At 54.6% G+C, this 56191-nt stretch carries 57 protein-coding genes, 2 tRNA genes and 1 pseudogene (2 of these 60 running past the window's edge); 27 read left to right on the plus strand and 33 right to left on the minus strand.

Translation table 11 applies throughout. The features are described from left to right. On the plus strand, window positions 1-683 hold the 3' portion of the coding sequence (locus ACTNB1_RS01690) for a LysR family transcriptional regulator (RefSeq protein ID WP_441167544.1). It extends 196 nt beyond the left edge of the window; the window shows 683 of its 879 coding nt (coding positions 197-879); its start codon lies off the left edge, out of view; the stop codon is at window positions 681-683. Window positions 684-774: 91 nt separating this feature from the next. Then, a complete protein-coding gene (locus ACTNB1_RS01695; protein WP_441167545.1) occupies window positions 775-1413 on the plus strand; it encodes a hypothetical protein in 639 nt (212 codons plus the stop codon). 358 nt (window positions 1414-1771) lie between these two features. Here the strand turns inward: ACTNB1_RS01695 and ACTNB1_RS01700 are convergent, their stop codons facing one another. Beyond that, on the minus strand, window positions 1772-2110 hold the full coding sequence (locus ACTNB1_RS01700; protein WP_441167546.1) for a helix-turn-helix domain-containing protein: 339 nt from the start codon (window positions 2108-2110) through the stop codon (window positions 1772-1774). A gap of 146 nt (window positions 2111-2256) precedes the next feature. Here ACTNB1_RS01700 and ACTNB1_RS01705 point away from each other — a divergent pair, with 146 nt between their 5' ends. After that, window positions 2257-2445, plus strand: coding sequence for a hypothetical protein (locus ACTNB1_RS01705; RefSeq protein WP_441167547.1), 189 nt, complete (start codon window positions 2257-2259; stop codon window positions 2443-2445). Window positions 2446-2498: 53 nt separating this feature from the next. Here ACTNB1_RS01705 and amrS read toward each other — a convergent pair whose 3' ends face one another. The 5 genes from amrS to ACTNB1_RS01730 all read right to left on the minus strand — a co-directional run bounded on the left by amrS (window position 2499) and on the right by ACTNB1_RS01730 (window position 6580). After that, the gene (gene amrS, locus ACTNB1_RS01710) at window positions 2499-3323 is read right to left on the minus strand and encodes an AmmeMemoRadiSam system radical SAM enzyme (protein WP_441167548.1); all 825 of its coding nucleotides are present in this window, start codon (window positions 3321-3323) and stop codon (window positions 2499-2501) included. Then, window positions 3320-4708 (minus strand): AmmeMemoRadiSam system protein A, encoded by a 1389-nt coding sequence (gene amrA / locus ACTNB1_RS01715; protein WP_441167549.1) that lies wholly within the window; start codon window positions 4706-4708, stop codon window positions 3320-3322. The genes amrS and amrA overlap by 4 nt, the downstream gene beginning before the upstream one ends. 123 nt (window positions 4709-4831) lie before the next feature. Further along, entirely contained in the window at window positions 4832-5497 is a 666-nt protein-coding gene (locus ACTNB1_RS01720; RefSeq protein WP_441167550.1) for a hypothetical protein, read from the minus strand. 3 nt (window positions 5498-5500) lie between these two features. Then, window positions 5501-5953 (minus strand): hypothetical protein, encoded by a 453-nt coding sequence (locus ACTNB1_RS01725; protein WP_441167551.1) that lies wholly within the window; start codon window positions 5951-5953, stop codon window positions 5501-5503. A 69-nt stretch (window positions 5954-6022) separates the two neighbouring features. Further along, window positions 6023-6580: a TetR/AcrR family transcriptional regulator gene (locus ACTNB1_RS01730; protein ID WP_441167552.1), complete on the minus strand. Its 558-nt coding sequence runs from the start codon at window positions 6578-6580 to the stop codon at window positions 6023-6025. 153 nt (window positions 6581-6733) lie between these two features. On the opposite strand from ACTNB1_RS01730, the gene ACTNB1_RS01735 reads away from it, so the two are divergent. Together ACTNB1_RS01735 and ACTNB1_RS01740 are read left to right on the plus strand one after the other, a co-directional pair. Further along, window positions 6734-7651 carry an O-acetyl-ADP-ribose deacetylase gene (locus ACTNB1_RS01735; RefSeq protein ID WP_441167553.1) on the plus strand — a complete coding sequence of 306 codons (918 nt, stop codon included), beginning with the start codon at window positions 6734-6736 and terminating at the stop codon, window positions 7649-7651. 4 nt (window positions 7652-7655) lie between these two features. Next, window positions 7656-8006 carry a DUF2200 domain-containing protein gene (locus tag ACTNB1_RS01740; protein ID WP_441167554.1) on the plus strand — a complete coding sequence of 117 codons (351 nt, stop codon included), beginning with the start codon at window positions 7656-7658 and terminating at the stop codon, window positions 8004-8006. 135 nt (window positions 8007-8141) lie between these two features. On the opposite strand, the gene ACTNB1_RS01745 is transcribed toward ACTNB1_RS01740, so the two are convergent. The 15 genes from ACTNB1_RS01745 to ACTNB1_RS01815 form a co-directional block, all read right to left on the minus strand. Beyond that, window positions 8142-8591 carry a helix-turn-helix transcriptional regulator gene (locus ACTNB1_RS01745; RefSeq protein ID WP_441167555.1) on the minus strand — a complete coding sequence of 150 codons (450 nt, stop codon included), beginning with the start codon at window positions 8589-8591 and terminating at the stop codon, window positions 8142-8144. A 129-nt stretch (window positions 8592-8720) separates the two neighbouring features. Next, window positions 8721-9413: a DUF5714 domain-containing protein gene (locus tag ACTNB1_RS01750; protein ID WP_441167556.1), complete on the minus strand. Its 693-nt coding sequence runs from the start codon at window positions 9411-9413 to the stop codon at window positions 8721-8723. A gap of 103 nt (window positions 9414-9516) precedes the next feature. Further along, a complete protein-coding gene (locus ACTNB1_RS01755; RefSeq protein WP_441167557.1) occupies window positions 9517-10851 on the minus strand; it encodes an MATE family Na+-driven efflux transporter in 1335 nt (444 codons plus the stop codon). 19 nt (window positions 10852-10870) lie between these two features. Next, on the minus strand, window positions 10871-11377 hold the full coding sequence (locus ACTNB1_RS01760; RefSeq protein WP_441167558.1) for a DUF6933 domain-containing protein: 507 nt from the start codon (window positions 11375-11377) through the stop codon (window positions 10871-10873). Further along, window positions 11377-11835, minus strand: coding sequence for a metallophosphoesterase family protein (locus ACTNB1_RS01765; protein ID WP_441167559.1), 459 nt, complete (start codon window positions 11833-11835; stop codon window positions 11377-11379). Before ACTNB1_RS01765 ends, ACTNB1_RS01760 begins: the two co-directional genes overlap by 1 nt. Before the next feature lie 22 nt (window positions 11836-11857). After that, a complete protein-coding gene (locus tag ACTNB1_RS01770) occupies window positions 11858-12310 on the minus strand; it encodes a flavodoxin domain-containing protein (protein ID WP_441167560.1) in 453 nt (150 codons plus the stop codon). Next, on the minus strand, window positions 12307-13023 hold the full coding sequence (locus tag ACTNB1_RS01775) for an SDR family oxidoreductase (protein ID WP_441167561.1): 717 nt from the start codon (window positions 13021-13023) through the stop codon (window positions 12307-12309). Before ACTNB1_RS01775 ends, ACTNB1_RS01770 begins: the two co-directional genes overlap by 4 nt. 12 nt (window positions 13024-13035) lie before the next feature. After that, window positions 13036-13350: a TIGR04076 family protein gene (locus ACTNB1_RS01780; protein ID WP_441167562.1), complete on the minus strand. Its 315-nt coding sequence runs from the start codon at window positions 13348-13350 to the stop codon at window positions 13036-13038. Continuing rightward, window positions 13347-13757 carry a peptide deformylase gene (locus ACTNB1_RS01785; protein WP_441167563.1) on the minus strand — a complete coding sequence of 137 codons (411 nt, stop codon included), beginning with the start codon at window positions 13755-13757 and terminating at the stop codon, window positions 13347-13349. Before ACTNB1_RS01785 ends, ACTNB1_RS01780 begins: the two co-directional genes overlap by 4 nt. Then, window positions 13754-14326: an SGNH/GDSL hydrolase family protein gene (locus ACTNB1_RS01790; RefSeq protein ID WP_441167564.1), complete on the minus strand. Its 573-nt coding sequence runs from the start codon at window positions 14324-14326 to the stop codon at window positions 13754-13756. The genes ACTNB1_RS01785 and ACTNB1_RS01790 overlap by 4 nt, the downstream gene beginning before the upstream one ends. A gap of 1 nt (window position 14327) precedes the next feature. Further along, the gene (gene catA / locus ACTNB1_RS01795; protein ID WP_441167565.1) at window positions 14328-14972 is read right to left on the minus strand and encodes a type A chloramphenicol O-acetyltransferase; all 645 of its coding nucleotides are present in this window, start codon (window positions 14970-14972) and stop codon (window positions 14328-14330) included. Continuing rightward, entirely contained in the window at window positions 14969-16327 is a 1359-nt protein-coding gene (locus tag ACTNB1_RS01800) for an NAD(P)H-dependent oxidoreductase (RefSeq protein ID WP_441167566.1), read from the minus strand. Before ACTNB1_RS01800 ends, catA begins: the two co-directional genes overlap by 4 nt. A gap of 50 nt (window positions 16328-16377) precedes the next feature. Further along, a complete protein-coding gene (locus tag ACTNB1_RS01805; protein WP_441167567.1) occupies window positions 16378-17949 on the minus strand; it encodes a hypothetical protein in 1572 nt (523 codons plus the stop codon). Further along, the gene (locus ACTNB1_RS01810; protein ID WP_441167568.1) at window positions 17942-18649 is read right to left on the minus strand and encodes an ABC transporter ATP-binding protein; all 708 of its coding nucleotides are present in this window, start codon (window positions 18647-18649) and stop codon (window positions 17942-17944) included. The genes ACTNB1_RS01805 and ACTNB1_RS01810 overlap by 8 nt, the downstream gene beginning before the upstream one ends. A 191-nt stretch (window positions 18650-18840) precedes the next feature. Next, a complete protein-coding gene (locus tag ACTNB1_RS01815; protein WP_441167569.1) occupies window positions 18841-24261 on the minus strand; it encodes a leucine-rich repeat protein in 5421 nt (1806 codons plus the stop codon). Between the two features lie 126 nt (window positions 24262-24387). On the opposite strand from ACTNB1_RS01815, the gene mobL reads away from it, so the two are divergent. The 3 genes from mobL (at window position 24388) to ACTNB1_RS01830 (ending at window position 27473) form a co-directional block, all read left to right on the plus strand. Next, window positions 24388-25899, plus strand: coding sequence for a relaxase MobL (gene mobL / locus ACTNB1_RS01820; RefSeq protein ID WP_441167570.1), 1512 nt, complete (start codon window positions 24388-24390; stop codon window positions 25897-25899). A gap of 69 nt (window positions 25900-25968) precedes the next feature. Next, complete coding sequence (locus ACTNB1_RS01825) at window positions 25969-26187, plus strand: helix-turn-helix domain-containing protein (RefSeq protein WP_021747520.1); 219 nt, start codon at window positions 25969-25971, stop codon at window positions 26185-26187. A 56-nt stretch (window positions 26188-26243) separates the two neighbouring features. Next, window positions 26244-27473, plus strand: a complete 1230-nt coding sequence (locus ACTNB1_RS01830; protein WP_441167571.1) for a tyrosine-type recombinase/integrase — start codon at window positions 26244-26246, stop codon at window positions 27471-27473. Window positions 27474-27529: 56 nt separating this feature from the next. Here the strand turns inward: ACTNB1_RS01830 and ACTNB1_RS01835 are convergent, their stop codons facing one another. After that, window positions 27530-27835, minus strand: a complete 306-nt coding sequence (locus tag ACTNB1_RS01835; RefSeq protein ID WP_441167572.1) for a hypothetical protein — start codon at window positions 27833-27835, stop codon at window positions 27530-27532. A gap of 1027 nt (window positions 27836-28862) precedes the next feature. Between ACTNB1_RS01835 and ACTNB1_RS01840 the strand changes: the two genes are divergently transcribed. The 4 genes and pseudogenes from ACTNB1_RS01840 (at window position 28863) to tnpA (ending at window position 31775) form a co-directional block, all read left to right on the plus strand. Beyond that, window positions 28863-29597: a GntR family transcriptional regulator gene (locus ACTNB1_RS01840; protein WP_441167573.1), complete on the plus strand. Its 735-nt coding sequence runs from the start codon at window positions 28863-28865 to the stop codon at window positions 29595-29597. Window positions 29598-29623: 26 nt separating this feature from the next. After that, entirely contained in the window at window positions 29624-30376 is a 753-nt protein-coding gene (frlD, locus tag ACTNB1_RS01845; protein ID WP_441167574.1) for a fructoselysine 6-kinase, read from the plus strand. Window positions 30377-30405: 29 nt separating this feature from the next. Continuing rightward, the gene (locus ACTNB1_RS01850; RefSeq protein ID WP_441167575.1) at window positions 30406-31137 is read left to right on the plus strand and encodes a GntR family transcriptional regulator; all 732 of its coding nucleotides are present in this window, start codon (window positions 30406-30408) and stop codon (window positions 31135-31137) included. Window positions 31138-31314: 177 nt separating this feature from the next. Continuing rightward, window positions 31315-31775: pseudogene (tnpA, locus tag ACTNB1_RS01855) on the plus strand (IS200/IS605 family transposase). 373 nt (window positions 31776-32148) lie between these two features. On the opposite strand, the gene ACTNB1_RS01860 reads toward tnpA, so the two are convergent. From ACTNB1_RS01860 to ACTNB1_RS01885, 6 genes are read right to left on the minus strand one after another with little or no spacing between them, the layout of a single operon-like run. Further along, window positions 32149-33504 (minus strand): MATE family efflux transporter, encoded by a 1356-nt coding sequence (locus ACTNB1_RS01860; RefSeq protein ID WP_441167576.1) that lies wholly within the window; start codon window positions 33502-33504, stop codon window positions 32149-32151. Window positions 33505-33540: 36 nt separating this feature from the next. Beyond that, entirely contained in the window at window positions 33541-33969 is a 429-nt protein-coding gene (locus ACTNB1_RS01865; protein ID WP_441167577.1) for a secondary thiamine-phosphate synthase enzyme YjbQ, read from the minus strand. Continuing rightward, window positions 33966-34829 carry an amidohydrolase family protein gene (locus ACTNB1_RS01870; protein WP_441167578.1) on the minus strand — a complete coding sequence of 288 codons (864 nt, stop codon included), beginning with the start codon at window positions 34827-34829 and terminating at the stop codon, window positions 33966-33968. The genes ACTNB1_RS01865 and ACTNB1_RS01870 overlap by 4 nt, the downstream gene beginning before the upstream one ends. A 1-nt stretch (window position 34830) precedes the next feature. Further along, window positions 34831-35655 (minus strand): fructoselysine 3-epimerase, encoded by an 825-nt coding sequence (gene frlC / locus ACTNB1_RS01875; protein WP_441167579.1) that lies wholly within the window; start codon window positions 35653-35655, stop codon window positions 34831-34833. After that, window positions 35652-36464, minus strand: a complete 813-nt coding sequence (gene frlD, locus ACTNB1_RS01880; protein ID WP_441167580.1) for a fructoselysine 6-kinase — start codon at window positions 36462-36464, stop codon at window positions 35652-35654. Before frlD (ACTNB1_RS01880) ends, frlC begins: the two co-directional genes overlap by 4 nt. Continuing rightward, window positions 36461-37321 carry a sugar phosphate isomerase/epimerase family protein gene (locus ACTNB1_RS01885; protein WP_441167581.1) on the minus strand — a complete coding sequence of 287 codons (861 nt, stop codon included), beginning with the start codon at window positions 37319-37321 and terminating at the stop codon, window positions 36461-36463. Before ACTNB1_RS01885 ends, frlD (ACTNB1_RS01880) begins: the two co-directional genes overlap by 4 nt. A gap of 363 nt (window positions 37322-37684) precedes the next feature. On the opposite strand from ACTNB1_RS01885, the gene ACTNB1_RS01890 reads away from it, so the two are divergent. The 6 genes from ACTNB1_RS01890 to ACTNB1_RS01915 all read left to right on the plus strand — a co-directional run bounded on the left by ACTNB1_RS01890 (window position 37685) and on the right by ACTNB1_RS01915 (window position 44510). Next, window positions 37685-39364, plus strand: a complete 1680-nt coding sequence (locus tag ACTNB1_RS01890; protein ID WP_441167582.1) for a peptide ABC transporter substrate-binding protein — start codon at window positions 37685-37687, stop codon at window positions 39362-39364. 108 nt (window positions 39365-39472) lie between these two features. Beyond that, window positions 39473-40408 carry an ABC transporter permease gene (locus tag ACTNB1_RS01895; RefSeq protein WP_441167583.1) on the plus strand — a complete coding sequence of 312 codons (936 nt, stop codon included), beginning with the start codon at window positions 39473-39475 and terminating at the stop codon, window positions 40406-40408. Between the two features lie 2 nt (window positions 40409-40410). Beyond that, window positions 40411-41454: an oligopeptide ABC transporter permease gene (opp3C, locus tag ACTNB1_RS01900; RefSeq protein WP_441167584.1), complete on the plus strand. Its 1044-nt coding sequence runs from the start codon at window positions 40411-40413 to the stop codon at window positions 41452-41454. Window positions 41455-41457: 3 nt separating this feature from the next. Continuing rightward, window positions 41458-42537: an ABC transporter ATP-binding protein gene (locus ACTNB1_RS01905; RefSeq protein WP_441167585.1), complete on the plus strand. Its 1080-nt coding sequence runs from the start codon at window positions 41458-41460 to the stop codon at window positions 42535-42537. Continuing rightward, the gene (locus tag ACTNB1_RS01910) at window positions 42530-43465 is read left to right on the plus strand and encodes an ABC transporter ATP-binding protein (RefSeq protein WP_441167586.1); all 936 of its coding nucleotides are present in this window, start codon (window positions 42530-42532) and stop codon (window positions 43463-43465) included. The genes ACTNB1_RS01905 and ACTNB1_RS01910 overlap by 8 nt, the downstream gene beginning before the upstream one ends. Window positions 43466-43514: 49 nt before the next feature. Then, window positions 43515-44510: an SIS domain-containing protein gene (locus ACTNB1_RS01915; protein ID WP_441167587.1), complete on the plus strand. Its 996-nt coding sequence runs from the start codon at window positions 43515-43517 to the stop codon at window positions 44508-44510. 861 nt (window positions 44511-45371) lie between these two features. Here ACTNB1_RS01915 and ACTNB1_RS01920 read toward each other — a convergent pair. Continuing rightward, window positions 45372-45447, minus strand: a tRNA-Pro gene (locus tag ACTNB1_RS01920). A 388-nt stretch (window positions 45448-45835) separates the two neighbouring features. Between ACTNB1_RS01920 and trmB the strand changes: the two genes are divergently transcribed. Continuing rightward, on the plus strand, window positions 45836-46513 hold the full coding sequence (gene trmB / locus ACTNB1_RS01925; RefSeq protein ID WP_441167588.1) for a tRNA (guanosine(46)-N7)-methyltransferase TrmB: 678 nt from the start codon (window positions 45836-45838) through the stop codon (window positions 46511-46513). 39 nt (window positions 46514-46552) lie between these two features. On the opposite strand, the gene trhA is transcribed toward trmB, so the two are convergent. Both trhA and ACTNB1_RS01935 read right to left on the minus strand, forming a co-directional pair. Beyond that, a complete protein-coding gene (gene trhA / locus ACTNB1_RS01930; protein ID WP_441167589.1) occupies window positions 46553-47308 on the minus strand; it encodes a PAQR family membrane homeostasis protein TrhA in 756 nt (251 codons plus the stop codon). 195 nt (window positions 47309-47503) lie between these two features. Next, complete coding sequence (locus ACTNB1_RS01935; RefSeq protein WP_441167590.1) at window positions 47504-49444, minus strand: bifunctional metallophosphatase/5'-nucleotidase; 1941 nt, start codon at window positions 49442-49444, stop codon at window positions 47504-47506. Window positions 49445-49681: 237 nt separating this feature from the next. Here ACTNB1_RS01935 and infC point away from each other — a divergent pair, with 237 nt between their 5' ends. From infC to rplT, 3 genes are read left to right on the plus strand one after another with little or no spacing between them, the layout of a single operon-like run. Continuing rightward, window positions 49682-50254: a translation initiation factor IF-3 gene (gene infC / locus ACTNB1_RS01940; protein ID WP_441167591.1), complete on the plus strand. Its 573-nt coding sequence runs from the start codon at window positions 49682-49684 to the stop codon at window positions 50252-50254. A gap of 44 nt (window positions 50255-50298) precedes the next feature. Continuing rightward, window positions 50299-50502, plus strand: coding sequence for a 50S ribosomal protein L35 (gene rpmI / locus ACTNB1_RS01945; protein WP_087341538.1), 204 nt, complete (start codon window positions 50299-50301; stop codon window positions 50500-50502). 40 nt (window positions 50503-50542) lie between these two features. Next, the gene (rplT, locus tag ACTNB1_RS01950; protein ID WP_130868416.1) at window positions 50543-50899 is read left to right on the plus strand and encodes a 50S ribosomal protein L20; all 357 of its coding nucleotides are present in this window, start codon (window positions 50543-50545) and stop codon (window positions 50897-50899) included. A 104-nt stretch (window positions 50900-51003) separates the two neighbouring features. Here the strand turns inward: rplT and nrdR are convergent, their stop codons facing one another. Next, complete coding sequence (gene nrdR, locus ACTNB1_RS01955; RefSeq protein ID WP_441167592.1) at window positions 51004-51459, minus strand: transcriptional regulator NrdR; 456 nt, start codon at window positions 51457-51459, stop codon at window positions 51004-51006. Between the two features lie 140 nt (window positions 51460-51599). Here nrdR and ACTNB1_RS01960 point away from each other — a divergent pair, with 140 nt between their 5' ends. From ACTNB1_RS01960 to ACTNB1_RS01980, 5 genes are all read left to right on the plus strand, one after another. Continuing rightward, entirely contained in the window at window positions 51600-51731 is a 132-nt protein-coding gene (locus tag ACTNB1_RS01960) for a hypothetical protein (RefSeq protein WP_441167593.1), read from the plus strand. Between the two features lie 123 nt (window positions 51732-51854). After that, window positions 51855-51929, plus strand: a tRNA-Thr gene (locus tag ACTNB1_RS01965). A 55-nt stretch (window positions 51930-51984) separates the two neighbouring features. Beyond that, window positions 51985-53346, plus strand: coding sequence for an MATE family efflux transporter (locus tag ACTNB1_RS01970; protein ID WP_441167594.1), 1362 nt, complete (start codon window positions 51985-51987; stop codon window positions 53344-53346). Between the two features lie 113 nt (window positions 53347-53459). Further along, a complete protein-coding gene (locus ACTNB1_RS01975) occupies window positions 53460-53825 on the plus strand; it encodes a BlaI/MecI/CopY family transcriptional regulator (RefSeq protein WP_441167595.1) in 366 nt (121 codons plus the stop codon). Window positions 53826-53857: 32 nt separating this feature from the next. Next, window positions 53858-55507 (plus strand): M56 family metallopeptidase, encoded by a 1650-nt coding sequence (locus ACTNB1_RS01980; RefSeq protein WP_441167736.1) that lies wholly within the window; start codon window positions 53858-53860, stop codon window positions 55505-55507. Between the two features lie 20 nt (window positions 55508-55527). On the opposite strand, the gene ACTNB1_RS01985 is transcribed toward ACTNB1_RS01980, so the two are convergent. Further along, window positions 55528-56191: the 3' portion of an ABC transporter permease gene (locus ACTNB1_RS01985; protein WP_441167596.1), read on the minus strand. It continues 674 nt past the right edge of the window; the window shows 664 of its 1338 coding nt (coding positions 675-1338); its start codon lies off the right edge, out of view — the gene reads right to left on this strand; its stop codon occupies window positions 55528-55530.

The raw sequence follows: 56191 nt of genomic DNA on the forward strand, positions 1-56191 counted from the left end.
AACGAGCGGAGGAGATCCTGGAACTGGTTGGCCGGACGGAGAAAGAGATCATGCAGTCAGACGAGACGGTCAGCGGGGATATCTATATCGGTACTGGCGAGACCGACGGCGTGCGGCAGATCGCTCAGGTTGCCAACCGGCTCCAGATGAGCTGCCCAGGCATCCGTTTCCATATCGTCAGCGGCGACGCTGTGGATGTGTGCGAACGTCTGGACAAGGGACTTCTGGACTTCGGTATTCTCCTGGGCGATATGGATAAGACGAAATATCATTATATGGAGCTGCCCATGAAGGACACCTGGGGTGTTCTGATGCGGCGGGACAGCCCTTTGGCCCAGCAGGAGGCTATTTCACCCCAGGACCTGTGGGACAAGCCGCTGATCCTCTCCCGGCAGGTGGATAACAAGAGCGGTCTGTATCGCTGGCTTCGGAAGGAACCCGCGGAGCTCCATACCGTGGCTACCTACAATTTGATCTATAACGCCTCGTTGATGGTAGACGAGGGGATGGGCTATGCCTTTACCCTGAATAAACTGGTGAATACCACCGGCAGCAATCTCTGCTTCCGGCCTCTGCAGCCGGGGCTGGAGCTGGGGATGTATCTGGTATGGAAAAAGTCTCAGATATTTTCCAAGGCGGCGGAGCTCTTTTTGGAGCAGCTGCGGGAGCACCTTGCCCTTTGATGGTACCTTGCTCATTAAACCAGCAGTTCAATGACAGACGTGATGTTTTGGACTATGATGAGTGCAGAAAGAGTCAAGGGAGGTAAGCTGCATGAATCTGAAAGATGCGTTTCGTGTCCAGAACAAGCTCCAGTCCGTTATGTTGCAGGCGATAGACATTCTGGAGGATCAACGAAATGTCCTCAAGGTCAAAACGACGCACCTGCGCAGCAAGGTGATGAGTGACGCGCAGGATGTTGTTGTGGAGGAGAGCGCCCCCAGTGAATATGCCGGACATGCCAATGAGATCGCGAACTTCCTCATGGCCATGCTGGAGGAGCGGGAGAAGCTCAGCATGGCAATCCGTGACGCCAAGGGAAAGCTGACCTTTGATATGGACAGTGAAGTGGGTCTGAACCGCCAACGGCAGGCTCTGGCAAGGGTTTTTCGCAGTATGACCGCCCTGCGCAACAGTGAGAAAACCATTCCGGGCGGCGGCTCCGGTTATCGGTTCAACGGGGAGGGAAACCAGGTTACTTACCGCTGTGATGCCAAGCAGGTCATTACCATTGACTTTGACCGGAACAAAATCCGTGCGTTGGCGGCCTCTCTGGGCAAAAAATCCGATGCCTGCTCTATGGATATGGACAAATGCCTGGTCAATACAGAGGTGGACTATGTGACTCCCTTTGACCCCAATGACAGCTTTGATACGATCCTGACCGACTTTATTGATAAGCTTGGGGCGTAATCAGCCTGCTATGCTTTCGGGCATAGCGGGTATGGCAAAATGGAAGCACTGTGACGGCCGGTTCAGACGCAGATGAATTATGATGCTGCGTATTTTACAGAGAAGTCAAATGCTTTATGAGGAGACAGCCGCTGAATGCTCAGCGTGCTTGCTAGTTTCGCCATCTGCCTTGTGCTGTGCTCGCTGCCATTCCGTGATTTCTTTTTTCGCAAACTTGATCCTGCACGACCCCGAACATACGTCTCCATTTTTCCAGGTTCGCCTGATGATATGTTTTAGAATGAAGTCGTCCGGGGAGCCGTGTGGCCGACCTGCTGCCTGACAGAGGGCGACCATCGAAATCCCGGCGGATAAGGGTCTAAGCGGTGATAAAGTTTTGCCATACCCCCTGTACCTGAAAGAAAAGGGCCAGAATATGCTTTGAGCAGCAGGCCGAAGCCTGCTGCTCAAAACGAGTATTGATATGGGCGGAGACCAAGATCTCGTTCATGGAGACCTGAAACAGAGCGCTGAGTGCGTAAAGGTTGTCGATGTTCGGCAGGCTCTGTCCTCGCTGCCATTTATAAATTGCCTGCGGCTCCTCAAAGCCAAAGAATTGCTGAAGGTCCCGGACGGTAAAACCGCGCTCCCTGCGCAGCCGGGTTATATTTGCCCCGGTGGCAACAGGATCGATGACCGGAAACCGGATGACCGGCATAAAGACCGCCTCCATTCTTGCCGTTCAGATTGGTGGGGTGGGACCATAACTATAGCCCATTTATTGCCGGAGCGCAAGGCTTGTGAGGAAACTGTAACGCAGTTGTTATACTTTTGCCGGGACAGGGAAAGGAGGAAATCGTACATATGATGCGGATGGTTCCATTGAAGAAGCAGAGCAAGAAAAAACAGCGCGAATATCACGCTAAGCAGCGCGGCTCCTGGTATGGTCTTAACCCGGTTACCCGCACTGTGCCAAGCAGAAAAGCGTATGACAGAAATCGGATGAAGCGGGCAGACAGGGAAATGTCTGCCCGCTATCTTTTATTTGCTTGATTATTTGAACTGGCTGCCGTATTGCCTGCAAGTTCACCCATTTGCATTGGTTTTCAGCAATTTCCCGTATATACAAAGTGCAGGTTTTTCCGCGCCGTTTCGGCCAGTCGGTAGATGGTTTCCACCGGTGTGGGTGGTTGGCCGGTCATTTGATGGCGAGGGAAAAAGCGGGAGACGTGCAGGGGAATGTCCGGACTGATGGATGCGAGCCAGCTGGACAAGGCGCGCATCTCGTCTGCGTTGTCGTTCTTACCTGGCACGATCAAAGTGGTGACTTCTACATGGCAGCGGCCGGCTGCCATAGCGATGGAGCGCTTGACTGTCTCCAAATCTCCGCCCAGTGTACGGTACCATTCCTCGCGGAATCCCTTTAGGTCGATGTTTATCGCATCAAGGAAAGGCAGCAGAGCCAACCATGGCTCCTCTTCAATGGTGCCGTTGGTCACCAGGATATTGAGCATTCCGGCGTCATGAACCAGTGCGGCACAGTCTCGCACGTACTCATAGCCCACCAGGGGTTCGTTATAAGTGTAAGCTACGCCGATATTACCCTGACTGCGCAGTTGGACAGCCTCTCGCGCCAGCTCTTCCGGCGAAACATCCTGTGTGGGGTTCTCCGGCCCGGCCGCCGCGATCTCCCAATTTTGGCAGAAGGGACAGTCCAGATTGCAGCCGAAGCTGCCTACGGACAGAACCATACTGCCGGGGTGGAACCGACGCAGGGGCTTTTTCTCAACCGGATCCAGAGCCAGCGCGGTCAGCTTGCCGTAGTTCAGTGGAACGATCTGGCCGTTTTGGTTGGCCCGCGCCCGACACAGGCCGATCTGTCCTTCGTCCAGCCTGCAGTGATGGAAGCAGAGCCTGCATGGAATACTCATAAGTGCCGCACCACCCTAAAACGCTGGATTTGATAGGGGTCCTTAGCGCGAATACCGCCCTTCTGTCGTGCGATTTCCAGCTGCTGCTCCACTGTGTCTACGCCGTCCAAGTCTGGCAGCAGCAGCCCGCGTCGGTGACCATAGCTGACAATGACGCCATACTGCCTGGGATCCAACTGAGCTGGAGAGTCTACCGGTTCAGGTGGGCTCAATACATCCACACTGTATTCCAGTTTATCCAGTTCGCTGATTCGTACAGGTGAAAACCGTGGGTCCCGGGAGCAGGCGGACACAGCATTCTGAATGATCTCCCGGGCTACATTGGGCTGAGTGGGGGTGAAGGTGCCGATGCAGCCTCTCAGGTTTCCATTCATGTGCAGGGAGACAAACGTGCCTGCGGTCTGGCTGGTCAGCTCCTGGGGTAAGTCAGCGGGCAGCCGATCCAGCCGGTGGCCGGTACGCACATAGGTTTCCAGCGACAGGCGGGCCAGTTGTACCCAGGGGTCTTCCTTGGAAAGGCGCTCCTCCAGCCTGGTCCGCTGAGCGGCCTCACAGCCATTGAAGTAACATCTGCTCGCATCCTTGCCCGTCACCGGGAAGAGAGCCACTGCATAACCTACGCCAAAGGTGCCCTCATAGCTCAGCAGCTGGGGATTTACCGCCAGACTATCCAAAGCCCCCGCCATCATCTGGAAGGAACGTAAACCGCATTCGGCGGCGCGCTGGCAGAGAGATGGATCCATGGTGAGAAACTGCATAAAATCCCCGGATGACATGGCCTGAGTGACAGCCTTGTCAAATGTCGGCCCTTCCGGCGCAAAGCCGTAGGGACCGTCTGCTTTCAGCTTGTGGGAGAGATCACCGCTGGCAACAAATACAGCCCGGCGCCCCAGTCTTTCGACGGCTTTTGCCACACACTGTCCCAGCCGGTAGTGGTCCTGAGGCGAAAAGCCGGACAGCCCCATCCGGACGATAGGACAAGTGATCCCCGCTTTACGCAGAAAGTAGAGGGGGATCAAAATACCGTGGTCCAGAGCCGGGTCACGCTGCCCCAGAGTGCCGGCTTCCAGATCTGCGGCTTGGGCCAGACGTATGATTTCTTCCCGCAGCGGAGCGTCATATTCTGCTTCCAGGCGGACCTGGGGTGCTCCAAAAGCAGACATATCGCCCGTCGCACCGCTGCCAGGGGCAATATGGAAATAGTCTCCATACAAAATGGTGTGGGGTGAAGCTACAACAAGTACATCTGGCTTCCATTTGGCCACCTGCTCGGCTGCGGTGCACATGGCCTGACCTATGACCCGGATTTCCTGCTCCCGGCCTCTGCCCACTTCAGGCAGCAGTACGGGCGGGTGAGGGGTTATGACAGCACCTAGTATCGGCATACAGATCACTCCTTGCTATCAGTATAGCATAAGAGAGACAGCTTTCCAAAGGGCTTTAACTAGGAGAGGGTGGATTGGCTGGCAAAGCCATGCCCATGGGCAATCGCTAAAGTTATTTGTTCCTTATTTGCATTCCTGCTTCATGGCAAAATACCCAATGAGTATGGTCCAGACATAGGCGCAGGTCTTAGGAATCATGAGCATTCCGATCATGGGAATGGTGTCTGCCCACAGCACAACCGGGATATAAAATCCAAAGCTCAGCACAATGGTCAGCCACATCCAGCGAAACGCCTGATCTCCGTGTTTTTTAGCACTCCGATAGAACAGTACGATCACAAGCAGGCCCAGCAGGGCAAAGGGGATGTTGCGCCAGATGCCCCAGGAGAGGGGCGCGTCGGCACTGAGCCACTGATTCTGGGGCATCATGCACAGCAGGATGCGCAGACCGGCCAACACATACACCGCTGCAGTCAGGCCAACTTGGCCCTTGATGCGGTACCGCTGCCGCCATACATAGTAGAGCAGCACATAGAAAATCGTCATGGTGACAGAGGTGATCCACTTTCCCAGCCCCAGAGGGACGGTGTAGTTTTCAAGGCCTGTGGTACACAGGGCGACCGCCCGGGGAACTAAGTGGAATGCGTCACCTGCGCCCAGAACTACCCCCATAATACCGAACAACCGTAACTGACGATCTCCCTTGCAGCCCCGGATCATCAGAATGCCGATCGTAATGACTGAGGTCAGATAGACGGCGTCAAACAGAGTTTCCATGATTGCCTGCATTGTTTACGCTCCTTTTTGTGTAATGTCTTTTTGAGAGGTGGCTGCGGCAAGGAATGCCTTGGTATAGTTGCGCCCAAACAGCAGACCGGCCAGCAAAAGGGCTGCGCCCAAGCCGGTATAGAAAACGGCGATGAACCGTTCCGGTGCAAGGCCGCTTACCCGCAGTCCAATTCCACCTGTCATCATCACTGCCATGATAGCGAAAGCTTTTCCGTCAAAGAACTTCAAAAAGAAGTGCCGTTCCTCCAGATAGGCAGTAATTCTGGTGGTGTGCTTTTTTACCAGCTTGCCAAAGATAAAACGCTGAAATACGGCAAAAACCAGCAGAGACAGCAGGCAATTCAGTACTGAGAGATAGGCCGGATAGGCCATTAAGCCGATGCGAAGGATGTTGAAGCCTGCCGCGCTCCACACCAGGCAGGCCAGGAGCAACAGGGTGTTCCGCTTTACTTTCATCATATGTCTCCTTTAAGTGAACGATGTTCAGTTTCCGGGGTATAAAATTCCCACAGTTCTGTGGGAATTTTAATAGAGGGTCCTGCGGACGATCTCCAGTACTGCGGTAGGGTCAAAATCCTGCCGCAGCAGTGCGGACAGCATCAGGGAGAACAGAAGGTCCGCAAATTTTTCCGCCGTAAATTGTTCAGTGAAGGCATTCGGCCGGATTTTGGTATCCCGCTGTAAAACGGAATGCAGTCCATTTAACATGTGCTTCCAGGTCTGCTGCATCCGCCGTTTCCCATCCGATTTATCCTCTCCCATGAAGCCCAGGGAATGGAGGGTAAAAAATCCGGGATACTGCTTACAACCATATTCCATCCGTTGGTACAGCCAGGTAATACAAGATTGGGTGTCCTGGAACACAGTGTCATCCTCCGGCTGATGGAAGATCTCACGCCAGACGCTTTCCACTGCGGCACCAATCAGATCGGCCTTGGAATCAAAATAGTTGTAGATGGAACCTACCGACACACCACAGGCTGCCGCCACTGAGCGGATATTGATTGCAGATCCGCCTTTTTGGCGAATCAGTTCTCGGCTGGTCTTCAGGATATCTTCTTTTGATGTGACAATGGTATTCATTCGATCACCTCAATATGAACATTGTTCATTATAGAGCTGTGCGCTTATTTGTCAAGTACTTCTTGCTTCCGCACACTCTTTGCTGGGAGGGGCCTTCCTTGCAAGAAGGGGATATTCATGGTATGATGAGGCAACAAGTGAGGAGGTGCCGCTATGTCCCTGTATATTGTGCAAAATGATATTACTACGATGAAAATGGACGCCATTGTCAACGCCGCCAATGAGAGTTTATTGGGCGGCGGGGGCGTGGACGGCGCTATCCATCAGGCTGCCGGGCCGGACCTGCTGAAGGAGTGCCGCACGCTGGGCGGCTGTAAAACAGGACAGGCCAAGATCACCAAAGGTTATCGACTGCCCGCTAAGTTCGTGATTCATACCGTAGGTCCTATCTGGCGGGGCGGGGCCAACGGCGAGCGGGAACTGCTGGTCTCCGCCTACCGCTCCTCACTGGAGCTGGCTCTGGCTAATCAGTGTGCGACAGTGGCGTTCCCGCTTATTTCTGCTGGAGTGTATGGCTACCCCAAGGACCGGGCGATCAAGGTGGCAGTGGACACGATTGCAGATTTTCTGCTTTCCCATGATACGGATATGAATGTCTATCTGGTCATCTTTGATCGAAAAACATACACCATTGGCGGAACGCTGTTTGATGATATCGCCGCCTTCATTGATGAACGTTATGGATCGGAGCATCCCCACAGCGGGGAGGAGCAGCAGGCTTTGAGTCAGCTGGACGAGACCTTTTCCCAAATGCTGCTGCGGAAGATGGACGAGTGTGGCATTTCCGACGCTCAATGCTATAAAAAGGCTAACATTGACAGCAGTCTTTTCTGTGCGATTCAGTCAGATATCCACTATAAACCCTCCAAGCCTGTTGCCATGGCCTTCGCCGTCGCATTGGAGCTGCCTCTGGAGGAGGCCCGTGAGATGCTGGGGAAAGCTGGTTTTGTATTCTCTCATGCCAGCAAATTCGATATCATTGCGGAGTATTTCATCTCCCATCAGAACTACAATATCTTTGAGATCAATGAAGCTCTGTTCGCCTTTGACCAGAGCCAATTAGGAGGCTGATACTGTGCCCCGTGCCGATGTCACGCAGATGCATTTTGCCAAGCTATACCCTCTGCTGGTGAACAAGGCCGAGAAAAAAGGCCGCCGCAGGGAAGAGGTAGACCGGGTGACCACATGGCTCACCGGATACACAGCGGAAGATATCGCTCGATTGGAACAGTCTGATGTCAGCTACGGAGATTTCTTCCGCAATGCCCCTGCTATGAATCCTAACCGGACGCTTATCACCGGAACTGTATGTGGTGTTCGGGTGGAAACGATCGAGGATCCCCTGATGCGGGAGATCCGGTATCTGGACAAGCTGGTGGACGAGCTGGCCAAGGGAAAAGCGATGGAGCAGATTTTGAGAACGTAATTGCGGCTGTCAAACGGCCAATAAAATGCCAAATCCCCCTACCCTGTAACTGGTAAGCACAGGGTAGGGGGATTTGATTATAAAGCAGGTGGGGGTACGCTGACAGCAAGAAAGGCCTTGCCGCTGATAGAAAACTTACATCTGCCCCTTCCAAACCCGGGCTAGGATATCCTTGAGCACCAGTATAGCATCGGTGTTGTTGTAACCGTAGTCTACCCGAAGTTGGGTGAGCATCTCCCGCAGGGCTGGGGCATAGTCATCGATGCGTACCGTTTGATGATAGGTGGCCAGCACCGGATACTTTTTGCTCCAAACCTTGCTCCAGTCGATCCGGGCCTGGGCCTCATCGCTGACGCTCTCGATCATCTGCTGGGCCTGCTGTTCGTCAAAATCGTATTCGATCAGCTCGTCCAGTGTCATGTGGTAGAGCATAGCCAACCCCTTGGACTGACGGATGTCAGGCAGGGTCTCATTGGTCTCCCATTTGGAGATGGTCTGGCGGCTGACCCCCAGCTTTTCGGCTACGGCCTCCTGAGTCAGCCCGCTCTTTTTTCGTGCGTGATATAAACTGCTGCCCAAACTCATTGCGGTATCCTCCTGATCTGCGTTTCTGTGTTTGAGTATACCGCGTACGTCCCCAAAAATCTACCAAGGGAAGCGGTCACTTTCGCCCGGTTTCCTGACATTCTCCCTGCTATCACGCATAGGTGAAGGTTATCTGTATGCCGAGAACGGGCACCGTTTGCCGATACACTGGTTGTTCCGACTGCTGTATGAGCAGACAGGCGTGGTATGCTCCATCTGCACCCCAAGGTGTTCCAGGACAAAGTCTACAGCGGCCAGAATAGCTAGAAAGGAGTCCCGCTTGCAGCACCGGGGGCCACCAGCTTTGCCGATGCTTTCCAGGGCCCGGGCGGTCATCTGGTTGCTCAGTCCCCAGGGCTCCCGGGCAAGGGGTGTGGATTGAGTGACGATGGCCAGGAATTGTCCCGTACTGATCCCTGCTCCGCAGGCGCCCCAAAAGCCGCAGGCTCCCCCGGGGACAGCCTTGCCCCGGCTATACATTTCCCGAAGGGCATTCTCCAGATCCAGCTGACCCCCGGCATTTTTGTAGGCGGTGAGCAGAGCAGCTCCTACCATCACATGGTGTTCGGGGCCGTGCATGTGGCAGAACGGCAGCTCCATCATCCGCCGAAGGATCGCAATAGGGTCGGTGGTAGTCTCGGAGAGACACAGCCCAAAGATGCTGTCCATACCCTGTGTGTGGCAGTCACTGCACACATAATGTCCGTTTACGCAGCGGGTCTTGCTGGCTTCTTTTTTATGGCAGACAGCACATTCCATGATCTCGTCCCGGACCAGGTATTCCAGTGGTGCTTTGCAGATCAGACATTCTTCTGTATTCAAGGTTCTGTCTCCTCTCATTTTATCAATTTGACTCAAGCGGAAGATGGCGAACAAGATTGAAAGGAGTTCCGGCATGTATGGAGACTTCCTTTGATCGGACATATCAGGCTGTCCGATCAGCTTGGCATATCTCCAGTCGGCGTCCCTCTTTTTTCAGCAAATATAGATAAGCTGCCAGGGATACAATCCCGTCGAAAGCGATGCCGAGGCCAAACAGCAGCGCGATTCCAGTCAGAGAGGGAAGCCAAATTCCGGTCCGGTAGAGTATAAACGCCCCGCCATAATACAGCGCATTGGTCACAATAGATTCAAACAGCATGTAATTGGTCTTACCCAGAGCGTAGAAGGCCGCATCAAATATGTTCTGAAAGGCGTATATCATATAAAAGCTCAGCAGAAGCATCACCAGGCGGAATAAAGCGTCCACATCTGCGTAGCCCAGAACGTATTTCATAAATGGTTTCCACGCAGGAATGGTACAGACCCAGAGGATACAAATCACACCTGTGAGCAAGAAATATCCGTGTGAGCGTACTCGGAGTGACGACGGATCTGCGGAAACCTCCTGCTTGATCACTTCTGCAAGCTGTGTGACCGGCAGCAGAAGCCAACCCCATATAAAGTTGTTTGCCACCCAATAGAGGCCCTGCTCCTGGACTACATTCACCATCCGCACGATCATCAGCATGTAGGCGATATTTCGTACAAAAGATTCCAGACCGGAGATGCCTCCGACTTTGAAAAACTCCTTCATCCAGCCGAAGGACAATTTTGACCGGGAGAATACCTGGACGCCCTCCCTGGAGAGCAGGAAAAGGGATACCATAAACAGCAGTCCGTTAACAATGAGGTTGGAATACCCGATTCCATTGACTCCCAGTCGGAGAGAGAAGGGAAACGTTGAGATCAGCAGAGAATCCAGGAATATACTTAAAATCAGCCGAAATAGGGTCAGAATATAAAGAAATTTTACTTGTCCCAAGGTTACCAACGCTACCAGCGTAAAGGAACAGAGCATACCAAAGCTATTGGCGAAACTCTCCAAACAGATGTAGGATGCTGAGGCCTCTGCCATGCCGGGCTCTACTGCCATCCAGCGCAGCAGCGGTCGTACCATGCCGCATAGCAGCAGAGAGATCACCGCATAAATACAGGCAGTTACAAGCAATCCGCTTCTGACCCGATTAGAAAATGTATGCAGATCCTTTTTTGCCTGACCCATGAAGTAAAAAAGAGGGAGTAGTACGGCCTCCTGAATGATTTCATAGACCAGATTTACCCATCCGAGCTGTCCTGCAATGGAGTAGGACCACGGATCAGGTAGCTGACCCAAAAAATGGATGCGAACGGCAGTGTAAACTGCGGGGCAGAGTCCCATGACCAGAAGGGAGGCGTAAAGACGATAGTTGATTACGCCCAAAGAGCTCTGCAGCTTCATCTCAGCAACACATCCTTTTTTAGCCACAGCCCAATGTGTCATACATCCGTTTCAGACCTGTCCCAAGTCCCTCAGAGCCCACGCACCGGCTGGGACGAGTGTTTACGGCATGGTCCAATAGGGGCTGCGCCTGGCTGGTGCGATCCAGACACAGGTCCAGTGCCAGTACATCCTCCCAGGCACGGTTGAGGAAGGCCACCTCCCGGCGGCCATGGGTACGGGTGATCTCAGCAGCACCTGACTGACTTAAATATTCCGCAGCTTGATTTGGGGCAAACCCGGCGGAGATGAGACTCTCGAGAAGCCCATCTCTGAACAGCCCCGGTATGTCCGCCCACTGGAGGGGCGACACATCGTAGCGAACAAAGGTATACCGGCTGTGGCAGTGGACGGCCAGCAGGCACTTACATCCTCCCAGGTCGATAACATGCAGGTCCCAACACAGCCGCCTGTCCGGCTCTGTGCCGTAGGGCGGCGTCTTTACCTTCAGGAATCTCTGGAGGGGAAAGGTCAGGCCCAGTTCCATCACTTTGCTTCGTGGGGGATGGTGACTTTTTCCACCCGGAGCGTTCCGTCTGTCGCTTCCGCTACCATCATAGTGATCTCCTGATGAAACCGACGGGGGCCACAGGAACCGGGATTGAGCCAGAGAATACCGTCCTTTTCCTCCTGAACGTACTTGTGGGAGTGGCCGAATACCACTACATTCACGCCGTCGAGCTTTGCGGGAAGCTCTTTCTTGTTGTGTACCATAAAAAAGGTCACGCCGCCCAGGGTGACTGTGAGGTCGTGGGGGATGGTCTCCGCCCACTCCTTGTCGTTGTTGCCGCGGACAATATAAAGCGGGGCAAATTGCCGCAGCACATCCACAATGCTCTGCTTGTTGATATCTCCGCCATGGAGAATGGCATCGGCGGATTTCAGCTGTTCCACAACCTCCGGCCGCAGCAGGCCGTGGGTATCTGAGAGAATAGCGAGTTTCATATGATTGCCTCCCATTTGTAGCTCAACCCAAGCGGTCTTGTATCTGACGGAAAAAGCAGCGAGCGTGCTCCAGCTCCCGTGCATTCGGGTGTCCCTTGGCGATTCCACCTACCAATTTGAAAGGACCGAAGGTGTCGTAGCCTTTGCAGCTGAATTCTCCCAGCACCGGGCAATTTTTCTCCTTGGCGACCTCCGCCGCGACCTTCGCGCCGTTGCCTTTGGCTCCGCCATAGGTGTAGACGAAGAATACAGGCTTCCCCTGAGGCAGATACTGCCGGGCAAACGCCACCACAGACTTTTGAAAGTCAAAACCATAAATACCGGAGGCAAGGCCGATGCAGTCGTATCCATTCAGTCGGACTGCCTGGCGAGTAGTCACATCGATGAGGTCTACCTCACCCTCCTGGGCCATGGCCTCCAGGACCTTCAAAGTGTTCCCGTGGTGGCGGGAGTAGTAGCAAATAGCAGTTTTCATGAAGATGCTCCTCTATCCAACTTCCAGCCGAAGTCGTTGTGGTAGATCATCTGGCGTGTCATGCCGCCGTCAATGCAGATGTTTTCCCCGGTGATGAAGCCTGCCTTGTCTGAACAGAGATAGAGCACCATATTGGCAATGTCCAGCGGATTGCCTACCCGACCGGCGGGCTGCTGACAGGCGTCTGGTCCGTCATAGCTGGTATAGTCGGTATCGATCCAACCGGGGGAGATGGAGTTCACCCGCACCTTGCCGCCGAGACTCACCGCCAGAGCGTGGGTCAGGGCGGAAATGCCGCCCTTGGCCGCCGTATAGCTTTCGGTCTGGGGCTGGCTCATCCGGTCACGGGAAGAGGAGATATTTACGATGGCCGCTCCAGGTGCAAAGTAGGGTGTGAACAGCTTGGTCAGATAGAAGGGTGCGGTGACGCCCACCCGCAGGGCGTAGTTGAACTCTTCGTAGGTACATGTGTCGATCCCCTTCATCAACGGCAGGGCATTGTTGACCAGAAAGTCCACATGGCCGTGGTCGGCGATGACCTTACGGGCGAAGTCCTCCAAAACAGACTGCTGGGCCAGATCACCCATATAGTAGTCGTTTGGAAGCAGATCAATGATGCATACCTTGGCTCCCGCATGGTGAAATTCCTCTGCAATGGCCTTGCCGATGCCCTTTGCGCCGCCGGTGACCACCGCAACTTTGTTTTCAAACATGGTGTGCCCTCCTCAATCCGCGTCTTCGTCCAGAGCCTCCACCAGAAAGCTCACCGGACGAAAACCGTCGTTGCATGAGAGCATGGCGGATCTGGGGTTCTTCATCCAGCCATCGTAAAAGTTTGTTCCTCCGTGGCTCAGCGCCAGCACAAAAGGGGAGAGAGTGTCCCAGGCGCTCTGACAAAAGCCCTGGGGCTTCTCCCAGCCGTTGGCGATGAAGACCTGGCCCACCGACATATCGCAGGCGTGGGAGATGGGGTTTTCGTATTGAGCCATCAGGTCCTCATATTGGGTGATACGCATGACGGTGATCTTACACTTTTTCATATAAGGATCCCCTCGCAATGATCGATCTCGTGCTGGATGATTTGGGCCGTCCAGCCGGTAAAGGTCTTCAGTCGTTCCTGGAACTTTTCATTTTGCCAGCGTACTTTTATAGAGTTCCAGCGCTTGGCCGGGCGAATGCCGGTAAGGGAAAGGCAGCCTTCCTCCGCGTCATAAGGTCCGGATTTTTTGATGATTTCCGGATTAAACATGACCATATAGGTCCCTTCGTTGTCAAAGGCGATAATGCGTTTATTTACGCCGATCATATTGGCCGCCATACCTACACAGCCATCCTTGTGGTGCTCCAGCGTTTCCAGAAGATCGGCGGCGGTCTGGAGATCATCCGGGGTGGCAGGCTCTGCTTTCTGGGCCAGAAACGCTTCGTCTTTACAGATGTCTTGGATCATAACTGGTCCTCCTCGTGTTGTTGAATGACCCTGGCGATGGTTTCCGCCGCGATGCGGGAACCGGATTCATTGGGGTGAACGCCGTCAGAGGCATAAAGGTCTTGCGTATCAGACAACTCGTAAAACCGTTGCCCCACATCGGCGACGAGGGCTTGGTTTTCCCGAGCGGCCCTGTGGTACGCCTCATACATTTCTCGAGCCATTTCATCATAGTCCCAACCCTTGGACGCCAGCTTGGCTCCGCCCTTCTGGTAGGCCCATGTGGCATAGAGAATAGGAGTGGCCCCATTTTTTCGGATTTGACGGCAAAGCTGCTCCACGCTGGAAAAGAAGCTTTTGGGGGAGGAAATAGGCCCATGGCTCATTTCCTGAAGTACCACATAATCCCAGCGTTCATATTCAAGGGCTGCCTGAGTCTGCGCGCCTAGTTTGGTTTTGGGGTTCAGATGCTCAGATAGCCGTGCTCCGCCCCGGGTGTGGGGGACCACTTCCGCGCCGGTCAGCTGGGCCAGTGTCTGGGGCATGTTGTTTGTAAAGGTGAAGCTGTTGCCCAGTATGAGAATCCGCATGTCAATGCTCCTCGGTAATTTTAGATCCATCCAGCCGTGCCTGCAGGCTATTGACAAAACGACACAGGTGGAAGCCGTCACATACCGCATGGTGAACCTGGATTGCCAGGGGCAGCAGGGTTTTGCCGCTCTCTTCATAGTACTTGCCCATGGTAAAGATGGGCAGCAGGAACGTGTAGCCCTTTTGCAGGTTCAGATTAAATCCCTCAAAGCTGGCCCATGGGAGCATGGATACGGGAAAGGTATTTTCCGGCGTAACAGGTTTGGATGCTATGCCTGGATTCCCACCGTACTCAGCCATGTCCAGCCGATACGCTTCACAGAAGACTTCATAGTCGGGGGTGTACTCAGTCCAGAGGTTAGAAAATGTCTCGCTGTCCTTGTGGAAAATAGTATAGCAGGGGTGCACACGGTCGTAGAACCCCAGATCTCCCGTCTCGTCGATGGCCATGCGGAATTCCTCCCGACAGTTGACCTCTGAAGCGATGTGGTACAGCATGGTTGGATACAGCTTCTGCCCTTGCCGGAGAAGCCTGGTGATGTCCAGCTTAAATACTGCGCTGTAGGTGCAGGGCACCTGAGAAAAGTAGTGGTCAAAATACTCCTTGCGGGCCCAGTGCTCACGATCGATATGGGTAAAGCTCATTTTGCGCCTTCCTCCTTTGCGCGCTCCACGACCTTTTGATAGGGACCGATGATATACTGATTCATCTGTCCTTTCATTTTCTGCTGTACCGATGGGATGGCCAGCATAGCGCCAACCAGCTTCATCTGCAAAATGCGTTTTTTCTGCTTCTGAGGGAAATCGTAGATGCCATGCGCTTTATAAAATTTGTGGTCGGCCTTCATCATGCCCTGCATGACATAGATAAGGTCACGGAAGATCTTCATACCGCCTACACCGTAGAAATTAGCCGGCCGGGAGAGCTTTTTCTCCAGAGCAAACGCCAGAGAATCGGCCAGAGCTTGAATGTCTGCCGCTGTATTTCCCTCGTCGGTGGCTACGCCGCACAGATAGTTGCCGCCCACCTCGCTGCGGCCCTCCACGATCATACGCAGATTACTCTCATACTGGTAGTCACCGCTGATGAGATAGGCAATGGGTGTTCCGTGGGTGACGGTGCGGTGACCATTGCAAAACTGCCGGTCGTCATAGCACTTGAAGCTGGAGTGGGTGTAGTGGTCCGAGATGGTAAAGGCATAGACAAAGGCGTCGGCGGTCTGAATGGTGCTGCGCAAAAATTCGTCAAATCCGTCTTTGTGGACGCACTTACCGGTAATTGCGCAGCCAAAGCAGCCAAGACAGCCGCCGGAGAAGGGAAAGTCCCGCAGATTGACTACCCGGCTTTCAAAAGGCAAAGCGGAACGGAAATCAGCGATCATATTTTGCAGATTTTCATCTTCGGGAGCGCAATTGGTGACGATGACTACATCCTTGTCCTTGCGTTTGGAAGGGGAGGAGAGTACCGGCTGATAAACGGTTTTCACTCGCTGAGGCGCTCTGGCGGGCGGTGTGACGAGAAGCTCATGTTCACAGGAGAACAGCAGCTGATCGAAAAAGTTCCGGGCGTCCCGCTGACCCTGCTGGGTGAGCAGGTCGTCCATGTCGGCAGACAGACCACGCACCACCTTCATTCCCAAGTCAAAGCAATTCTCCTCCACGTATCGATGGGCGGTCACATCGTAAAAATGCTTGGAGGTGGTAATTTGAGAGGCAAATTTTCCAGAGAGGTCCACGCCATCGGCTTTGATCAGTTCAATGAGCCGGTGAAGCTGATAGGGGGCAATAAAGGTATAGACCGGATAGCAGAACAATAGCAGATCCGCCAGCTCCAGCTCCGCTCGCAGGGGAGCAAAATCCCTCTCATAGCTTTTGAGGCGCTGGCCCACCGGAAGAATGGTAAAAGTATGTTCGGGGTGCAGGGCCTGCAAATATAAGGCTGTATGGACTGTGGTGGAGTTTTTGCCCTTAGGACTGGCGTTCAAAACAAGAATCTTCATGGAGGCTCCTCCCATTGGTGGCGCAGCTGCGGATCCATCTGCTGCTGCTTTTATGTACGCAGCCGGAAGGTTTTGGGTGCGAATTTATAGACCAGGATGCAGGCGACGATGGAGTACAGCACGCAAAAGATGATGCACGCCACGCCAAATATCAAGATCGGCAGTCGGAGATTCATCATCGCATAGCATGCCACATAAGTCAAGATCATCACGATGCGGTAAGTTCCGCACTTCATCTCCGTTCCCGCTGTATAGGGCTGCAGCAGATAATAGACGGTCAAATAGTGGATGGAGAAGAACATGCTCATGGTCAGGATGGAAACCAGCAGCACCACATAGTTGAGGGGATTGTCCGTTCCGCCGGAGAGGCAGAGGATCAAACAGAGGCCCACGCCAATGACCAGGGCTGGTACGGCGTTGATTTTCATGATCTCCCGCAGGCGGATCTGGAACAGCTTGAGTACGAAACCGGGCTGCTTATAGAAAGAGTAGGTCAGCAAGCTGTGGTCGCAGTTCATAAACAGCGCTTTGGTGAAGCCGGTGCCTCGATTGATTATGTACATGATGAATGTGAAATATGGGAGCCAGGTCATTACCATATGATTGATGTCTGCTTTTGTTCCTGGCTGCAGGACCATGAGCAATATAATGCCGCAGCAGAGAATTGCGCAGACACCGGCGATCCGGGTGGTGGATTTCCATAAAATTTTTTTGTGCCGCTTGATGAATAGCTCGTTTAGATACTCAAATCCATTTTTGCGGCTGGTAATGGTGGTGTCCGCGGAGATAGTCTTTTCACTGGCAGTTTTGACTGCATTTTTGACGGTGTCCATCTGGGAGAGCATTTGGGAGAGCAGCTCCTGATTTATCTCCCGGTAATACCGAAAGGTCAGGACCCGCCGGAGACAGAGAAGACCTGCCGGGATCCATATCAGCCACAAAACAGCGGAAACCTTCAGCGGCAGCACAAACCCCAGCGCCGGGGAAAGATAGGCCAGCACCAGCAATATACCTGTCAGCAGCCAGGCAAATTTTTGCAGCTTATTCTCATTGCGCACATAGCCGCTTTTTTCGTAATCCCGCAGGGAATAGGCGGCTACGGCCAGCTTGGCTCCTGCCACACAGAAAGGAATCAGCAGGCAGAGCCAGAGCGGAACGCCGCGATCCAGTCCAAACAGAATGGTACAGGGGAGGAAGCCTATCACGGTCTTGCATAAAGCATAGCCATAGTTGACCAGCGTATAAGACCGGGCGTTCATCCGCATGAGGATCATAGCATAGTACTTATCCCGGGTAGGGTCAAAAAGACTGGTGTTCATATACGAGCCGATCAGCGTCAGGAACAGCAGGATATGTAGGAAAAGCAGCTGGGAGGGCGGGGCCTGATAGAGAAGCCCCAGGCCGCAGACCATAGTCAGGAAGTAGATGAACTTAAAAAGGAAGATGGATATGAGTTCCCACAGCACCGACAGGACATTGGCAAAAATCTTGAGTCCCCTGACCTGATACAGGGTGGCAGGGAGGAGGCGACCCAGCAATGGGATCTGCTTCAGGGAGTACAAAATGCCGTTAACCCGGTAAGTGTTCCTCAGGGAAAAAGAAATGCGCAGTGTTTTAAGCATAGCTTTCCTCTTTCAGCGCCGCAATGATTTTTTCCTTGAATTCCTGATTGTCCAGATTGGACTTTTCCACGGCCTCCAGCTCTCCATGACTGAGCAGCACAATTTCGTCGCAGAGATCCAGGGCCAGATCCATAATATGGGTGGAAAAGATGGTAATCCTGCCATCTTTCAGGGAGCGAAGCAGCTGCTTCATTTCCTCAGCTACCACCACATCCAGAGAGGTCAGAGGCTCGTCCAACAGCAGAACTTTCGGCTGGGCAATGATGTTGATGAGCATCTGCATTTTGTTCTTCATGCCGTGGGAGTAGTCCTTGAGCAGCTTATCCCGATCTTCGGGCGCAATACTCATCATGTCAAAGTATTCGTCCAGAGACTTGGGCGTTTGGATGGAAGACCCATTGATGTCCAAAAAGAATTTTAAAAACTCTCGACCCGTCAGAAATTCTGGTACGGTGGGGGTGGAGAGAACGTACCCGATGTCCTCTGCTGCCACTTCTCGGTGCACGCCGTCCTCTTCCAGAAAGAAGGTACCGCCGTCAGCTCTGAGATCGCGGTTCAGACAGTTAAAAAGCGTTGTCTTACCGGCGCCGTTTCGTCCCAGCAGACCGTAGATCTTTCCCTCCTGGAAGGTAAAATCAATGTCTTTCAAGACCTCTTTCTGCTCAAAGTGCTTTGAAAGGTGCTCAATGATAAATTTCATTGGTTTCTCCTTGTTATCATACATTTTGGCAAATAAAGGACAAATCTTATCCCATGGAAGTAACCTTGTCGACATTATACGGTTTTACGAAAAGAAAGGCAATTCCCTCCGGCAGAATTTCCGTATACGATGAGATCGCCCTCTGTGTCAGACTCGGTCTGGCGCAGAGGGCGATCCTGGGATAAGCGAAATTAGGATTCTGAAACCTGCCACTTTTGGCAGAGCGGAGCCAGCGTCAAAGGATCCAACAGATAGACGACTGTTTTTGCTGTGCTGGCGTCGGCGGCGTATTGGAGCGTAAGGTCCAGCGTTTCGTCAGGCTTCAGCTCCTTCGCTACAGCCCGGCTGGCAAGCATCTGCCCATCGGAACTGTATACGGCAAGAATCATATGGACATCGGCCGTTTCGCCGGACCGGTTGGTCAGGACAGCGGTCTGGGTGCCGGCGGTGTCACTGCTGATCGTTACCGGCAGTTCCTCCTGCGTATAGGAAAGCTTTTCTGTGGCGCGGTACTCCACTGCACCGCATACTGCGCACAGCCTATGCTGAAGTCCGCCAGCCGTATGGGTGGCTTCGGTCTCCGTTTCCCATGGGCCAAATTGATGATCCGAGCAGAGGTCTTCCACAGTCAGCAGCTCTACCTCCATAATGTCGCCGCACACCGGACAGCAGCGTACAGCAAAGCCGTCATAGGCCTCTGTGGGCTGGACCACCACTTCTCGTTCCCCTGGAGTACAGGTGTGGGGGGCGACTACGCCGAGCTGGTAGGTATAGGTGTTTCCCTCGCTGTCCTCAATGTGCAGGATACCGCCTGCCTGGCTGGTGGGCGTCACTGAGATCAAGCCGTCTCCGGTGAAGGTGAGCACGCCATTCTCCATTACTGCGGTATCGTTATCACAGGATAGGATAAAGTCTGCGGCTGTATCTTCAGCGGAGAGCAGCCCCAGGGAGGAATCCGCCCGCTCCAGCCATACCCGGAAGCTCGTGTTGCCGGAGGCTGAGGTGGCTTTCAGCTGGGTGATTTGATCTTCAACTGTCTGGAGGTATTGGATCGCTTCGTCTTTGTGGAAGGGATCGTCCAGACCGGGGACCAGCTGAAGGATACCGGGCACGGTGTCCTCATACATGGAGCCAAAGCCATACTGAATGTAAGCCATCAGCGTCCTGCTCAAATCCGTCACGCCGAAATACTGGACGTGTCCCGGCGTGGTGGAATAGGACCAGGGAATACTGGTCGTGTTATCCTCGTCCTCCGTCATGAACACACCTGCGAGAACAAAGCGGATAGGAATTGCGGAGATCAGCGTGCGGATGGAGTCAAAGATATCAAACTTACGGCTCTCTCCGCCGCCGGAGGCCAGCTGATTGCCCAGAGCGTCCACCTGCTTGACCAGCTTGGACAGGTCCTCATAGGCGGTTTCTTTCAGCCACTTTCCGGGATCCTGTGACATGGCGTCCAGGGAGGCGGTAACTCCCGAGTTGCCCATTTTCAGCAGGGCGTCTAAAGTCTTGTCTCCGGTGGAGGAGTAGGAGGTGTACAAGGTGGAGAGCTTTTTGTGCAGCTGAGAGAAGAGCTCCAGCTTTTTAGCGTCCTCATTCTGCAGATTGAAGTCAAAGCCATCCAGGGCTTTGATGGCGCCGGTGACTGTTTTCTGCAGCGTCTGCGCGGCATTGATGCCGGCCTTCACCGCCTTGAAGGCATTGAGCATCTGTTCCGCGCCGTCCACCATCCCGATCAGCTTCTCCAACTGCTGCTCGGCCAGTTCCGACTCAAAGAAGATGTTCACTGTCATCTCCATGATAAGCTTGTCGCCTGGTCGGAATTCCCGTATGGTTCGGGAGGAATACCACTGGGAGGTATCGATCTTTTCCTTGGTGGTACCGTCGGCGTAATAATAAATCATGCCCTGCTCGATCTGGACCTTGTGGCTGAGGTTATACAGGGTGATGTTGGAGACGTTCTCCAGGGTAATGGTGATGGGATAGTCGTCATTGTAGTAGGTGGAGCTGGGGAACTCAAAGTGAAGGTGGAGCGCGTTGCCCGCCCATACCTGCAACTGATTCTGGCAGATGAAGGTCTGGTCGATCTCCTCCTCAAAGGGCATGATCTTACCCTGGAGGCGGGCATTGACTGAATAGCTCCCCGCGGTGTCGCCCCGCACATACCAGTGGACGGAGTGACTCTCACCGCCGGCCAGGTCGGGGAGGGACTGAGTCAGTGTCTGGGGTGAGCCCACCATCGCTGCCAGGGACAGACCTTCCGGCAGTTCCAGCGTGGCACTCAGGTTTTCCAGCGTGTCGGTCATAGAGTTGTTGACCACCAGCATCTCCACGTCAAACATCTCTTTCAGCCAGCGGACCTCGCCCCGGATGATGAGGTAGAAATACTCGCTGACCGGGTAGATGGTGAGGCTCTCTCCGTCGTTCGAGGAGCCGGAGGGCAGGAAAAAGTGACCTTTGCCCTCTCCGTCGTCGATCCAGACCACGGAGGAACTCCCGCTTCCGCCTCCGCCTCCACCGCCAGAGCTGCCGCCGCTGCCGCCGCCGCTTCCGCTGCCGGTACCGAAGCCGCCGAACAGGTAGCCAAATTCGCCCATGTAGTAGGTTAGGCTCAGCCAGTCGATTTCAGGCTCAAAAACCAATTTGAGCTCGTATTTATATACATGCTGATTGCCAACCGCGTCTACATCGATTCCTGCTTCCAGGATCTCGTCATAGGACATGCGATGGGAGGTCACGGTTGCGTCGTAGACCGGCTGGCTGCTCATGCCTACCGCAGGCAGCTCGTTGAGTCCGCTGGTGACTGTGATACGGAAGCTGCGGGGCTGACAACCGGCGGCGGTGACGCAGATGGCCTGCTGGCCCTGAGGCAGCAGCAGCTGAGCCTTGCCGCTTTCGTCAGTGACCGCCGATACCTCGGTGCCATCCTCCAGCGTGGCCAGGATCTGAGCGCCGGAAAGCGGCTCCAGGCTCTGAGCATTGACCACAGTGAAACGGACAGTGCCCATATCCTCCGAGGCCTCCAGCTTGGGGATGACTTGGGTTTCTACTGCACCATCTATGGAACACTCCCGGTGCATGCTGCCCTCTTCCCAATAGGTGGCCTCCCGATCTACGATCCACGGTCCGTAGGAATGGCCTGACGGTTCGGTATACTGATCCCGGTAGGTGTCACCGCAGCGGGTGCAGGTATGGAGTGTATAGCCCTGCTGGGTACAGGTGGGAGGAACCGTTTCTTCCTCGTAGGAATGGCCCAGTGGCTCCAGCACCTCGACGTACTGATAGCCGCACAGGGTACAGGTATAGCGGGCTGATCCGCCTCTGGTGCAGGTAGCGGCAGTCTCCACAGTTTCCTCGAAGCTGTGCTCGTGCTGGTCCAGCAGAAGGTAATTCCAGCCAGCCGCTTCCGCCGCATAGTGGGCAGCCGTACCAGAGTAGCAGTACAGAGTGACTTTGGGACAATTCTGGAAGCTGTTGGAGCCGCAGGCAGAGACGGACTTGGGGATGTTTACAGTCGTCAGATTGCCGCACCCTGAGAAGGCATAGTCGGAGATCGTCTTTAGTCCATCGTTGCACACAAGCGTCACAAGACCGGTACAGTTCTGGAAGGCATTGTTTCCGATGACCTCCAAGGTATCGTTGAAGGTGATTTGCCGCAGGCCCGAGCAGCCGGAGAAAGCATTTCTTCCGATGCTCTGCAGGTTTTCAGGCAGCTCCAACGTGTCCAGGTCAGTACAGTTCTGGAAGGCATAATCAGGGATCTGTGTCAGCGCGGCCGACCACTGGATCTCTGATAGCTGAGCGCAGCCATTAAAGGCATAGGTGCCCATCTTGGTCAGTGTGTCAGGCAAAGAGACACTAACCAAGCTGGAGCAGTTCTGGAAGGCGTAGTCCGGGATTTGGGTGACGCCTTCCGGAATGGTAACTGAGGTGAGGGAAGTGCAGCCTTGGAAGGGGCTGGTATAGCTGTAGCCGCTGTAGGGAAGCGTTTTACTCCAGCCGGTTGGATAGTTAAGCTGGGACAGTCCCGTGCAGTTATAGAAAGCCTGTCCTGCCAGAGAGGTGAGAGAAGTGGGGAAGGAGAGGCTGGTCAGCGAGGTACACCACTTGAAGGCATTAGCTTCGATGGTGGAGAGGCCCTCTCCCAAGGTTAGCTCTTGAAGTCCGGAGCAGTCGGAGAAAACGGAACTGCTCAGAGTGCCCAAAGAACCGGGTACTGCGACTGATTTCAGTCCAGTGCAGTTGGTGAAGGCGTAGCTCTCCAGAGTGGCCAACCCCTCCGGAAGTGTGAGCTCGGTCAGACCGGAGCAGCCTCGGAAGGCGTAACTATCGATGGACTTTAGCCCGGTGGGCAGAGTCAACTCAGCCAGACCAGAACAGCCGTCGAACGTGTATTCTCCGATGGTGGTGAGGGAGTCAGGCAGAGAAACGGTTACCAAACTCGAACAATTTTGGAAAGCATAGTCCGGAATTTGGGTAACTCCCTCCGGAATGGTAACTGAGGTGAGGGCGGTGCAGCCCTGGAAGGGGCTGGTATAGCTATAGTTACCATAAGGGAGCGTTTTGCTCCAGCTGGTGGGATACTCCACCTGAGACAGTCCGGTGCAGTTGTAGAAGGCCCGGCCCGCCAGGGAGGTAAGGCTACTTGGAAGAGATACGCTGATCAGGCTGGTGCAGTCCTCAAAAGCATAGGCGCCGATAGAGAGTAGGCCTTCAGCCAAGGTCAGCTCGGACAGGCTGGTGCACCCTGAAAAAGCATAGCTGCCAATCTCGGTGACAGAAGGCGGCAGAATTACGCCCTTTAGACCGGTATTGTCCTCGAAAGCCCTGCTCCCAATGCTCTGGACAGTGTACTGGCCAATGGTCATAGGCAGGATCACCTTGTCTGCAGTGCCGCTGTAGCCGGTGATTTGACAGTTCGAGCCGTTGAGGACCTTCCAGGTCAGCTCCGATTCATCAGCCACCACGAAGCCGGAAAGGGGAGACGCGGTGACGGTGGAGAGCACTTCGGCTTCAGTTCCGGCCTCAATCCTGACCACGGAGGTGCTGAGGGCATATTCCGTGCTGTAATAGCTGATCTGGATCCTGTGCTCCTTGGGCACGCCAATGGACCAGCTTCCGTCCGATCCGGTCTGTACAGTCTCCAGCGTGCAGCTGTCAGTGAGGTCATAGGCGGTAACCAGGACCCCGCTCACACCTGCCCCCTCTGCATCCAGCACCGTGCCGGAGAGAGCACGGCTGCCTTGGAGAATGGGCGCATGGGAGACCGGAATATCGTGTTGTTCTGCGTACTCCTGAGCATAGCTGTAGCCGCTGTAGGGGAGCGTTTTGCTCCAGCCGGTGGGATAGTTAAGCTGGGACAGTCCAGTGCAGTTATAGAAAGATTGTCCTGCCAGAGAGGTGAGGGAGGCTGGGAAGGAGAGACTGGTCAGAGAGGTGCATCCTTTAAAGGCGTTGGCTCCAATGGCAGAGAGACCCTCCCCTAAGGTCAGTTCCTGAAGTCCGGAGCAGTCGGAGAAAACAGAATTGTTCAGAGTGCCCAAAGAACCAGGTACAGAGACAGAGCGGAGGCCGGAACAGCCGGAGAAGGCGTAACTTTCCAGCGTAGTCAACCCTTCCGGAAGTGTGAGCTCATTCAGACTGGAGCAGTCCCGGAAAGCATATGGCTGACCTGGCATTGGAACAGCAGAAGGCAAAGCAGCGCATGGATGCGCTGGAGAGAAAGGAAGGTGCAAACTATGTTGATGAGAATTCTTAACAGCCTGATCGAGCATACGCCTGTGCTCGCCGCCCGGCGCACAGTAAAAACAAAGTGGTACATCATCAATCGATACAATGAAAGTCATAATGATACCATGGATGAAAGTGCAGTGATGCTGTTTCTCTGTGATGAACAACGCGGCAATCTCACTGAGGAGCAGCGGACCTTTGCGAAAGAGAAGAAGGCAGAAGTACACAGCAGCTTTTCTCTTAGCGTATTTGAACTCATTCTGTACCAGGAGTCTGAAAGCCGGGACGAACTGGTGCGGGAGACCCGGAAAGCCATGCTGGACTTGTCCCGGCAGATGAGTGAGTCGGTCTGCGGAGATTCTGAGACGGAGCGGATGATGCAAAATCTTTCCCAGCAACTTGGCGAAGTGAAGGGTAAGAAGTCTTATGGGTATCTCCCGAAACCATTGAAGCAGCAGGTGGATGAGATCGTAAACCGGATGGAGCGCCTGCCTGTTGTGGACAGGTGCTATCAGAAGTGGTGGGAGCTGCAGTGCAAAGTGAATGACTTTTACTCTGAGAAGGATCGGCAGCGCCCGCCGCTCTCGGAACAGAAAGAGTTCCGCGCGATTAAGAACGCGGTGATTCAGGAGGCTGAGCACATCAGGCAAAACCAAATCACCTATGAGGATAAAAAGATGGAGGACAGGGGCGGATGGCTGAGCCAGGCGGGGATCTCCCTGACCTGCCTGGAGCTGTGGGAGACGGCAAACAGCAAGGAATTCCCTCTTGTGGAGAGAGACGGGGCGGCCGCGGAACTGGAGGAGCTGGCAGAACTGGGGGATGTCCACGCCCAGTTTCTCACCGGCGCACTCTATCGGGACGGCGGGCTGCTGATCCCGGATGCAGAGAAGGCCAGACACTGGTTGGAGCAGGCGGCGGAGCGTGAACTGCCTCAGGCTCAATATGCGATTGGAAAACTGCTTCTCTCTGACGACCCCGATGTACACGATCCCAGCGATGGCATCCGATGGCTGAACGCGGCCGCGCAAAACGGCAACGACTACGCCGCCTACGCCCTGGGCAAGGAGTATCTCAGTGGTGAGCATGTACACAAAGACGTGGACAGGGCGGCGGAGTATCTCCGGCAGGCGGCAGAGGCGCAGAACCCCTGGGCGCAGTATCTGCTGGGCAAGCTGTACCTGATGGGGGAGGGAGCGGAACAGAACCAGGAGGTTGCCTATGGCTGGCTCCAGGCTGCGGCGATACAGGGCCACCCCTACGCGCAGTTCGTTGTGGACCAGATGGAGCAGCAGGAGCGGCAGGAGCAGCACCCATCGCTCGGCGTACTGCTCTCCGTCACACAGCTTCTCCACCACATGGGCAACATCTTCCGGGACAATGTGCCGGAGGATTCCACCAGCACCGGGCTGCACATTGACCACAAGCGGCTTCAGGCGCTCCAGGAAAAGCGGATCGCCCTGGGCCATAAGCCGGATGACCATGTAGAGGAGCAAACCATGGGCGGCATGACCATGTAAGCGGCGCAGGAAATGGGCCGCAAAACAAAGAATAAAATCCCTTCCGCGAGAAGGGTAGAAAGGAATCCAATGAAACGCTCCAAGTACAGCTCGTTCAACGAACTGCCCCTGATGCTTACCGTCCAGGATGTGGCCGATGTGCTGGGTATCGGGCTGGCCCACGCCTACGAGGTGGCCCACCGGCAGGATTTCCCCACCATCACTCTAGGCAGCCGCATCATCGTCCCCCGTGACAAGTTCATGGCGTGGATCGATGAGCAGGCGGCCAAAAAGACGGAAATATTTTAGTGGCTATTTCAAAGATTCTGTGGTATTTGTTTGTATTGCCGAAGGAGGGATAATCAATGGCAAAGAAACGAGCAAACGGCGAGGGCAGCATCCGCAGAAAGCCCAACGGCCGCTGGGAGGGCAGATACACCCTGGGGATTGACCCCGCCACCGGCCGGGCCATTCAGAAAAGCGTATCCGCCAAGACACGGGCCGAGTGCAAGGAGAAGCTGGACCGGGCCATCCGGGACAACCGGGGCATACCGGTGAACCACAACGAGGATTACACCGTGGCAGAGTGGTGCCGGCTGTGGTTTGAAACCTACAGCAAGCCGGTGATCCGGCCCAACACCGCAAAGACCTATGAGAACATGATCGAAAACCACATCGTACCGGCCATCGGAGGAGTGAAACTCAAACGGCTCACCGCCATCCAGATTCAGAAGATGTACAACGACTCCAAGACCCGCGGGCGGGTGCAGCGGTTCGAGAAAAAGACCGACACGGCCCTGTCCGGAAGCACGGTGCGGCGCATTCACATGGTGCTCTCCTCGGCGCTGAAGCAGGCGGTCAAGGAGCGGATCATTCCCTACAACCCCTGCGACAACTGCCGCATCCCGCCCAAGGAGAAAAAGGAGATGGCCATCATCCCGCCGGAGAAGCTGGGGGTATATCTCAGCGAGGCGGAGAAGTACGGCGTGCTGCCCATGTTCTTCCTGGAACTGTCCAGCGGCCTGCGGCGTGGGGAACTGCTGGCCCTCCGGTGGGACGACCTGAATGTGAAGGACCGCATTCTCTCGGTGAGCAAGCAGGTCACCCGCATTGACGGGGAGTTGGTGGTGACGGAGCCGAAAACCAAGAACTCCGTCCGCAGGGTGGCGCTGTCCCAGCAGGCGGTAGATATGCTGGTGAAGGAGCATGAACAGCATCCGGACAACCCCATCCTGTTCCCATCGCCCCGCACCGGCGGCTACTGGAGCCCGGACGCGGTGTCCAGGATCAACCGGAAACTGCTGGCGGAGGCCGGCATCGAGGAGCGTGTTCGCTTCCACGATCTGCGCCATACTTTCGCTACTATGGCCCTCTCCAGCGGCGTGGATGTAAAGACCCTGTCCAGCATGCTGGGCCACTACAGCGCCGGGTTTACCCTGGACACCTATACGCACATCACCAACGATATGCAGAGAGGTGCGGCGGAGAAAATCGGTGACTTCATGGAGACGGCCACAGCCAAGCTGGAACCCGAGCCTCCCGATCCGCCGGAGGAGAGCCGGTGCAAGGTGATACCGTTCGAAAGAGTTGGGTAAAAAACAAGCATAGCTCCAAGGGAGAATATTACCATTCCTTGACGCTATGTTTTGTTTTAGGGTTGAATATTCCAAAGAGTTTCTGCTATCTTATGCAGCCACTTAGCTCTGGCATCAATTTTTCCTCTGTCCATTCGTCTTCCAATAAAATAGCATTTAAGATAACCAGTCCCTCTTGGCGCAGGCGTCAAGCCCTGGCTTATTTGTATCTTTTCCAGACTTTTTTGTAGTCCAATCACTATCTCGTATAACGCATTTAGTGCTTGAGAAATAATTGCAAGATTTCCTAATGTGAGTAGCTTAGTGCCAGCAATATGCTTGGGGTGGACCTGACTTTCTTTATTATGAAAAACGATCTCCATCAGGGCACAACAAAGCTACCCGCTACGGATGTCCATGCCGGGCGATGATTTTTGAGTATTTTAGACGGCAGCGGGTGGAGATCCTGGCTCCCAGCCCAAGGCTTGCAGACGTTTTAGATAGCTCCGAATCTTGTGCTCCCGGTGGAACCCATCGAAATAATTTGCGCCCAAATCACGGAACGGAACACCGTCCCTAAGGATATGGTAGCATGATTGGGCAGGTGGACTTCCAGTGGGGTATAAAGTGCCTCCAGCAGCCATACCTAACCAGAGTGTAACTGAAACACCCTGACATTCTTTAGGCAGGACTTCTTGGGGTTCAGAGGTAATACTCTGTTATATTTTAGATTGCCCCACACTGGGAAAGGGTATACGGAAACAATGGACACAGAAGAGCGCCGGAGAACATGGACCACCAGACGGAAACAAAATGTTCCGAAAACAACAGACCTCATCTTCCCGGTCAGTTAAAATAGATTCTAACTTACTCTAAGTTTCTTCCCGGTATCAGTGTAGCCCAATTTATGCAGCCCCGCTGCAATCTATCCAATAGGGATTGCGGCTCTATTTTCTATCTGATAGAATCAGATGTCGAAAGCGGGGTGTCAGCGCAATGCTTTAAACAGCTCCGACGGACTGACGATCGTCACATCGGAATCAAATTTGGCCTGCTTATTTGCCTACGTTTTGCGCTTATAGGGGAAATCTCTGGCTCAAAAGTGGGTGCAGGTACGCCTTGAGCTTTTTCTCGTTGGCGCCTCTCTCCGTGCGTTTCTTTCGCAGATACGCTTTGTCCGAATTGGAATAATCCTTCTACCTGTTCATGCCAACATCCTTCACCGCCTGCTTTGCGCATCGAGGCAGGGGAAACGGCAGATACATCAGGCTGCGTCAGGGCGGTAAAGCGGCCTGAACTGCCGCACCAGCATGTAGCGGTCGGGTTAATTTTGGATTTCTATTGTATTAACCGGTCCAACATGGTATACTACTCGTATAGAAATATACAGCGCAAAGAAGGAGGCGCATTATGGCGCAGCGGTATCATATCCGGCCAAGGGAGGTTGCTTTTGAGGCCATTTCCGCCTACCTGGTCCAACAGAAGCTGAGCTCCGGGGACAGGCTTCCGGCGGAGCGGGAGATGTGCGAGATGTGGGATCTCAACCGCAGTACATTACGCTCAGCCATCGCACAGTTGGAGCGGGATGGCTTATTAGAGATCCGGCCCGGCTCTGGAATCTTTGTGGCCGGCCCCAAGTTTAACCGAAATTTGCAGGACCTGAAATCCCTGACAGAGACCGCCCAGGAGCAGGGCATGACACTGGAGAGCCGGGTGCTCTCCTTGGGACGAATTGAGTGCGACAAGCAGTTTTCCCGGCTGTTTCGGGTGGTGCTGGGCACACCGTTGTGGCAGCTGACGCGGTTGCGCTGCGTTGACGGAACGCCCATTATGATCGAGACATCTTGTTTCCTGGTGGACCGCTATCCGGATATTGACCGCTTTGATTTGGCCAGGGAATCTCTGTTTGACCTCTTTGTCCGACACTACGGCAGCAAGCCGGTGGAGGGGGAGGAGAAGATTTCCATTACCAGGGCCACGGAAGGAGAGGCGCAACTGCTGGGTATTGAGCCGGACGGTCCTTTGTTCCGCAGTGTGAGCCAGAGCAGAGACCAGGACGGGACGCTGCTGGAGTATTGCCGCGCGGTTGCCCGCGCGGACAAACTGGTGATGACCAGCATATTGGAACGGAGGGAATCAGAATGAGGCTTGCAACAGCCGGGGACAATTGTATGGATGTATATACCGCTTCGGGTCAGGCCTTTCCTGGCGGTAACCCGGTGAATGTAGCGGTGTATAACGTTCGGCTGGGCGGAACTGCGGCTTATATCGGGGCTGTGGGTACGGACGAATATGGCAGTCTGATGCGCCAGGCCATAGCGGACAAGGGGGTAGACGTGTCCCATGTGCACACGCTGCCGGGCAAAACGGCGGTAACCATGGTGGAACTTCGAAACGGGGAGCGCATCTTGGGAGACTACGATGAGGGCGTGCTGGCCGACTTCTGCCTGAGTGAAACAGATGTTGACTTTTTGGCGGGCTTTGACCTGATGCACACCGCCCTATGGGGCGGGCTGGAGAATGAGCTGCCCCGATTGCGCCGGCGTGGTTTGCTCATCTCCTTTGACTTTGCCACAGCCCAGAACGGACCAGTACTGGAGGCAGCTCTGCCCTACACCAACTACGCCTTTTTTGCTCGGGAGGAGGATAGCCCCGGCCTGCGTGATTTTCTGCGACAAGTCCACGCCAAGGGCCCGGAACTGGTTGTGGCTACCTTGGGCGACCAGGGCAGTTTGGCTTACGATGGTCAGCGATTTTACCAGGGCGGTATCGTCCCAGTGAAGGTGGTGGATACCATGGGGGCCGGAGACTCCTATATCGCTGGTTTCCTCTCCGCCCTACATGGCGGGGGGTCCATCCCGGAAGCCATGCAGGCCGGCGCGGCCAACGCTTCGGTAACACTGTCCTATCAAGGCGCGTGGTGATTCCACGAGAAAAGAAAGGAGAGGACGCCATGGAGGAGAAAAAGCTCAGTTACCAATCTCCTCTGTACCTCCAGCTGCGGGAAGTGATCCGCAATAAAATTGAAAATGGGGACTACCCTCCGGGTACTAAGATCCCTTCTGAAAACGCCCTGGCTGAGCAGTATGGCATCCACCGTCTTTCGGTGCGCTCGGCTATCTCTGCCTTAGTGTATGAAGGCCTGCTCAAGCCAATTCAGGGTAAGGGTGTCTTTGTGGCGAGCGAAAAAGATGAGCGGGATCTGGAAACAGTGGGGGGATTCAAGCAAACCATGCAGAATCTGAACCGCACACCCTCCACTAAACTGCTCACCAAGGCCCTTCGCCCAGCGGGTCCCTATTATGCCCAACTGCTGGACATCACCCCAGAAGAGGAGCTCTTCTACATCAAGCGGGTGTGCTACAGCGATGAAGAGCCTTATTCTCTGGAGGAGGTCTACATCCCACGGTCCATTATCCACACCATACCACAGGTAGACCTGAAACTGTTCTCCCTGTATGACGTCTATCAGCTCTATAACATCCGGATCACCCGGGTAGAGCAGTCTTTGGAGATGAGCTGGCTGAACCCGGGCGATGCCCGCTTGCTGGACCTGGACAGCAGCCTGGCGGTATTGAAGTTCCAGGGAATCAGTCGGGACCAAGCGGACCGCATCGTGGAGTATGCCCGCACTTATACCAGGGCGGATCGATGTACATTCCGGGTGCATTATTATTCAGACTAAAATTCACAAGGCGGCGGACACAATCTGTGTCCGCCGCCTTGTTGTATAAAGAAAACCACTCGCTAGGCGAGTGGTTTCAAAAAGCCTAAGGCGATGAAAAAGATAAAAAACTCCCTTTGCTATAATAGGAGTGCGGTCTGCCAACTGCACAAAAGATAGCAAAGGGAGGACATCCAGATGGGACTGAATGACATCAATAGTTTATCCCATACCCGGTGGAATTGCAAATATCATATCGTATTTGCCCCAAAGTACCGGAGGAAGGTGTTTTATCGGGAAAAGAAAGCAGCCATAGGGAAATACTGCGGCAGTTGTGTGAGTGGAAAGGGGTAAAAATCATAGAAGCGGAAGCGTGCCCCAACCACATACATCTGTTCATAGAAATACCACCAAAACTGTCAGTATCGCATTTTATGGGGTACCTAAAAGGGAAGAGCAGCACAATGCTGTATGAGCAAATCGGCGAGTTGAAATACAAGTACCGGAGCCGAGAATTTTGGTGCAGAGGGTACTATGTGGATACAGTAGGGAAAAACGAGAGCCGAATTGCCGAGTATGTGAGGAACCAGCTAAAAGAGGACGAGATGGGCGAGCAACTGAGAATCCCATCTAGCAGCCCGTTTACGGGCGGCAAGTAACAGTCCTCACACAGCTGGCAGACCGTATTACGCGTTGCACGCGTCCGCAAAGAACAAAGGGCTATGCCCGCATAGTGACAACCACCAGCTTCGTTGGTGGTTGTGTTCATTTGGTATAGCTTTAGCGAATAGAACCGCCAGCTCTGCTGGTGAAAATAAAAAAGATTTAGCTGCAAGAAACGAGCGAAGCGAGTTGACAAATAGCAACCTTGCGATTTGAGTAATTTCCTGATAGAACCAAGCATGCTATTTCAATAGCGGCGGAGCAAGTGATGCAGAAGAAAAAAGTTTCGGTGCGTCTTGAGACGCCTGCCGGTAGCAGACCCTTATAGGGCCTACTCAAGCCTCCGGCTTAGCCGGAGGTTTTGACTTTTCAGCCTTGGGAGGATGAAGAGACAATGAGCTGGGTGTTTTTCCACGCGCCCCGCCGGAAACGCGTCACCGAAATGGCGCAGGCAATGATCCAGGCCGGCGGAGTGCTCAGATAGATGGAGCGGAAATCTACCGGCGTCAGGGAGAGCAGCCAGGTGCCACTCAACCGGAGGATCAGGTCGGTGAAGCTGGAGATGATTGGGGCGCGCACATCCCCCGCACCCTGAAGGGCGCCATTGATGATTTCCTGAACGGTAAACACTGGCAGCATCAGGCACATGAGGTCCAGATGCTCACTGCCCCGCAGCAGGGCTTCCCCAGTGATGTTATAGAGACTGAGAATCCTGGTGTCAAAGAGAAACATCAACGTCCCCAGCACCGCCTCTGCCGCCAGGGTGAGCCGCAAGGTGCTGTAAATGCCGCACTCGGCCCGATCTGCCAGGCCGGCTCCCATATTTTGGCCCACAAAGGAAGACAGAGCCGTCGACATGCACAGAACGGGAATATGCATCAGCTCTTCTGTCTTGCCCATAACTGCAAACCCCTCAATGCTGGCGGGGCCAAAGGAATTAACCAGCCGTTGAAGCAGTAGGAAGCCCGCCGCCTGGACAGCCATACGAACCGTTACCGGAATGCTCAGCCGGAAAATGAGAGCCATCTGCTGGGTATGAAACCGGGGGCGGAGCAGGGCAGTCCGCAACTGGGGATAGCGGTAGAGTAGATATCCCAGGGCAGCCACCGCAGACCCGGCCTGGGACGCCACAGAAGCAATGGCAGCTCCTTTGGTGCCCATGCCCGCGCCGGCCACCAACACCAGATCCAGCACCAGATTGAGCACAGCCGCAATCAGCAGGAACGCCAGGGCGGCCTTGGAGTCCCCCAAGGCGCGGGAGATGCCATAGAACATCTGATAGAGGATCTGGAACAGAAAACCGGCGCTGTAGATCACCAGGTAAACATAGGCGTCCCGGTACATTTCCACAGGGGTCTGGAGCAGTCCGGTGAGGAGCGGGCGGGCAGTCAGGATGCACAGAGCGCTGACGGCCAGCCCCAGCAAGATACAGAAGAAGGTGCCGGTGCTGGCCGCCGCCCGGATGTCTTCCTGGCGGTCAGCTCCAAAGAATTGGGCAATGATGATATTGGTGCCGGCTCCCATGCCAGCGGCAATGGATGAGGCGATCCACAGCACTGGGCCCGGGATGCTTACCGCGCCCAGCGCGTTGGAACTCACAAAGTTCCCCACCACCATGGCGTCCACCATGGAATAGGTAACTTGAAGCAACTGGGCTCCCATCATAGGTAGGGCAAACAGCAAAAGCTGCCTGGTAACACTTCCGTTGATAAAACTACGGGACACGGCAGCGTTTTCCTCCTCCCAAAGCGTGCGGCAAGCTTACTCCCCCTGGACCATCACCAGGATATCTCGGACTGCCGGGCCGTCAAATTCACAGAAATAGATCTCCTGGGCGTTCCCTCGGATCAGCCGCCTACCGCTGAGGCTGAAATGGCAGTGGTTGCCGGTGAGCAAAGCGCGCAAGTGACCGGTGGGATTTCCGGCAGTGGAGCCGTAGCTCCGCAGCATCCGGGCATGACTGTAGTCCCCGTCCTCCGGCACCAGACGGCCAAGGAAAGTCTCAATATCGCTTTCCAGACATTCCAGACCCTCGTTGACGGTGATCCCAGCGGTGGTGTGCTTGGACAGCACAGTGACCAGCCCATCCCGGATACCACTTTCTACCACAATCTGCTCTACCTGGCCGGTGATCTTCACGTATTCCTGGTACCTCTCTGTCCGGAGGAAAAGCTCTTTTTGATAAATCAATCCCGATGCACCTCCCGTAGTCCCAAAAATTCCAGAGCGTTGTCCCCCATGATCAGCTCCAGCGTATTCTCCCGCAGACCCAGTGCCTCCATGGCGGTTGCCATGCGGATCTGCTCAAACCGAGGGTTGTCCGATCCAAAGAGTACCTGGTGGCGCAGGGAGCGGTCCAGCCAGGTGACAGGGATATCCCGGGTAAAGGTCTGTTGGTAAAATTCCCTGGCGCAGTCAAAGTAGAGCACTCCGGTGTCGGCATACAGGTTTGGATATTTGAGCAGCAGGGCTGCCGTTTCCCGCACCCAGGGCCACCCAAACCGGGTGATGCAGATGCGCAAGTCTGGGTGGACCATAGCCAGAGGCTCTACCGATAACGGGTTGCCCCAGCACAGATACTGTCCCGGTTCCCATGTCATGCCTAAGTGGAGGAGCACTGGACGATCATACCGGCGGCAGATGGACCAGATGGGTTCCAGCCGGGGGTCATTCAGGCGGAACTTTCCGGCTGCCGGATAGAGGGCCAGACCAAGCAGCCCCAGTTCCCCCAAGGCCCGCTCGGCCTCTTCCGACGCTCCAGGGTCCAGGGGATCCACCGAACCAAGCCCGAAAAAGAGGTCCGGACTCTGGCGTACCAAGGCAGCTACTTCATCGTTAGATACCAAGGCCCCGCCGCTATCGGCCGGATAGACCTGGGCCAGCAGGGTGAGGCGGTCCAGCCGGGCGCAGGACATTTGGTTCCGGATGTGCTCCAGAGGAGCCAGTCCATTTTTATGGATGTCCACCACCCGGTGCCGTATTTCCTCCCGGGCAGGATCCCGATTGATGCTCTCATAAAAGGTGGGGTGAACATGGATATCGACTCGCATATCAGTACTCCTCTTCCATAGTTCGCAGCCGTTGGATGGCCCGTCTGGCATAGAGTCTGGGTTCGTTGAGATAATTGGTCACCAGTTCAATGGTGGCTGTGCCCTGGTAGCCTCGCTCCCGCAGCTCCGCCATTAACTCCGGCAGGGGAAGGCTTCCCTCCCCGGGAATTAGATGGGTGTCACTGTTGTCATAGCTGTCTACAATGTGCATGTGGTACAGCTTACTCCCTAGCTTGTCAAAATAATCCAGGATGCTCTCATGCTGAACAAAGGGGGGCACCACGTCGCACATTCCCACCAAGGCAGGGGAAGGAAGAGCCTCAAAAACACGCTGCAGGTCATTGACTGTGGTGACCACATTGCTCTCATAAGGGGTAAGGGGTTCCAGAATCAGTTTGTGCCCCAGTTTTTCCGCATAGCTGGTCAGCTGTGCCAGGGAGCGCAGCAAACGATCCCAAATTTCAGCCTGGTCGACACGGTAGCCAGCATGGGCGGCGGAGATTAGCGTAGCTTGGCATCCTAACTGGACAGCCATATCCATGCACAGGCAGATGTAGTCCACAGAGTCCTTCCGTTGGGCCTCGTTGCCCAGCATAAAATTGTAGGGGTATGCGTTGGTCTCCGGGGTAAAAATGGGAACCGGCATATCATACCGGTCCATGAGCCGCCGCAGCTCCTGGACCCCGAAGCGTTTAAGATCCGGAGGAAATGCGTGGGGGCGGCCTCCCCACAGTTCAATATAGTCATACCCAAAGCGTTTGGCGTCGGCAAACATATCCTCAATGGAATTGCGCTGATAGCCGGAGGTAAATAGCCCTAGCTTCATTTGGCCGTCTCCTCCTTCTGTCGATAATCCCAGGGCTCAAACACCGAAACCACCTGGGCGGCCAGCTGGGCGCCCAATGCCAGGGAAGCCTGGACACCCAGTTGCCGCAGGCAGCCGTTCAGGAAGCCGGCGATAAAGCTGTCTCCGGCGCCCACGGTGTTAACTATCTGGGCAGGATACGCCTCCTGGCGGTACCACTTCCTTCCATCCCAAGCCAGGCTGCCCTTGTCTCCAAAGGTAGCCACCGCCAGGGCCATGCCCCGCCGGACGCAGCTTTGAATGAAAGCGCGGGTTTCGGGGCCGTCAGCCTCCAGCGAGAAAAAGCCCACGTCCACTTGCGGGATGACTTGGCTTGCCAGAGTACTGTCCCATCCTGTGGCAAAGTCAAAGCTGAGCAGGGCCCCGCCGGCTTTCAGTCCGGCCAGCACGCCCTCTGCCTTGCCCCAGAACGCGGTGTGTACCAGCGCGCAGCCAGCGGCAGCTTGTATATCCTCTGGGGAAAACGACAGCTCCGCCAGAACCCCCTCGCGGTACTCCCCGTGAACCCGCTCCCGACCAACCAGATCCATCTCAGTGACCGCGGTTTTCCCAGGCAGAGTGTGCAGTCGGGCAACATCCAGCCCCTCCCGGATCATGGCCTGCCGTAGCTGCACTCCCCAAGCGTCGTCTCCCACGGCAGAGACCAGGAGTACTTCCCAGCCGAGCCTCCGAAGATGCACCCCGGTATCCACCACGTTGCCTGTGGGATAACTGCGCCCAAGCCGGGGGTAGTGGTCGATACAGGCATCTCCGATCATCAATGCCCTCATAGATTTTCCTCCTGCCTACCGGGTATCCCCTTGAGCCATGCCGCCGTTCGGAGCATAGCGGCGTGGGGGTTTTCCCAGTACATGGAATCATTGATCTCCAGGTCAATGTAAGCCTGATAATTCCGTTGGTGCAGTAGCGTCAACCAGTGGTTCAAAGGCAGGCTCCCCTCTCCGGGTACCTGGTGGTTACTGTCAGCGAAATGAACCCAGCAGATCTGCCTTCCAAGCCGGTCCAGCCAATCCTCCATGGTCTCACCCGCCGTAGCCATGGCCACCACATCCAGGCATACCTGGAGGGCAGGAGAGTCGACTTCCGCCAGCAACTGTTCCATGTCGGACAGGCTGTTGAGCAGGTTGGATTCATAGGGTTGAAGGGCCTCCACTACCAGGCTTACCCCCATGGAGCGGGCGGTCTCGGCGATGCGGGCCACACTCTCCAGCATACGGCACCAGCTGTCCGCACGGGACAGGTCACGGGGGGCAGAACCGCTGGTGAGGAAGAGACGGTTGACTCCCAATGCCAGGGCGTCCTGACAGGCGGCGGCAAAATATGCCTCCGTCCGTTTGCGGATCGGCTTCTCCGGGCTGGCCAGGGAGAAAGGATAGGACAGCGTCTCCGGGGTATACATCACCACATCCATGCCGCGGGCTTCAATCTCCTTCCGCAGCCGGGCCAACTGATGCTCCGCCGCAAGCTGGTTGGGCCAGTCCAGCCGGCAATAGTGGGGAGCGCCGCCCCAAAAATCCAAATGCCGGAATCCACAGGCTGCCATGGAGTCCAGAAAGGCGGAGAAGCTATACTGCAGGTAGGACACACCCATAACGGCGTATCGGTCAAGCGATACTTTGTCTGGCATAAGCCGGTTCACCTCACAGAGTGTATTTAATATTTCATACCAATTTATGCTATCATATCAGATTTTTGTGTCAGCGTCAACAGAAAATCTCATCAGAGAGCGGAGAACCCGCCCTTGAAACATTACTTTTCGGCAATGCCACCTCTGTATTGCCATTAAATCAATTGCTATTTATGTATATAGTACAATTTCAAGATTCGCTTGCATGGAGTATTTTTATAAAAGCGGTTTAAAATTGTTGACAACATATATATATGTGATATAATTCAAGCAGCTACGAATGATGTTGTACCGGGAGAGCTTGGGGCAGGCTCATATCGGTACAGGCGTTCGGAAAGAAATAAGAGAAAAGGAGAGATCACAATGAAAGCACTCAAACGGCTCCTTCCCGCCCTGCTGGCGGTGTGTCTGCTGGCTGGTTGCGGCGTGCCCGCCGGACAGCAACCCTCCGGTGACGGCAGTTCGGCGCCAGTCACCAGCGATGGCAGTGAGGGTAAGGTCCTGCGGGTAGGCCGCATGGCCGAACTGTTCGACATGGACTCCACCATTGCCACTGAGGCCGACTGTCTGGAAATTATCTCCGCCATCATCGAACCGCTGTTTATAACTGCACCTGACGGCACGCCCACCAATGCCCTGTGTGAGACCTACGAGATGAACGAGGACGGCACCGTTTATACTTTTCACATCCGGGCAGAGGCCAACTGGATGAATGGTGAGCCTGTCACCGCCAATGACTTCGTATATGCTTGGCGCCGGCTGGTGGATCCAGCCAATGCCTCCGAGTATAGCTTTATGATGGAAGTGGCCGCAGTAAAGAACGCCACTCCCATTATCTCCGGCGAGCTGCCCACCGACCAGCTGGGCGTGTCTGCCGCTGACGACAAGACACTGGTGGTGGAATTGGACCGCCCGGTCACCTACTTCCTGAATCTGATGACCTTTCCCAGCTTCTGCCCCATCAACGAGGCTTTTGCAACCGAAAAGGGCGACCAGTACGCCCTGGGAGCAGACAATCTACTCTGCTGCGGCCCCTTCTACATGTCCGCCTGGGAGGTTGGCGGAAACACCTACCAGTTGAAGAAGAACCCCACCTACTATGATGCCGACTCCGTTAAACTGGACCAGATTGACTTCCAGATCATCAAGGACCCCCAGCAGACCATGCTGGCTTATGAGAGCGGCGATCTGGACTATGTGCGCCTCTCCGGTGAACAGATATCTAAGTATGAGAGCATGGAGGGCTTCACCCGCATTGAGGAGGGCTATCTGTGGTACCTCTCTCCCAACCTGAACCCTAAGAGTGCGGAATATTCTTGCGGACTGGAGAATGAGAACCTGCGCAAGGCTATCGCTTTGAGCTATGACAAGGATATAATCTGCAACGAGCTGCTGAAGGACGGTTCCGTTCCCGCAAATTTCGCCATCCCCTACAAGCTGGCCATTGGGCCGGACGGCAAGGACTTTCGGGAGACCGCCGGCACCTACCTGGAGACTGACAAGGCCAAGGCCCTGGAATACTGGGAGGCTGCCAAGGCTGAACTGGGCGTGGACGAGGTAACTATCGAGCTGCTGTATGAGGACTCCGATTCTACTCCCACCATCGCTCAGTTCCTCCAGAGCGAGATCGAGACCACTTTGCCCGGCGTGCACATCACTATGAAGTCTCAGCCCAAGAAGAGCCGCACTGAGCTGATGCAGAACCGTGAGTACCAGCTGGGTCTGACCCGCTGGGGCCCCGACTATGCGGATCCCATGACCTATCTGGACATGTGGACAACCGGCTCCACTTATAACTACGGTGAGTGGAGCAACGCTGAATATGACAAGCTCATCGCGGACGCCAACGGCGTCCTGGCCACCGATCCCGAGGCCCGCTGGGAGGCCCTGAAGCAGGCAGAGAAACTGGTGATGGAGCATGCCGTGATTATGCCCGTCTACCAGAAGGGTACTGCCGCCATGGTACGTCCTGGTGTTACCGGCCTGTCCTTCTTCCCGGTGGGCGTGGGTACCATCTACAAGGATGTTGACATAAACTTCTAACCCTGCGTACCGAAAGCGGCTGCGGTTACTCCACCGCGGCCGCTTCTTCTATTCTGGGCCCGGCGCCCCCCTGTGCCGGCTGCTGCATTGGAAGGAATGTGAGGTTTTATGCTGAGGTATGTTGCAAAGCGCGTACTCATGTCCGTAATCACGGTTTTTATCATTCTTGGCCTGCTGTTTACAATGCTACACGCCATGCCGGGCAGCCCTTTCAATGATGAAAAGATTACGGATGTGCAGCGTGCTAATCTAGAGGCCAAATATGGTCTGGACAAGCCTGTGCCCGTCCAGTTCGGCAATTACGTCAAGGCTATGCTCAGCGGCGATTTCGGTGTGTCTTACGTTTTCCAGAAGAATATGCCGGTCTCTGAGCTGTTAAAAACCAGGATTCCGGTCTCGATCCGCATCGGTGTCCAGGCGGTGTTGCTAGGCACTGTGATTGGACTGATTATGGGTATATTGGCGGCACTCAAACGAAACTCACCACTGGACACGGCGGCTACCGTGGTATCGGTTATCGGCGTATCTTTCCCATCCTATGTGTTCGCCATGGCCATGAGCTACTTGATAGGCTACTGGTTGGGGTGGCTGCCGCTGATTTACAGTACAGCTGACCCGGGGCGGTCCACCATTATGCCCACCATCTCCCTGTGTATGTTCTCTATGGCCACCGTGGCCCGCTTTGCCCGCACAGAAATGGTGGAGGTTATGGGCAGCGATTATATGCTGCTGGCCGATTCCAAGGGTATCCCGGTCTGGCGGCTGCTGGGTGTCCATGGCCTGCGCAACGCCCTGATCCCCATTATCACCGTGCTAGCCCCCCTGACGGTGGAATTGATGACCGGCAGCCTGGTGGTGGAGCAGATCTTTGCCATCCCAGGCATTGGCAGTCTGCTAGTCTCTGCCATCCAGTTTAATGACTATAACGTAGTGCTGGCGGTAGTGTTTGTATACAGCATCATGTTCATCGGCGTCATGCTGGTGGTGGATATTCTCTATGGAATCATAGATCCCCGGATCCGGCTGGCAAAGAAGGAGGGTTGAGCATGACCAACAACAAGCAAACTTCCCCGCCGGTTGAGCAGAAGGATTTCGTCCTGGCCAACCGGCACGACCTGGGCGTGGATCACGCTTACAATGCCCAGAGTTTTTGGCGGGACGCAGTAACCCGCTTCATTAAGAACAAGGGCGCGATTTTCGGCTTGGTAATGATCGTCGTCATCATTGTCATGGCCATCGTCGGTCCCGCCATCAGCGGCTACGACTACCGCACCCAGGATATGACTCAGCGCAATCTGCCGCCCCATGTGGCGGGACTGGAGTTTATCCCCTTCTGGTCGGGGGTCCGCACCGAGTATGTCAACGGCCAGCCCGTCCGCACCGACGTGTACGCGGAGAAGGGAATCCAGGACGTAACGCATATCTTTGGTACCGACACCTTGGGCCGCGACCTGTTTGCCCGCACCTGGACCGGTACCCGGGTATCGCTTTATGTGGCGCTGCTGGCCATCCTGATCGATACCATAGTGGGCATGAGCTACGGGCTGATCTCCGGTTACTTTGGCGGAAAGGTGGACTTCTTCCTCCAACGCATTGTGGAAATTCTGTCTACCATCCCAACGACGGTTATCGTCACTCTGCTGATTGTGGTGCTCAAGCCTGGCCTAACCAGCATCACGGTAGCCCTGATGATCACCGAGTGGATTGGCATGAGCCGGGTGGCCCGTGCACAGACTCTTCGCCTGAAAGAGCAAGAGTTTGTGCTGGCCTCCCGCACCCTGGGCGAGTCTACTTTCTCCATTATCTTTCAAGAGGTGCTGCCCAATATCTTCGGCCAGATCATCGTCATGTGTATGATGACGATTCCCAACGCCATCTTTACCGAGGCCTTCCTGGCCTTCATCGGCCTGGGTATCCCCGCGCCGCTGGCCAGCCTTGGCTCCCTGATCAGCGACGGCTTTAAATCCATGACCATGTATCCCTTCATGGTGACCTGCCCGGTGGTGGTGCTGGCCCTGCTGATGCTTAGTTTCAACCTGATGGCGGATGGACTGCGGGACGCCTTTGATCCCAAGATGAAGGAGATGTGAGCCATGAGAGAAAAAAGCCTGACCATCCGGGATCTGACGGTCTCTTTCCGCACCAGCAACGGAACGGTCAACGCTGTACGGGGGGTGGACCTGGATCTCTACAAGGGGGAGACCTTGGCGATTGTAGGGGAGTCGGGTTCGGGCAAGAGTGTAACGGTGAAGGCGGTTATGGGGATTACCAGTTCCAACCAGAGCATCGACGCCGGTTCCATCCTCTACGAGTATGAGTCCCATGGGGGCACAAAGGAGCAGAAGGAACTGCTCAAACTCTCCCGCAAGGAGATGCGCCAGCACATCAACGGCACTCATATCGCTATGGTATTCCAGGACCCCATGACCTCACTTGACCCCACCATGAACATAGGCACACAGCTGACGGAGGGGATGATTCACCACCTGCATCTGACCAAGCGGGCGGCCCGAGCCAGGGCGGTGGAGTTGTTGGAAATGGTTGGAATCACAGAGCCTGAGAAACGGATGAAGAACTATCCCCATCAGCTCTCCGGCGGTATGCGCCAGCGGGTGGTCATTGCTATCGCCCTATCCTGCAACCCGGATATCCTTATCTGTGATGAGCCCACCACCGCCCTGGACGTAACCATCCAGGCCAAAATTCTGGAGCTTATCAAGGATATCCAGCAGCGTATTGGCATCTCGGTCATCTATATTACCCATGATTTAGGCGTGGTAGCCAAGGTAGCCGACTATGTAGCGGTGATGTATGCTGGACGTATCGTGGAGAAGGGAACGGTGGAGGACATTTTCTATGATCCCCGCCACCCCTATACCTGGGGCCTGCTCTCCAGCATGCCGGATATCTCGTCCGACAGCAGCCAGCGGTTGTACACCATTCCGGGTTCCCCGCCCAACATGGTGAACCTGCCGGCGGGGGATCCCTTTGCTCCCCGCAACCAGTTTGCCCTGGAGGCCGACTTCAAGGTTGAGCCCCCCACCTTCCAAATCAGCCAGACCCACTATGCTGCCACCTGGCTGTTGGATAAGCGTGCGCCGAAAGTGGAAATGCCGGACAGCCTCCGGCAGCGAATCAATACCATGAAGGGAGCGGGTGACGGCTGTGAGTGAGCATCTTCTTGAAGTTGAGGGGCTGAAGCAGTATTTCAAGGTCAGCAAAAAATTTACCGTCAAGGCTGTTGACGGAGTGTCTTTCTACATTGACGAGGGGGAGACCTATGGCCTGGTGGGAGAATCTGGATCAGGGAAATCCACCATCGGCCGGTCTATTATCCGTCTGTATGAGCCCACCGCGGGCCGGATTACCTTTGAGGGCACCGACCTGTCCGGTAAGCTGGGGAAGAAAGAGCTGTGCCACCTTCGCACCCGGATGCAGATGATTTTTCAGGATCCCATGGCCTGCCTCAATCCCCGGAAAAAGGTGAGTGATATCATTGGCCAGGGACTTGATATCCACCATCTGTACAGCAACCGTGAGGAACGGCAAGAAAAAATCTACCGCATTATGGAGAAGATGGGTCTGGATCGTGAGCACGCAAACCGCTATCCTCACCAGTTTTCCGGCGGCCAACGGCAGCGCATCGGCATTGCCCGGGCGCTGGTGATGGAGCCTAAGCTGGTCATCGCCGACGAACCCATCTCTGCCCTCGATGTGAGCATTCAGGCGCAGGTGGTCAACCTGATGAAGGACCTCCAAAAGGAACTGGGCGCAGCCTATCTCTTTATCGCGCATGACCTATCTATGGTCAAGTACATCTCTAGTCGCATCGGAGTGCTCCACTTGGGACATCTAGTGGAGGCGGGTACCACTCAGGATATTTTTGACTGCCCCCTGCACCCCTATACAAAAAGTCTGCTGTCCGCCATTCCCCACGCTAACCCCAAGGTAGAGAAGCGGCGGGTAGCCCTGAACTACGACTACAAAACATCGGGTATTGATTATACCACCGGCACCTACCACAGTGTCTCATCCACCCATACCGTACTGGCTACAGACGAGGAGTTCGCCCGGTGGATGGCCCTGGCCGGTCAAAACTGACCCGTCGGCACATACCTCATTAGAATTGATGTATTAGGAGGATATTACTATGTTGAAGTTCGACGAGGAAAAACAGCTTGCCAGCGTCCAGGGTGCACTGGCCCTCCGTCCTCGGATCGAGAAGATCGTAGACGGGATCTGCGGCGAGGGGTTCCGGAACCTGTGCTGGCTTGGCATTGGCGGTACATGGGCCTCCTGCCTACAGGCGGAAACCCATATGAAGGAGCGTTCCTCTCTGGAACTCTTTGTGGAGAACGCGGCGGAATATCTAACCACAGGCAGCCGCCGGGTGGGCGAAGGTACCATTGTGATTATCTCCTCGGTCACCGGCAACACGGAAGAGATGGTGGAGGGTGTCAAGGCCGCCAAGGCGGCCGGGGCCAAAGTGCTAGGCTTCATTGATGTGGAGACGGCGGAACTAGCCCACATGACAGATTGGACAATTTCCTATCCGGCCAATGAGCAACTGAAATTCTTCATGGTAGCCGACCGATTTATGTACAATCGCGGGGAATTCCCTGAGTATGATGACTACTATGCGCAACTGGACGCCCACCTGGCCCGCGACCTAGTGGAGGTGGAGAAGACGGCGGATGCCTTTGGCGCACAGTTTGCCCAAAAGCACCATGATGACAAACTTCACTACTTTGTAGGCGCAGGCAACCAGTATGGCTCCACCTATTCCTACGCCATGTGTTATTGGGAAGAGCAGCACTGGATTCGCACCAAGAGCATCCATGCCGCTGAGTTTTTTCACGGAATGCTGGAGATTGTGGATCGGGATACCCCAGTGACCGTGTTTGTCGGCGAAGACGCCCAGCGGCCTTTGGCCCTGCGAGTGGCGAAGTTCTTGCCTCGGGTCTGCGGCAACTATACCGTTATTGATTCCAAGGACTATTCGTTGCCTGGGATAAACGAGAACTATCGAGGGAACCTCTCCCATTTGGTAACCCACGCGGTGACTCAGCGTATTGATGCACATATGGAGGCCATCAACTGCCACCCCATGGAGATCCGACGCTACTACCGCCAGTTTAATTACTGATCCCAGAGGAGATAAGGGAGTACAGCTTGATAACATGGTCCCGTAACGATAAGGAATGCAGGTCGCCGTGTTGCAGGCGCAAAGTACTCACACTTGCGGGTTGAGCAGTGTTTTCCCGAGGCGCATGTCTCTGGAAAACAGATTCAACCTTTTTTCGCCGCACGCAGGCAGCGAAACTCTACCTTTTTCAACAGTATGAATGAAGCAGCAGACCGCTTGGTCTGCTGCTTCATTCATACTATCGAAAAGCTCGGCCCATACATTAAGCATGGGCTGGTTTTCAGGTGTATAAAGGCCAAAGGAGGATAGGGATAACTGCAGGAGAAAAAATCATCGCCTTTCCTCGCAGTAGGGATAGTCTCCTGCTTCTGGATAGATGCCGGCAGTGGTGAGGAAGTGATTTTACCCACATTTGGGTGGGGCAAACAGAGCGTTTGGAGACGCCCGCACCTACTTTTATTCCGGCTGGCAGCCAAATAGCTGCAAACAGGCATAGTAAAAATTGATACGCGAAACAAAGAATAAGGCACAGATCAAAGGCAACCGCGGTTCCCGCCATGTGGTCGGCTGTAAGCCGCTGTGCCCTGCTCCGCCATCGGCATAATACAACAGTCTTGCCATTATGTTATCATGCAACTGTTATGAAAGTAATATGATGATTGGTTGTTATACGCCTCCAAAGCACGATATTTAGCCATTAGGGATGGGTTAGGGATTTGGCGGTTTCAGCGGCTATCTTTGTTCATGCTCCCGCCACTTTTCTGTCCCTTGAACCACCACAAAACAGCAATCGTCCAAACCACAAAAACAGAATAAAAAACGCAGAAAAACCGCCGAAAACGGCGGTTTTTCTGCCAAAGGTGGTCGGAGTGCGGGGACTCGAACCCCGGGCCTCCTGCTCCCAAAGCAGGCGCGCTACCAACTGCGCAACACCCCGATATGAAATTGTGGAACTGCCCGGGCGGTTTCTCCCAAAGCAAGCGCGCTACCAACTGCGCTACACCCGGTTATGAAATTTTCCAATTGTGGTCAAACATGTGGTCAACGCCGATTTTTGACCAGTTACCGGCGAGGGGGAAAGAGCTGTCAGCCCAGCTGTCCCAAGGCTTTCCGGGCTTTCAGATGGTTGGGGATCGAACCCGAGCCTCACGCTCCCAAAGCAGGCGCGCTACCAACTGCGCTACACCCGGTTGTAAAGTTAAGATTGGCTAAGCGTTTTCTGGGCACTATTTTGGCAATTGCAAAAAGCATTATAATATATCTGTTCGGGGATTGCAAGGGGATAAAAGAATATGGTATGATGACTTTCGCGAGGTGACCGTGAGATGCGAATGAGAAAGAAACCCAATTTGATTCCGCGGATGGAGCGTTGTGCCAGGGTTTGGATTACAGACCCAGAAGAGCATCAGGGACATTGGCGTGAGCTGATGCCTGAGGCAAAGGCGTTGCATGTGGAACTTGGTTGTGGAAAGGGAAGGTTTACTGCTGAGACAGCAGCGAGCATGCCTGACACGCTATTTATTGCGGTGGAGAGAGTGCCTGATGCCATGGTGATAGCTATGGAGCGGGTATGCGCACAGGAACTGCACAATGTGTTTTTCGTGGATGGCGATGTGGCGCAGCTTACTTCATTTTTTGCCCTTGGCGAAGTGGACCGGATCTATATCAATTTCTGCGATCCATGGCCGGGCAACCGGCATGCGAAGCGGCGCCTGACACATCCAAACTTTTTGCAGCTATATCGACAGGTTTTAGCAGAAAAAGGTGCGATTCATTTCAAGACGGATAATCATGACTTGTTTGAGTGGTCGCTGCTGCAATTTCCCCAGGCATCCTTTTCGCTTCAGGCGGTGACGCGAGATCTGCATGCCAATGGGATTTGTGGCGTGATGACTGATTATGAAGAGAAATTCCATCAGCTTGGTACGCCTATCAATCGTTGTGAGGCAGTGATGGAACCGGAGCAGGGCAAGGGAGAAGCGCCGGTGATTGCGGAACTTTAAGAGAAACGGCACTCTCGTTTTCATGAGAGTGCCGCTTTTTTACAGATAAGCTACAACCTGATACATCAGCATGAAGTGGAAAAACGAACCCAGCAGGATGAATAGATGAAAAATCTCGTGGCAGCCGAAGCGGGGATTGTCACGGCCGGGCCATTTGACAGCGTAAAGAACACCGCCTACCGTGTAGAGAATGCCGCCCCCCAGGACCCAGAAAAAGCCTGCAGTGGGGAGGCAACGGGTCAGCGGCACTACTGCAATGAGGGCCAACCAACCCATAGCGATATAAATCCCGGAGGTGAGCCAACGGGGTGTGGAGATCCAGACAAGAGTAAGCACCAGTCCGGCCAGAGCCAAACCCCAAATCACACCGAATAACCCCCAACCCCAGGCTCCATATTCTCGTAAAACGACCAGACACACTGGAGTATAGGTTCCGGCGATCAGAAAATAAATGGAGGCGTGATCATACTTTTTCAGAGCCACACGTCCCTTGACGCTGACGTTGCGGCAGTGATACAGCGTACTGGCGGTGTAGAGGCCGACCATGCTCAAGCCATAGATCAGAAAGGAGACCACGTGCCACATGCTCAGTTCCAGCAGAGCGCAGCGAACCAGCAGCAGAACGGTACCAATAGCGGCCAATACAGCTCCGATACCATGAGTAATAGCAGACCAAGGGCGTAAGCCATCATAGGGATCTCGGTCCTTCTCTTTTACTTTGCGCCGTACTGGACGAGCAGGCAGTGAGCAGGGGAGAGAAAGAGACTGATAGGGGAGTGTGCGCTCTGAATTCATGATTATCACCTTACCTTGAACATAGTATAACACACACCTTGGAATAAAATCAATAACACATTTAAATATAATATTGAAAATTATATTCAAATTTATAAAGCAATAGGGAACTGCTAAAAGACAGTTTACCCAAACGTGAAGAAAAAAACCTGGCTGGCAGTGCATTTCACACTGCCAGCCAGGTTTGCTCCGGAGTTATCCACGATAAGGACGATAGCCACTCCTTCCGCCGCGCCGCCTGCTGCGACGGCGGGAACGGGTGGCGACACGATAAATAATGAAGATGATCAGGAGAAGCAGGATCAGGAAGAACAGAAGAACCAGAGCGCCGACCAAATTTAGGCCTCTCAGCAGCTGAATGGGGTTCCAGGATGGAGCGGCTGTCTTGCGGCCTTCTGGTGCGGAATATCTGGTGTCCACTGTGCCCATGGAATCAAGATAAGAGGCCAAGGCGTACCACTCTTTGACTTCGGTGCCGTCCGGATTATGGATGATATGGTCCTCGAAATCGGTCACTTCATTGCCGTCGGCATCTTTTGGAGTGATAGTCAGGATGCCGAAGGACTGATCATTCACAGTACCCAGCATCTGGCCGGAGTACAGACCGGTGACCACACGGTAGAGCTTGTCATCCTCCAGCGGAACGGTGGTGCCGTCAGGCAGGACCTGTGCGCAGTCCGTTACCTTATTGAAGATGATTCTGTTGGGATTCCAAGTCCAGGTCATACCGGCGCCATAGAGCTGAGCGGCAGACATGAGGGGCGTAACAGAGGCATCCACCTCAAATGCATCTTTCAGTTCCTTACCGGTAATCCAGACGGAAATGAGAGGATATCCGGGGGTGCCATCCGCTCCGGAACCCAGGGAAGAAACATTGAAGGCGTCGGACACAGTGATCTCACCTGCGGCAAAAGAACCACGGATCACACCGGAGGCTACCACCGCGAAATCCACAGGAATATAGTCATCGCCCTCCGCCTGTTGAACGGCGTAGATGTAGGAGTCTGCAATCAGATTGCCCAGGGTGTCTTCCCGTTGTTCTGTTCCGAACTGACTGATGGGGGTGAAGGCGAAATCTGTGGTGGCCAACACCTGATCGAACTTCATGCCGTACTGGTCCAGATATTCGCTCTCCACCAGAGGCTGGAAAGTCTTGACCATCTGGACCATGCTGGGATCGTCCGGCACAGTTTCATCTACTGGGATCAGTTGGTATTCTGTAAGCGTTTTTTCTCCGTCGTTGGTCCAGGAAATGGTGATAGAGCCCAGGTAACTGGTGTATTCGCCGGCAGAGACGATAAAGGTATCATTGACCTGAATGGGTTCCTCCAAAGTGGTGTGGGTATGACCGGAGATGATCAGGTCGATGCCGTCCACCTGCTTGGCAAGCTCATAATCCTCGCCCTTTCCCTTGCTGTTGGTGCCGCTATGGGAGAGACAGATGATAAAGGTAGGATTGGAACTGTCAGCCAGCTCCGCCTGGATGGCGGCCACCGTGCGTTTGGCGGCATCCACGATCGGTTCAAATTCCATGCCGGACATAGGGGCGTTGCTGTCAGCTTCCTCACCCATCAGGCCGAAAATGCCATAGTTGATTCCGCCGCGCTCGATAATGATGTAGTCCTGAATCCCATACTGCTCCCAGGCTTCCCAGGATTCCGTGTCAGCTTCCGGCGGCTTGTAATTGGCCTGGACAATAGCGGGCAGGGGAGCGCCGCTGTCCACAGCGGCGTTCAGCATATCTGCCAGACCAGCGGCCCGGTAATCAAACTCGTGGTTACCAAGGGTAGTGACATCATACCCCATGGCGCCCAGAGCTTGCAGTTCAGGAGCATGGCTGGTATAGATGGTCTGGAACAGGCTGCCCATGGAGAAGTCGCCGCCATCCAGCGTAAGTGCGTCAGGGTGCTTGGCCCGCTCCTGGTTCAGCAGAGTGGCAAGGCGGGTATAACCGCCATACTCGCCGCCGGCATCATCCGGCATGGGAAGAAAGTGGTCGTGTGTGTCATGAGTGAACAGGACTGTGCTCTCATAAACAGGTTCAGGGGAGGCGGCCCATACCGGCAGAACGAACCCGGTTATCAGGCATAGTGTGAGACAAAGAACAGACAGATGCTTCAAGACAGAATGCCGCATTTTATTCCCTCCTCTCCATTAGTTTGCCACATTTTCGCACAAAAAGAAAGTGGGAAAGGGGAGAAGATTTTTCTCTTGACAAGGCGCAAACAGTCTGCTATACTATCAAAGCAAAACAAAGCAGGTTCGGTACCCCCGTCCTCACCTCCAGCCACAGGCAAAGAGGTTAATCCGGTTTCACAGGCGTTCTTTTAGAGCGCGTGTGTGTTGTGTAGCGCGGGTACCGAAACGGTAGCCGTGTTTTTTTACGCGAATGTGAAATGGAGGTGCTTTCGTATCAGCAAACAGGGTCATCAGATCAACGAGGAGATCCGCGACAAGGAAGTCCGACTGGTCTCAGAAACAGGGGAGCAGCTGGGAATCATGTCTGCCCGGGAGGCACTGGAGCGTGCTGAGGAGCAGAACCTGGACCTGGTGAAGATCTCTCCCACGGCGAATCCGCCCGTGTGCAAGCTCATGGATTACGGAAAGTACAAATTTGAGCAGACCAAGCGGGAGAAGGAAGCGCGGAAAAATCAGCATGTGGTGGAGATCAAGGAAGTCCGCATGTCGCCGAGCATCGACGTGAATGACTTCAATGTGAAGCTCCGCAATGCCCAAAAGTTCCTGGCCGAGGGCAATCGAGTCAAGGTCACTGTCCGCTTCCGCGGTCGTGAGATGGCTCACACCGATATCGGCAAGGATCTGCTGCTGAAGTTCGCGGAGCAGTGCAGTGAGGTGGCCGCGTTGGACAAGGACCCCAAGCTGGACGGACGGCATATGTCCATTTTCCTCTCTCCCAAGGCTGCCAAGGACGGCAAAAAGTCCTGAACGAATCCCTACGCTCGAATTGAACAGAAAAGGAGTAAACCACCATGCCTAAACTGAAGACTCACTCCGGCGCGAAGAAGAGATTCAGCCTGACCAAGTCCGGCAAGGTCAAGCGCGCCCATGCTTTCAAGTCCCACCTGCTCAACGGCCACGGCAAGGACACCAAGCGCAAGAGAGGCCTCCGCGCCGGCGCTTATGCGGACAAGACCAACGAGCCCGCCATCAAGCGCTTGATCCCCTACAAATAAGATAAGAACGATTTTACCTTAAAATAGGAGGCTTTTTACAATGGCTAGAGTGAAAGGCGCGATGATGACGCGCAAGAGAAGAAATAAGATCCTGAAGCTGGCCAAGGGCTACTGGGGTGCCAAGAGCAAGCACTTCAAGATGGCCAACGAGCAGGTCATGAAGTCCCTGACCTACGCTTACACCGGCCGCCGGCTGAAGAAGCGTGACTTCCGTCAGCTGTGGATCACCCGTATTTCCGCCGCCTGCAAGAGCAACGGCATGAACTACTCCACCTTTATGAACGGTCTGAAGAAGGCCGGTGTGGAGATCAACCGCAAGATGCTGGCTGAGCTGGCCGTGAACGACAAGGCCGCTTTTACCGCCCTGACCGAGATGGCCAAGGCCCAGCTGGCCTAATTAAAGGAACAGAAGAGGACGCCTGTCTGCTGACAGGCGTCCTCTTTGCTAAGTGAGTTTGTTTGGAGGATAGGCAGGTTATGTCTTAAAGTGAGGCATCAAATTTATTTTTCCGCCAGGAGCTTGTTCAGCTCTGCCATAAACGTACTGATATCCTTGAACTGACGATAGACTGAGGCAAAGCGGACATAAGCCACCTCATCCACGCCTTTCAGACGGTCCATCACCAGCTCGCCGATCTTAGCGGATGGGATCTCACGGTCCATGTCGTTCTGCAGGCTCTGCTCGATTTCGTTGGCAATGGCCTCCAGAGTATTGAAGGAGACGGGGCGTTTTTCACAGGCTCGGATCATACCGTTAAGCAGCTTGCTCTTATCAAAGCTCTGGCGGCTGCCGTCCTTCTTGATGACCATGAGAGGCAGACTTTCCATCGTCTCATAGGTAGTGAACCGTTTGTGACATTCCAGACACTCGCGGCGGCGGCGGATGCTGGCACCCTCATCAGAGGGGCGGGAATCGACGACCTTGCTCTCAGGGTGAGCACAATAAGGGCATCTCATGGCACTTTGCCTCCCTTGTATGGATTTGATGGAATTATACCATAAAGACACACGATATGGTATCCCTGAAAAAGAAAAATTTTCCGTATTATTTTCCAGTAATGGGGCAGAATAGGGGTGGTGAAAGCGAGGTGAGCGCTATGCAGAACCAAGGCAACGGACAGAACATGAAATCCAGAAACCAGAAGCCCGATTCTCAGATGGATCCTCAGGCTACCCAGATGCAGAATAAGAAGAAGAACCAGCATCAGGACAAGAGCGAACGGTCCTGACCAAACCAGAAGGGGAGAGGCCGGAGCAAGGCTCCGGCCTCTTTTGTTTTCTGATGAAAAGATTGACAAGGCGGCCTAAGTATAGTAATATATTATCTGCGCTCCGTTTGGGCGCAGGAAATTGCTAGTGTGGCTCAGAGGTAGAGCAGCTCACTCGTAATGAGCAGGCCGTGGGTTCGATTCCCACCACTAGCTCCAAAAATTCCCGAAAACTTAGGTTTTCGGGAATTTTTGCTATGTGAAGGTGGAGGTTATGAAAGCAAATACAGCGATTTCTCGGGAGGATGTGTTCCAAAAGCTCCCCATTCCCACAGCGCTGCGGGTAATGGTCGTTCCCGCTATTGCCAGTCAGCTTATTGTACTGATCTACAATATGGCAGATACCTTTTATGTGGGGCAGACAGACAATCCCTACATGGTAGCCAGTACCTCACTGATCCTGCCGGTGTTCAACATTACGCTTTGCCTGGCGGGACTGGCGGGAGTTGGCGGTGGTGCACTGATTTCCAGACTGCTTGGGCAGGGACAGACGGATGAAGCCCGGCGGGCCGGTACGTTTTCTCTGTATCTGGGCGCACTTATTGCGGCTATCTTTGCGGTTGGGATGGGGCTGTTTATGGGCCCAATTCTGAATCTGCTGGGCGCAGGGGAAAATACGTATACATATGCCAGACAGTATGCGCTTTGTGTCATTGTTCTGGGTGGGATACCTACTGTGCTCTCCAATGTGCAGGCCAACCTGATCCGAAGCATCGGACGCTCCAAGGAAGCGGGAGCCGGCATCATTTTGGGCGGGCTGCTGAATATCGCGCTGGACCCGCTGTTTATGTTCGTGCTGATGCCGGACGGACTTGAGGTGCTGGGTGCCGGAATTGCCACCTGCCTGTCAAACTGCGTGGCCTGCCTGTTCTTCCTGATCGTGCTGCTGCGAATGGGAAAGGGATCCATCATTACATTTAACCCCAAAGTAGGACTGCCGCGGAAAGAAAGCATGATTGCTGTCTTTGCGGTTGGAGTGCCGTCAGCTATTACCTCATTTCTCTTTGATATGGACTATGTCGTCATTGACAAGCTGATGGTTTCTTATGGCGACTTGGCTTTGGCGGCTGTGGGCATTGTTCTGAAGGTGGAGCGGTTCCCGCTGAATGTGGGTATCGGTATCTGCCAGGGTATGCTGCCTCTTGTGGCTTACAACTGCGCCGCGCGGAACAAGCAGCGGATGGAGGATACCATCCGTCTGGCCCGGACGCTGGGACTTGTGATCGCCGGAATCAGTGTTGTTCTCTATGAGTTGTTCGCCGTTCAGTTTACCCGCCTGTTTATCTCGGATACCCAGACGTTGGAGATGGCCGCCCAGTTCTTACGCATCCGGGTGCTGGCCACGCCGCTGATGTTTTTGAGCTTTTTCACCGTCTACCTGTTCCAGTCCTTTGGCAAAGGTAGGATCTCTCTGTTCCTGGGAGTGACCCGGTGGCTGGTGTTCAATATCCCTATGCTCTTCCTGCTTAACACGCTTTTCGGAATGTACGGGATTGTCTGGTCCCAGGCAATAGCGGATATTCTGACGGTAGCACTGTCTTTCTTCATCTATTACAGACACAGACCTCGTTTTTGAGAAACACCCGGTGGGTTACCGCCGGGTGTTTTTGCACAAATGCCTTGACATGGGTGTCTACAAGGTATAGACTATAGATGTCTACAAGATGTAAACAAGGGCGGTGAGAATAGATGAAGGAATTTCAATTAGGAGCGGTAGAGGCCAGATTCGCAGATTTGATCTGGGCTCATGCGCCTCTTACCACCGGGGAATTGGTGAAGCTGAGCCAAGAGGAGCTCCAGTGGAAGCGGACCACCACCTATACGGTGCTGAGGCGGCTGTGTGATCGGGAGATCTTTGAGACCAAAGACAGCATGGTAACGGCCAAGATCTCGCGGGAGGAGTTTTACGCCTGCCAGAGTGAGGCGTATGTAACGGAATCCTTTGGCGGCTCGCTTCCTGCTTTTCTGGCGGCCTTTACCACTCGGAAGAGCCTGTCTAAAACCGATGTAGAGGAGATTCGAAAGATGATCGACGCTTACGGAAAGGGGGAGTGAGCGTGGAAATCCTGTTTGCGAAACTCTTGTCTATGAGCTTCACCGCCAGTTGGCTGATTTTGGCAGTCCTTCTGTTGCGGCTGGTACTATATCGGGCGCCAAAGTGGAGCCGCTGCGTACTGTGGGCACTGGTGGGGCTGCGGCTGGTCCTGCCTATTTCCATGGAAAGTCCTTTGAGCCTGATTCCCCGGATACAGACTGCATCTCAGCCTGTTTTTGATGAAAAGGCATTTGACTTTACAGATATGACGACCTTTATTCCAAGTGGGGGAGCGGCACTGCAGGAACAGACAACGTACAATGCCCCGGAGTCGATAACCGGGCCAGGGCTGATGACCGTGCTAAGCTGGATTTGGCTGGCGGGAGTTATTTTGCTGCTGGGATATGCCCTGGTGAGTGCCCTGCGCCTGCGGCGGCGAGTAGCAGAGGCGGTGCCTAGTGGGAAAATGGTCTGTCAATGCGATCGCCTTGACACCCCTTTTATTTTGGGCGTGATTCGTCCGAGGATCTATCTGCCCTCCGATTTGCCGCCTTCGGCAGTAGGGCCGGTGTTGGCCCATGAGCGAGCCCATCTGTCCCGGAGGGATCACTGGTGGAAGCCGCTTGGATTTCTTCTGATGACCGTTTACTGGTTTCATCCGCTGGTGTGGCTGGCCTACTACCTGTTCTGCCGGGACTTGGAATTAGCCTGCGACGAGCGAGCCATCCGAAACCTGGACGGTGAGGGAAGACGGGCATACTCCCTGGCTCTGCTGAACTGCAGTGTTGACCGACGCACGCTGGCCGCCTGCCCTCTGGCTTTCGGGGAAGGAAGTGTGAAGGGGCGGATCAAAGCGGTGCTGAATTATAAGCGACCCACTTTTTGGCTGGTGTTGGCGGCGGCGGTTGCCTGTGTCACGGTGGCGGTGTGCTTTCTCACTGACCCGGCAGATGATCCCGCTCTGAAGTGGATTCAGGAACTGACACCGGAGCAGGTAGCCTCCGTTGATCTGGTGGTACTGCCTCAGAGCCAGGACAAGCAGTACAGGCAGATCCCAGAAGATGAGATTCCGGCTGTAGTGGAACTGCTCAGCCACAGTAGGGGTAACACGGTCAGGGAAGCCGAGATTCTGAATGGGCAGAGTATCTGGTTTTACCTCACGCTCACCGACGGAACCAGGCATGAGGTGGGGAACATGGGCAACACCTATCTGGTCATTGACGGGGACTACTACGATGCACCCTATGACTGGCTCTCAACCTGGGAAGATGCCTATGGGGTGGGGGATTCCCCTTTGCCGGAGGAATACTTTGACAGCACTCTCACGCTGGATGAACCGGCGGCCCTCTTTGCAGCCATTGCCTCCTCGCCTGCCGATGCATCCTTTCCCGGAGCCTATCTGGCGGCCCACCCGGAGGAACACCAGGCTTTGCTGGACGGAGGAAGAGATACCCTGCGCTACATTTTCACTCAGTTTCTGGCGGGAGATCAGACAGGACTAGAGGGACATCTGATGCGTTTGGTGCTGGACGAACTGGTGCCGGAAGCCCAGCTCAAGCTGGCCGCGGACACCGGACAGGAATACTTTGATGCTTGGCGGGAGGCGGCGGAGGGCGCCCTGGCTGAGCACGGAGCAGAGTGGATGGAAGAAAACCAGCCCGCCATGTGGCTGATGCTGCAAATGAGTCAGGCGGAACCGTAACGGTTCCGCCTGACTGTTTTTTATTCGCTTTTAATAGCCTCCAGAGCGGGTATCTGTACCGCCTTGTTGGCGGGATAGTAGCCGGATCCAAGGCCGATGAATACGGAAAAGACGATGGCGAAGATAAGAAGCCAGGGGGGGATGACCGACACGCGGTTGACGCCCTCGCCTCCCAGTATAGCGGCGGGGATATTCTCCGGTGATAGGCCAATGGATACCAGGTTGATGATGACTGACGCGATGAAGCTGATGATACAACCGATCACCCCGCCGATCAGCCCGATGGCTCCCGCCTCGGACAGGAACATGATGCGCACGTCGGAGACGTAGCAGCCCAGAGCCTTCATGATGCCGATCTCCCGGGTGCGCTCGGAGATGGACATGATCATGGTGTTGGTGATGCCCAGAGCGGCCACGAACAGGGAAATGGCGCCCAGGCCGCCCAGCATCATCTGTTTCTGGCGGGCTTCCTTTTCCATGGGCTTGCGGATGCTCTCCATGGACTCAGTGGCATATCCCATGGATTTGATCTCCTGCTCTACATCAGCAACCTGATCGATGGAGTTGACTTTGACCAGAACAGAGTCGTAGGGCAGCTTCTTTTTCACGGGGCCCTGGATCTTGTCCAGCAGCTTGCGCAGGTCGGTCAGACTCATGATCATGCCCTCGGAGGTCTCGTAGCCT

The organism is Flavonifractor sp. HCP28S3_F3, assembly GCF_052065355.1.
Classification (GTDB): Bacteria; Bacillota; Clostridia; order Oscillospirales; family Oscillospiraceae; genus Flavonifractor.

Bases quoted from the DNA above. Each gene is read 5' to 3' on its own strand.
- ACTNB1_RS01915 (WP_441167587.1), top strand. From the start codon at position 43,515: ATGTTGAAGTTCGACGAGGAAAAACAGCTTGCCAGCGTCCAGGGTGCA.
- ACTNB1_RS01870 (WP_441167578.1), bottom strand. From the start codon at position 34,829: ATGCGAGTCGATATCCATGTTCACCCCACCTTTTATGAGAGCATCAAT.
- ACTNB1_RS01835 (WP_441167572.1), bottom strand. From the start codon at position 27,835: ATGGAGATCGTTTTTCATAATAAAGAAAGTCAGGTCCACCCCAAGCAT.
- ACTNB1_RS01790 (WP_441167564.1), bottom strand. From the start codon at position 14,326: ATGCGGATTCTCATACTGGGCAACAGCTTCACCTTTACAAACAACATG.
- ACTNB1_RS01890 (WP_441167582.1), top strand. From the start codon at position 37,685: ATGAAAGCACTCAAACGGCTCCTTCCCGCCCTGCTGGCGGTGTGTCTG.
- frlD (WP_441167574.1), top strand. From the start codon at position 29,624: ATGGATGTATATACCGCTTCGGGTCAGGCCTTTCCTGGCGGTAACCCG.
- ACTNB1_RS01725 (WP_441167551.1), bottom strand. From the start codon at position 5,953: ATGAAAGTAAAGCGGAACACCCTGTTGCTCCTGGCCTGCCTGGTGTGG.
- ACTNB1_RS01770 (WP_441167560.1), bottom strand. From the start codon at position 12,310: ATGAAAACTGCTATTTGCTACTACTCCCGCCACCACGGGAACACTTTG.
- trhA (WP_441167589.1), bottom strand. From the start codon at position 47,308: ATGAATTCAGAGCGCACACTCCCCTATCAGTCTCTTTCTCTCCCCTGC.
- ACTNB1_RS01805 (WP_441167567.1), bottom strand. From the start codon at position 17,949: ATGCTTAAAACACTGCGCATTTCTTTTTCCCTGAGGAACACTTACCGG.
- ACTNB1_RS01775 (WP_441167561.1), bottom strand. From the start codon at position 13,023: ATGTTTGAAAACAAAGTTGCGGTGGTCACCGGCGGCGCAAAGGGCATC.
- ACTNB1_RS01935 (WP_441167590.1), bottom strand. From the start codon at position 49,444: ATGCGGCATTCTGTCTTGAAGCATCTGTCTGTTCTTTGTCTCACACTA.
- rpmI (WP_087341538.1), top strand. From the start codon at position 50,299: ATGCCTAAACTGAAGACTCACTCCGGCGCGAAGAAGAGATTCAGCCTG.
- opp3C (WP_441167584.1), top strand. From the start codon at position 40,411: ATGACCAACAACAAGCAAACTTCCCCGCCGGTTGAGCAGAAGGATTTC.
- ACTNB1_RS01830 (WP_441167571.1), top strand. From the start codon at position 26,244: ATGGCAAAGAAACGAGCAAACGGCGAGGGCAGCATCCGCAGAAAGCCC.
- amrA (WP_441167549.1), bottom strand. From the start codon at position 4,708: ATGCCGATACTAGGTGCTGTCATAACCCCTCACCCGCCCGTACTGCTG.
- ACTNB1_RS01850 (WP_441167575.1), top strand. From the start codon at position 30,406: ATGGAGGAGAAAAAGCTCAGTTACCAATCTCCTCTGTACCTCCAGCTG.
- amrS (WP_441167548.1), bottom strand. From the start codon at position 3,323: ATGAGTATTCCATGCAGGCTCTGCTTCCATCACTGCAGGCTGGACGAA.
- ACTNB1_RS01760 (WP_441167558.1), bottom strand. From the start codon at position 11,377: ATGGAACTGGGCCTGACCTTTCCCCTCCAGAGATTCCTGAAGGTAAAG.
- ACTNB1_RS01960 (WP_441167593.1), top strand. From the start codon at position 51,600: ATGCAGAACCAAGGCAACGGACAGAACATGAAATCCAGAAACCAGAAG.
- ACTNB1_RS01825 (WP_021747520.1), top strand. From the start codon at position 25,969: ATGAAACGCTCCAAGTACAGCTCGTTCAACGAACTGCCCCTGATGCTT.
- ACTNB1_RS01755 (WP_441167557.1), bottom strand. From the start codon at position 10,851: ATGAAGCTGCAGAGCTCTTTGGGCGTAATCAACTATCGTCTTTACGCC.
- frlC (WP_441167579.1), bottom strand. From the start codon at position 35,655: ATGAAGCTAGGGCTATTTACCTCCGGCTATCAGCGCAATTCCATTGAG.
- ACTNB1_RS01745 (WP_441167555.1), bottom strand. From the start codon at position 8,591: ATGAGTTTGGGCAGCAGTTTATATCACGCACGAAAAAAGAGCGGGCTG.
- ACTNB1_RS01810 (WP_441167568.1), bottom strand. From the start codon at position 18,649: ATGAAATTTATCATTGAGCACCTTTCAAAGCACTTTGAGCAGAAAGAG.
- ACTNB1_RS01800 (WP_441167566.1), bottom strand. From the start codon at position 16,327: ATGAAGATTCTTGTTTTGAACGCCAGTCCTAAGGGCAAAAACTCCACC.
- ACTNB1_RS01700 (WP_441167546.1), bottom strand. From the start codon at position 2,110: ATGCCGGTCATCCGGTTTCCGGTCATCGATCCTGTTGCCACCGGGGCA.
- ACTNB1_RS01895 (WP_441167583.1), top strand. From the start codon at position 39,473: ATGCTGAGGTATGTTGCAAAGCGCGTACTCATGTCCGTAATCACGGTT.
- ACTNB1_RS01980 (WP_441167736.1), top strand. From the start codon at position 53,858: ATGAGCTTCACCGCCAGTTGGCTGATTTTGGCAGTCCTTCTGTTGCGG.
- ACTNB1_RS01840 (WP_441167573.1), top strand. From the start codon at position 28,863: ATGGCGCAGCGGTATCATATCCGGCCAAGGGAGGTTGCTTTTGAGGCC.
- ACTNB1_RS01735 (WP_441167553.1), top strand. From the start codon at position 6,734: ATGTCCCTGTATATTGTGCAAAATGATATTACTACGATGAAAATGGAC.
- ACTNB1_RS01720 (WP_441167550.1), bottom strand. From the start codon at position 5,497: ATGCAGGCAATCATGGAAACTCTGTTTGACGCCGTCTATCTGACCTCA.
- ACTNB1_RS01705 (WP_441167547.1), top strand. From the start codon at position 2,257: ATGATGCGGATGGTTCCATTGAAGAAGCAGAGCAAGAAAAAACAGCGC.
- ACTNB1_RS01905 (WP_441167585.1), top strand. From the start codon at position 41,458: ATGAGAGAAAAAAGCCTGACCATCCGGGATCTGACGGTCTCTTTCCGC.
- catA (WP_441167565.1), bottom strand. From the start codon at position 14,972: ATGAGCTTTACCCATATCGATCGTGAGCACTGGGCCCGCAAGGAGTAT.
- ACTNB1_RS01780 (WP_441167562.1), bottom strand. From the start codon at position 13,350: ATGAAAAAGTGTAAGATCACCGTCATGCGTATCACCCAATATGAGGAC.
- ACTNB1_RS01785 (WP_441167563.1), bottom strand. From the start codon at position 13,757: ATGATCCAAGACATCTGTAAAGACGAAGCGTTTCTGGCCCAGAAAGCA.
- nrdR (WP_441167592.1), bottom strand. From the start codon at position 51,459: ATGAGATGCCCTTATTGTGCTCACCCTGAGAGCAAGGTCGTCGATTCC.
- ACTNB1_RS01695 (WP_441167545.1), top strand. From the start codon at position 775: ATGAATCTGAAAGATGCGTTTCGTGTCCAGAACAAGCTCCAGTCCGTT.
- rplT (WP_130868416.1), top strand. From the start codon at position 50,543: ATGGCTAGAGTGAAAGGCGCGATGATGACGCGCAAGAGAAGAAATAAG.
- frlD (WP_441167580.1), bottom strand. From the start codon at position 36,464: ATGAGGGCATTGATGATCGGAGATGCCTGTATCGACCACTACCCCCGG.
- ACTNB1_RS01885 (WP_441167581.1), bottom strand. From the start codon at position 37,321: ATGCCAGACAAAGTATCGCTTGACCGATACGCCGTTATGGGTGTGTCC.
- ACTNB1_RS01765 (WP_441167559.1), bottom strand. From the start codon at position 11,835: ATGAAACTCGCTATTCTCTCAGATACCCACGGCCTGCTGCGGCCGGAG.
- mobL (WP_441167570.1), top strand. From the start codon at position 24,388: ATGTTGATGAGAATTCTTAACAGCCTGATCGAGCATACGCCTGTGCTC.
- trmB (WP_441167588.1), top strand. From the start codon at position 45,836: ATGCGAATGAGAAAGAAACCCAATTTGATTCCGCGGATGGAGCGTTGT.
- ACTNB1_RS01730 (WP_441167552.1), bottom strand. From the start codon at position 6,580: ATGAATACCATTGTCACATCAAAAGAAGATATCCTGAAGACCAGCCGA.
- ACTNB1_RS01970 (WP_441167594.1), top strand. From the start codon at position 51,985: ATGAAAGCAAATACAGCGATTTCTCGGGAGGATGTGTTCCAAAAGCTC.
- ACTNB1_RS01975 (WP_441167595.1), top strand. From the start codon at position 53,460: ATGAAGGAATTTCAATTAGGAGCGGTAGAGGCCAGATTCGCAGATTTG.